Here is a 57,671-nt window from a genome sequence, read left to right on the forward strand (position 1 = left end):
CGACGGACGCGAGCTTGGGCTATGGATTCTCGAGCCGAAGGATGTCGGCGCCCGGGACTACGCCGCGGAACGCCCCGCTGTATTGCTGATTCACGGCGGCGGCTGGGTGAACGGTGCTCCTGGAGTGCACAACGATCAGGCGAAGGCGGTCGCCGCGCATGGTGCGGTTGCGATTCTATTACAGTACCGTTTGCTTGCTGCCAACTCGCACGAGGAACCGCGCATCTGCGTAGAAGATACGAAGAGCGCGATGCGATGGATTCGCAGGCATGCATCCGAACTCCATCTCGATGCGAAGAAGATTGCGGCAGGCGGAAGCTCTGCCGGTGGATACAACGCCGCGTTTGCTGCCGTCGCAGCGGGATGGGACGATCCGCAAGATGATCTGCGCGTCTCCGCCAGGCCGGGCGCTCTGGTGCTGCTGAACCCTGCTCTCGATGTTCACTACGCAAGCAACCTGTTTCACCACGACGAGAAGCTGTCACCGATGAGCTATGTGAATAAGGACGTTCCGCCGATGTTGATCATGAGCGGCAGCGATGATCCGGTGATCCATGCGGATGTGCTGCGCAGGTACGCAGCACAGTTGAAGGCCGCAGGCGTGCGGTGCGAACTGCATATCTATCCCGGACAGGTGCACTCGTTCTATAAGAAGGAGCCGTATCTCTCCGAAACGAATGCGTTGATGGTGGAGTTTCTGTATTCGCTGGGGTTTGTTTATCGCTGATTGGGTGCACTATGAGCGCTGAAGACCGGGGTCCCGAACGAACTTGTTCGTTGAGTGAACGATTCGAGCGCAGCTCCCGTTCGCGCATAGCGCGAATGTATTGCTTAAGGGGACGGCTTCAGCCGTCCCGCATTGACGCCTGAACGCAACGCGGCTTTAGACGCTGAGGTCAGGTTGGTGGAGATATCAACGAATGAACTATAGAGCGGGCCTTCAGCCCTTTAACACCTTTGTGGATGCCGGACACCTGGGGCGTTGCCCGGCTGGTATAGAACGCGCCTTTCCACCCCAATGAACAAGTTCATTGGGGACCCCGGCCTTCATCGCTTATGTTTCCGGTCGCCGAACCTCTACTGCGGGTTAGCCACGCTCAGGGCCTCAACGAAAGTGTTTCTTGAGGCGACTCGGGACGGCGATGAAAACTCACTCACAACTGACGCCGGAACTCTGATGGCGTCGTTCCAATACGTTTCCGGAAGACGCTTGCGAGATGCGACTGGCTGGAGAAGCCACATGCCGCGGCGATATCGATGAGCGGGCTTGTCGACGACGTCAACAATGTCATCGCATGGTGGATGCGCATCTGCATGTGGTACTCATAGGGCGTAACGCCGGTAGTGACCTGGAACATGCGGAGGAAATGGGCTCTGCTGTAGCCACACAGCGATGCCAGATCACCCAGCCTGATCCGCGCATGCAGGTTGTCGCCGAGCATCTCCGCAACGCGACGGAATGCGTACGGCGGCAATGCAGAGATCTTCTCCCGGTACGCTGAGGCTCGCTCCGCATGCAGTTCGAGGGAGCGGATCGCAAGCTCGTGCGTGAGCGAATCGACATAAAGCCGGCCGCAGGGAGAGCCACTTTGCAGCAGCGCGATGAGCCTTTCGAAGAGCTGGCGCAGACGGATGTCGTGAAGATTGGTGCGAATGTGCAGCGGGATTGAACGTCCGCTGAACTCTTCTTCCATGACCTCCCGCATGTACTCCGGCGCGAAGGCACAGTAGGCAAACTCCGCCGCCCCCTTCACCTTTACCTCCGTAATGCGGCCCGCCGGAAACAGGGTGATTGCGCCCTCTGACTTTACGATGTTTCTGAACCGGCCCAATGGTGTGCGTTGCTCGAACACCGTAGAACGCGCCAGGTGCATGGAGACGACATAGGCATCCAGTTGGGCTTCGACCCGCTCTCCCGGCTCACAGACATACCGCTCCATCAACACCGGCTCAGGAAAATCGATTTCCCGGCTGGTGAACAGGACCTTCGCCGGCCCCGGAGCGATGACGGGCGTCAATGATTTATGAGAGGCTGTTATCGTCTGGAGCATGGGGCGACCGGCCATTCCTTCCCAAAGCGATCTACGTTAGATGACCCGATAACCCGTTTTGATCCAAAGAATTTAGCTCAAAACCAGATGGCACGCGGATGCGTCTTCCCATTGAGACTGCAGCCCGGGCATAAAGTCGCATGATTCTGTGAGACTGCCGCCAGACGTGACCCATAAACTGCAAACTTGAGGGACCCTCAATGTGGATTGTTCGCCTAGCGCTTCGACGACCGTACACCTTCGTTGTGCTGTCGTTGCTGCTGTTTATTCTCGGTCCGGTCATGATGCTTCGGACACCAGTCGATATTTTTCCGAATATCGACATTCCGGTGGTCTCGGTTATCTGGAACTACTCCGGTCTCTCTCCCGAGCAGTTGAGCGATCGCATCGTGGTCACGTTTGAGCGAAACCTGACCACCACGGTCAACGATATCGATCACACCGAATCGCAGACGCTGAACGGTGTTTCGATCGTCAAGATCTTCTTTCACTCGAATGTGAACATCGCTCAGGCGGTAGCACAGGTCACGGCCGTGGCGCAGACGGCGCTTCGCCAGTTTCCGCAGGGCACAACTCCTCCGCTCGTCATCCAGTACAACGCGTCGAGTGTTCCTGTCCTGCAACTTGGCCTTTCAGGACAAGGGCTGACCGAACAGCAACTGAACGACTTCGGCCTGAACTTCATCCGCACACAGCTCGCGACCGTGCAGGGCGCGCAGATGCCGTTCCCCTATGGCGGAAAACAGCGCCAGGTCCAGGTGGATCTCGATACGCATAAGATGCAGGCGTTTGGGGTGTCTGCCGCGGATGTGGTGAACACGATCGGCCAGCAAAGCATCATTCTTCCGGCCGGCGATGTGAAGATGGGGCACCTGGACTACCAGGTTGAAACCAACAGCGCTCCGTCCACGATCGAGGGGCTGAACAATCTGCCGATCAAGACGGCCAACGGGGCCACCATCTACATCCGCGATATCGGCAACGTGCGTGACGGCTTCCCTCCGCAAACCAATATCGTTCGTGTCGATGGACAACGTGCGTCGCTGATGACGATCCAGAAGATCGGTAAGAGCTCGACGCTGGATATTATTTCCAACATCCGGAGCGCCCTGCCGGCAGTCCTGGCGCAATTGCCGCCGCAACTGAAGGTCAAGCCGATCGCCGATCAGTCGGTATTCGTCCGTGGCGCGATCAGCGGAGTCGTTCGTGAGGCGGTCATTGCCGCCGCCCTGACCGCCCTCATGATCCTCATCTTCCTGGGGAGCTGGCGCTCAACAATCATCATTGCGGTCTCGATCCCGCTCTCCATCATCTGTTCCCTGCTGATGCTCGCCGCCCTGGGCGAAACCATCAACATCATGACGCTGGGCGGACTTGCGCTCGCGGTCGGAATCCTGGTGGACGATGCGACCGTAGAGATTGAGAACATCAACCGCAATATTGAAGAAGGGAAAGAAGTCGAGCAGGCGATTCTCGACGGCGCCGCCCAGATCGCGGTTCCGGCCTTCGTCTCCACGCTCTGCATCTGCATCGTCTTTGTGCCGATGTTCTTCCTCGGCGGAGTCGCGAGATACCTTTTCGTTCCCCTTGCTGAGGCGGTAGTCTTCGCCATGCTGGCGTCGTACTTCCTCTCGCGAACCATCGTTCCCACGATGGCAAAGTATCTGCTGAAGCCGCACGAACACAACGCGCACAAGAAGGGATCGATCTTCACACGGATGTCCCAGGCATTCGAACGGGGATTCGAACACCTGCGCAGCGGCTACATGAAGCTGTTGCATCTGTGTGTCGCTCATCGCGTCCCTGTCATGCTGGGTATGGTCGCGTTCTGGGTGATATCGATCGCGCTGCTGTATCCCTTCCTGGGACAGGACTTCTTCCCCAGTGTCGATGGGGGCCAGTTCAAGCTCCACCTGCGCGGCCATACCGGAACCAGGATCGAAGACACCGCGGCGCTCTGCGATCGCGTAGAAGAGCTGATCCGCCAGGAGGTCCCGTCGGCGGAGATCACCTCAATCATCGACAACATCGGACTCCCCTACTCAGGACTAAATCTCAGCTACTCGAACTCTGCCCCGGTCGGTACGGCCGATGCGGATATCCTGGTATCGCTCTCGGAAGACCATCATCCCACAGGCGATTACACCAGGAGGCTGCGCGAGAAGTTGCTGCAGCAGTTCCCCGGTGTTGAGTTCTACTACCTGCCGACCGATATGGTCAGCCAGATTCTCAACTTCGGCCTGCCCGCGCAGCTCGATATCCAGGTCGTCGGACAGCAGGTTGAGCAGAACCGTCAGTTTGCCGAAACGCTGATGCGTGAGATCCGTCACATTCCCGGAACCACCGATCTTCGCATCCAGCAGCCGTTCAATCTTCCTGTCTGGAAGTTGAATGTCGATCGCACACGCGCGCAGCAGGTTGGCTACAGCGAACGCGATGTAGTCCAGAATGTACTGGTCGGCCTGAGCGGAAGCTTCCAGACCTCGCCGACCTTCTATCTGAATCCCCAGAACCACGTCAGCTATAACATCGCCGTACAAACGCCGGAATCGAAGGTGCAAAACCTGTCGGACCTGCAGAACTTCCCCATCGCATTGAATGGCAGCGGCAGGGACCCGCAGATTCTGGGCAATCTGTCCACGATTGAACGCGGAACGGAGCAAGCCACGGTAAGCCACTACAACGCTCGCCCTGTCATCGATATCGACGGCGCGGTGGAAGGCACCGACCTGGCGAGCGTCGCCAAGCGCATCAACCAGATCGTCGCGAATCATCAGAAAGAGCTTCCACGCGGTTCACAGATCTTTATCCGCGGGCAGATTCAGACGATGAAGGATTCGTTCGAGGGACTTATCTTCGGCCTGATCTTCTCCGTTGTTCTTGTGTATGCGCTGATTGTCGTCAACTTCCAGAGCTGGCTCGATCCGTTCATCATCATCTCGGCATTGCCCGGCGCTCTTTGCGGCATTGTGTGGTTCCTGTTCCTGACTCACACGCATGTCAGCGTTCCCGCGCTGACCGGATCGATCATGTGCATGGGTGTCGCGACGGCCAACTCGATTCTGATGATCAGCTTCGCCAAGGATCAGATGATTGCGGGAGAGAACTCGCGCGCCGCGGCGCTGCAGGCAGGCTTCACACGCTTTCGGCCGGTTCTGATGACAGCCCTCGCCATGATCATAGGCATGGTGCCAATGGCCCTTGGCCTTGGAGACGGTGGCGAGCAAAACGCACCTCTTGGCCGTGCCGTCATCGGCGGCCTGCTGCTGGCGACCTTCGGAACACTGACCTTCGTCCCAATGTTCTTCTCCTTCATGCATCGAAACGATAAGCCCGCTGTGGAATCAACGCCGGACGAGAGTGAGATATGAGCGAATCAAAGAAAAATGAAGTAGGTGGCGGACAGCAGCACCCGGAGCAACTCCCGCAGCGAGGGAGTTCCCGCAACGTCGTCCTCGGTCTGATCCTTGTCCTGCTGCTGTTGGTGATTGGCGCCGTCGCGGGTGTGTTCACGCGCGGCAAAGACAATAAAGAGCTGGAGAGATACACCGCAGCCAACGCCGCTCCCACCGTGGACCTGGTCGCTCCCAAGCGACAGGGTGCGGGCAAAGAGATTGTTCTTCCGGGCAATATGCAGGCGTTCACCCTGGCCCCTATCTACGCCAGAACCAGTGGCTACGTTCGTTCGTGGACGCATGACATTGGCTCCCATGTAAAGCAGGGTGAGCTGCTTGCAGTGATCGAGACGCCGGAGCTTGACCAGCAGCTTGCACAGGCGAAGGCAGATCTCGAAAGCGCAAAGACCAATGCCAGCATCGCGAAGGTCACGTCTGACAGATATCAGGACCTCGTGGGCAGCAACGCTGTCTCGCAGCAGGACACCGACAATGCTGTAAGCGTAACCCAGCAGCGCAACGCCGCTGTGCAGTCAGCGGAAGCCAACGTTCGCAGGCTGCAGGAGCTGGTTGGCTTTGAGCGCATCATCGCGCCCTTCGATGGTGTCATCACGGCCCGCAACCTGGACGTGGGACAACTGATTACCGCCTCGGGAAGCACCGTGACCGCAGGCGCCGGGACCAATGTTGTTAGCCGGCAGGTCTTCGACCTGTCAGACATTCGCAGGCTGCGCGTCTTCGTGAACGTTCCCCAGATGTACACACCCGATGCCGCTGTCGGCATGACCGCCTCACTGACACTGCCTCAGTATCCGGGAAAGACCTTCACCGGAAAGCTTGTACGCACTGCCAGCGCCGTTGATCCCGGCACACGGACGTTGCTTGTGGAAGTGGATGTCGACAACAAAACCGGGGAGTTGCTGCCGGGAAGCTACACGGAGGTTCACCTTAAGTCGACCGGTGAGGTGCCGGTGCTGCTCATTCCTGTAACCGCCCTGATCCTGAACGCGGAAGGACAACAGGTTGCCACGGTCGATGCACAGAATAAGGTCCATATGGTTCGAGTCACCACCGGCCGTGATTTTGGCACCACCGTTGAAGTGCTGAGCGGACTGGCAGAGGACCAGAAGGTTGTCGCCACCCCCTCGGACTCTCTTGCGGAAGGCGATGCCGTTCGGGTTGTCGCGCCGAAGCAAGACAACACAGGAGGCGCGAAGTGACACGCAGGGCAAGTCTGGCTGCCGTAGGGATGGTTGGCGCTGCCCTGAGTATGGGCGGTTGCAAGGTCGGCCCTGCGTACAAGGCGCCGGCGGTGCAGGCTCCTCCTGCCTATTCCGAGAATGGCGCCAACGGCGGGCCAACGGGTAACTGGAGTGCCGCCGCTCCCGCTGACGATAAGAGCCGCGGTCAATGGTGGACGGTCTATAACGATGCCACTTTGGATCAGTTGGAAGAACAGTGCGCCAACGCCAACCTGAGCATCGCTGCGGCCTCACAAGCATACGAGCAGTCGCACGCGCTGGTGCAGAGTGTGCGCTCAGCGCTCTTCCCTTCGGTGTCGATCGGAGCCTCGGCCACACGCAACCGCATTTCGTCCTACAGGCCGCTGCGTCCGACCACTGCTCCGAACTACTACTGGGACTTCCTGATTCCGCTCTCCATAAGCTGGGAGCCCGATATCTGGGGCCGTGTCCATCGCCAGATTGAGTCTGCCTCCGCTACTGCTCAGGCCTCGGCCGCCGACCTGGCGAACACCCGTCTCAGCCTGCAGGGAACGCTTGCAGCAACCTACTTCCAGATCCGCGGGATCGATCTGCAGACCAAGCTGCTGCAATCGACCGTGGATGCCTACACGGAGACCCTGGGTCTGACAGAGAACCGTCGCAAAGGTGGACTGGCGTCGGAGAGCGATGTCGAGCAGGCGAAGACGCAACTGGAACAGACACGCGCGCAGTTGATCGATCTCGGCGTACAGCGTGCAAAGCTTGAGCATGCGATTGCTGTTCTGATCGCCGTTCCTGCTCAAACCTACAAGCTCGCCGAAAAGCCACTGGACGGCGACCCGCCCGCGATTCCTGTCGGTATCCCCTCAGAGCTCTTGCAGCGCCGGCCGGACATCGCCACAGCTGAGCGCCGTGTCGCGGCAGCGAACGCGCTGATCGGAGTTCAGAAAGCAGCGTACTACCCGAACATCACCCTGGGCGCGAACGGCGGTGTTGAGAGCAGCGACATCACCAACCTTATGAATACGGGCTCGACGCTGTGGAATGCAGGCCCGTCAGCAAGCGAGATTCTTTTCGACGCGGGCCGCAGGAAAGCAAACGTACAGGCGGCAGTGGCACAGCGGGAACAGGCTGCGGCTCTCTACCAGCAGCAGGTTCTCTCGGCCTTCCGCGACGTGGAAGATCAGCTCTCGTCACTCCGCATCCTGGCGGATGAAGCCCAGGTCCAGCAACGCGCCGTCGCCAGCGCTGAACGTTCGACCGAGCTTTCTATTCTTCGTTATAAGCGCGGACTCGCACCTTATCTTGAAGTACTGACCAATCAGACGATCCAGCTTTCCAACGAGCGTGTCGCCGCCGGACTGGTCGCGGACAGAATCGTAGCGAGCGTCGGATTGCAGATCGCCATCGGCGGAGGCTGGAACTCACTGCAACTGCCGAAGAATTAGAGCAATACACTGGGTGCCCCATCCATCGCGATAGCGATGGGTGGGATATTTGAGCGAAGCTCCGTTCGCGCATAGCGCGAATGTATTGCTTAAGGGGACGGCTTCAGCCGTCCCGCATCGACATCAGAGAGGCAGGCGGCTTTAGCCGCTGAGGTCAATGCATCGAAAAAGATGTCGTACTTTGGCGACTAGATTTGACCTCAGCGGCTAAAGCCACATGTCTTGCATGCGCTCAAACGGCATGGCTGAAGCCATGCCCTTAAGCAAGACGGAGCGCCTTCAGCGCTTATCTAGCTGAAGCCCGCTGCTCCCACCCAAACTCCTCCATACCGACGTGCCTTGCCGCAGCAAACCTGCTTGACGACCATAAAAGTAGAATGCTACATAGGATATGTCATTTTCGGAAGAGTAAGGAAGGAAGACGAAGCCTATGGGAAAAGTCGGTAGATATCGTCAACCTTTCTTGCTCACTTCCGGTGACGAAGTTTTATCCCCGGTGTCTAACTGACCGAATCTCCAATTCCCGCCTGGATACTCAGGCGCCAGATAGTCGAGGCACAGCCATGCGAATCTCTACAATGCTCGTGGTTCTTGGGGGACTCACGGCCCAGATCTCAGGACAGCCTGGCCAGACAACCCGTTTTGCAGAGGCGATGTTTATGCCAGAGGACAGGGCCGAGGATTCCTATGCTATTTATTCGCAACTGCTCAAGAGTGGTCCTATTGAATGGCGAGAGGCCAGCAGACAGCAGTGGCTTATCGAAGAAATCACCAATGCCACTCCACTCAGTACTGCTTGCCGGGCGCCCGAAGGCGGCCCGCTTAGGATGAATCCACATCTGGCCGTCGAGGCCCCGGCGGATCGGCAAGCGGAGTGGGCCGAGGTTTTGGCGGACTACGACCAACACTGTCACGATGTGGTTCGCCTGAACCGGCAGAATTTCAAAACCGAACTCCCGGTTCACCTGCTGAACACCGAAGATCGTTATAGATATATGCGGAACCCCAACAAACCGCCGGCGGAACTCGCCCATGGTGCAGGCATGCATCAGTTTACTGAGGTCTTCTTCAATACAAACCACACGCTGGCGCTGGTGGAGGAAGGCATGTGGTGCGGCTCGCTCTGCGGAAACTGGATGTGGGTTGTGCTTCAGCGGAAGCAGGATGGGTGGGAGATGCTGCCGTGGGTACGCGCTGCTGCGTTCTCCTAGACATTGCCATTGGCGGGACTCGACAGATCCATCGCGAGCGTCGGGCTACAGCTCGCCATCGGCATACCGCCCTCGTGGAAGCCCTGGTTTGTCCAAAACACCTCGCAGCCCCTTTCAGGGAACCGCCTTGCCGACGTAAACTCACTAGCTGGAACCAGAAATAATTCTGGTACTTGCCCTTACTGGCAGCATCAAAAGCGTGGTCTGATGCGATTGCTGGCTATTACCCGCTACGAGGTAGAAATACGCTATGGCAACGGCGGCATACATAATTCGGCCTCAACTTGTCGAGCGTCGCGCGCGACTCCAGGCCGCTTCAGGATCGGTTCCTGACGACTATCTTCGAGAGCTTCTTGCGGAAGTAGATACTGCTCTCGCGAAGATCGAGGTCGGACGTTACGGCTTGTGTGAGACATGTAATGACTCCATTGAAAAAGATCGGCTGGAGCTCGACCCTCTCTGCCGATTCTGTCTCGACCACCTGGACGACAAGGAACGGGCACAGCATCAAAAAGATCTTGATCTGGCAACACAGATCCAATTTCAGCTTTTGCCGCCGAGAAATCTCACACTGGAACGATGGGAGGCACAGTACCGCTACGAGCCTGTAGGGGCCGTGGGAGGCGACTACTGCGAGGTAAGCCTGCAGGGTGACGCCGCCAGTGGCAACCAGCGCCTCTTTTTCGCAGTTGGCGATGTGGCCGGCAAAGGAGTCGCGGCATCCTTGCTGATGATGCACCTCAGCGCCATCTTTCGTAGCTTACTGTCGATGAACCTTTCACTTGCAGAGATCGTCACAAGAGCGAACCGCCTCTTCTGCGAGAGCACCGGGCCGGCTCACTATGCAACCCTGGTGTGCGGTCGAGCTACCACGGACGGAATCGAGATATGCAACGCCGGGCACTGTCCGCCCCTCCTTCTGCTTCATCACGGAACCGAATGGCTGGATTCAAACGGTCTCCCCCTGGGTATCTCCCCAAGTGCTCAGTACACGGTGACGCAGCACACCCCATGCGACGGAGAGTGTCTCGTCTTTTACTCCGATGGCATCACCGAGGCCACGAGTCCATCGGGAGACGACTACCAGCATGAGCGTTTGATCCAGACCCTCAGAGAACGGTTCCAGCATGGCGCACACGCCATGTGTGACGCCGTACTGCACGATCTCGGACAATTCCGCGGAGCGACTCCAGCCGCTGATGATGTAACTCTTTTAATCGTGCGGCGCCACTAGACTGGAACTCGTTGAACGACCTACGTTCTTGCCTCGTACACGATATTAAAAGGTGTTTCCGTGGCCCGCCGGAAATGTGTGAACCCTGCGTTGGTTACCACATCGCGAATTCGCGCCTCGCCGGCCTGCGCGCCGAGGCACATTCCAACTTCCTGCGAGCGGGAGCAGGGTGTGCACAGGAGCGTCGAAAAGGAGTAATAGACCCGGCCGACTGGATTCAAATTGTCTTTGAGTTCGTCGTTGGCAAAAGGCTCCACAATCATCCAGGTACCCCCTGGAGCCAGGGACTGCCGCACATGTTTGGCTGCCCCGACGGGGTCGCCCATATCGTGGAGGCAATCGAACACGGCGACAAAGTCATAGTCTTTGCCGGGAAACTCTTTGGCTTTGGCCACCTCGAAGTGAACCCGATCGGACAGACCTTCCTTTTGCGCTTTTTCGCGCGCTGCCTCAACGGATTTGTCGTGGTAATCGAATCCAAAGAACTCCGATTTTGGAAAGGCTTTGGCCATCAGGATGGTGGATGATCCGGTGCCACATCCAACGTCGGCTACCCGCGCTCCTTGTTCAAGCTTTGCCTGGACACCCTGAAGTGCAGGGATCCAGGAACTGACGAGATTCGCAGCATAACCGGGCCGAAAGAACTTCTCGCACCCATGGAACACGCCCTCAACATGCTCACCCCAGCCCATGCCAGCCCCGGTTCGAAAGGATTCCGCAATTCGCGGCACGGCAGCCAACGAGCCCAATGCCAGTTCGAAGGCGCCGGGCAGATATGCCGGACTATCTTCCGTGGCAAGCGTGAACGCCTGTTCCGGAGTGAGGCTGAACTGCTGAGTCGATGCGTCGTATGTGATGTATCCGCCTGCTGCCTGTGACGCCAGCCATTCGCGCAGGTATCGCTCGTCTGTTCCCGTCTTTTTTGCCAGCTCAGCCGACGTCGCAGGTGCACCGGCGAGGGCCTTGTATAAGCCGAGTTTTTCACCGATCACCACCATGCCGGCATGCACGGAAGCACCCAGGTCGTCGATGAACTTTCCCAGGAAGGCGTTCAGTTGATCCATATTGATGACAGGAGCCTGTGTCGTCGCCATAAGAGTCTCCTTTGCGGTGAGAGCATCTCCGCCCGGCCGAGATTAGGAGCAGCAGCAGCCGGTTTCGAGGCGGTAATTGTGCGCCGCTCACGTAGTGAAAATCAAGCTTTCAGCGATGTTCCCGAAATCCGGACGGTTTCGATTGCAGTCAAGCTGTTCAAAACCTTGCCCTCAGCGGCTAAAGCCGCGTTGCTTTCTGAGCCCCGTACGGCACGGCTAAAAGCCGTGCCCTTAAGCAAGACAGAGCTCCTTCGGAGCTTTGCCCAAGAAGCACCGCGAGACTTAGCCTCACGCATCGATCTCCACGGTACGACCTGACAGAGATAGAGGGCTTTGCCACGTTACTCTGAAGCCGTTGCGCGCGGCGCAGCCGTTTCTCACCGTAGGTGCGAATGTCTTGCTTAAGGGGACGGCTTTCAGCCGTCCCATATCTGTCCGACGAACAAAGCCGTTTTAACCGCTGAGGGCAAGACTAGGGTGCATCGTCAAATTCGCCTTCAGCGCTTATATTGCCCCACTCCCTCTAAGTCACACCTTGCACGCTTTCAGACACCAACGGAAGCCACACCTGAAAACAGGTATCACCTGGACGAGATTCGACATGGATCTCACCCTGGTGGTTCCGGACAATTCGCAACGCCGTATCGAGTCCCAGTCCCGTTCCCTCACCGATACCCTTCGTCGTGAAGAACGGTTCAAAGATATGTGGCCGTATCTCCTCCGGGATACCTGGACCGTTGTCGCCAATCTCGACAACGGCCATCTCGCCCTGACGCGATGTCCGTAGCCGCAGGTCTCCTTTGCCGGCCATCGCCTCAATGGCATTGAGGATGAGATTCGTCCAAACCTGGTTGAGCTGGCTTCCGAAGGAGTTCACCAGCAACGGAACCGGTTGATAGTCCCGTACAATCGTGATCCCTTCCCGGAGCTTGTGATCGAAGATCGCCAGAGTCGACTCCAGGCTGCGCACGATATCGACATCCTGCACCGGCGCCTGGTCCAGGTAGGTGTATTCCTTAACGGCGCCCACCAGCTCCGAGATACGCGAAGTACTGGTCACAATCGCACGGGAGAGCACACCAAGCTCCGCCGTTGCGGCCAGCCGTGTCACCGCCGCGTGCACAGCCGCAGGATCAAGCTTGAGCAGGATGGACCGCAACGCCTCCGGCTGGACCTGGCATCTTGCCAACGCGGAGGAGGATTGCCAGGTCTCATGCTCTCCCAGCGAGAGCAGAACCAATGCGATCTGATCCTCCAAATCACCCAATGCCAGCGGGTCGGGATCGCAATCGGGTAGGAGCTGTTTTTCAAAGTGCACCAGGTCCAGTCGCTGCTCCTCGGAGAGGGCGCATCGCCCCAGCTCAAACGAAGCGAACTTCAGGCGGTCCAGATGTTCCTGTAACTGACTTGCCGCACGCGCAGCCGCTGATGCTGGATTATTCAGTTCATGCGCCAGACCTGCCGACAGTCTGCCCAGAGAAAATAGCCGGTCTCTCTGTTGCTCGATGCGGGTGCCCTCCCGAATCCGGTCAGACATCTTCGCGACCAGCCGCGCGGTAAACTCCGGCATCTTCGGAATCAGTTCGGGAAACATCGAAACAGGAAACCGCAACAGTCTCGCCTTGTTCAGCGCGATACCCGTGACGGTGAACTCCTTCATCCGCGAGAACGGATACACCCCGGTGACTTCGCCGGCTGGGGAGGGCAGTACGACAGTGTCGCCGCCGAACTCGCCGCGCCACTGAAACTGCCCTTCCAGCAGAACGAATAGCCAGGCCGGAGGATCGCCTTTCCGTGCGAACGGCTCTCCCGCTTCAAGATGCACCTCTTCTGCGTGACTCAGAAACCACTCTAGCTGGTCATCAGGCAGGTTCGCGAAGGCAGAAATGCCTCCGAGCACAGATCGGTCAATCACAGGAACCTCTTTTCACGGGAAGAGAAACTGGAGCAAGTCCATTCTCTAACATCTCGCCCTCACTCAGACCATCGTCCCGGGACCCTGCATCCCCTAGACCGCAGGAACATTCGACGTGTAGAGGTAGTACGTCTTATCAGTCTCGTTGGCCAGTATCCAGGGATCATGCAGCGGCATGTTCGGCAACGTCAACGATGCCGCTTCGGGGGGTTGCGCCCGTAGGACACCGCACATCAACAGCGTCACGACGCACAGGCCTGTTATCGCCTGCGAACTCTTCCACATCCCTTTGCGCATGCCGTTCCCTCTAACGGAACCACGATAGCAAAGTCGTCGAAAGAGCGACTTGAATTGATGACGACAGTGGTGCGTGAGAACGGGTGGGAGCAGCGGGCTTCAGCCCGCTGATAAAGGCATAAAAAATAAATGGGCTTTAGCCCTGGGCCTTTTCTATCCAACAACCAAAAGGCCCAAGGCTAAAGCCCATCTCTCTCTGGATCTACTAAACCCAGGGCTGAAGCCCTCGGCTCCACCCGTTCAACTCACCGACTGTCGTCATGGATCCAAGTTGATCTTCTCGACAAACGAAGAGCTCAAAAACGCACAACCACACCCGAGCTCAAGCGCAGGTTATTCTGCACCGTTGTCGTGCCATTCGATAGAGAGGTCCTTAGCCAGTCAGCTTCGATCGCACGCACGTAGACACGCGATGAAACGCGATAGTTCACGCCTCCGCCGATCATGAGCGCCGCCCCCTTAGCGCTGGACGTTGCGCCATTGGGATTCGGAAACAGACTATTGCTTCCGCGCGCCACCCCTCCCATGGCCTGGCCATAGACCTTGAGCCGTCCCTGGAGAGAGGAGATGCTGTAACGCGGGCCGATGACCGCCGCTGTCAGGTCTAAGCCCACGTTCGTACCGGGCATTTTGCCAGTATGCAAGCGGGAGAGATCCGCCCCGAGGCTCCACCGATGCGTCAGCGCTCTTTCCACCTGAACGCCGCCGCCCTTCATCCAAAAGTTGAACGCGGGAACCGTGTTGGCACGGGCGGCATGAAAGTTAGCCGCAATCTCCATCGAGCCGTATTTCGGCCCATTGGATTCCGGGCGCGCCTGCGCCCATACGCGTGCTGTGCTGAAAATGCAGCCTGCAACGAGCACTACTCCGAGAATGTTGTAACGCATACTATCTCTCCTTGCTACTGCACGTTGCGTGTCTGGTTATTGCACGTTGAGTTCCAGATCGGTGGAATGAGAATCCGGTCCGGCGGTAACGGTAACAGTCACGGTGTAATTCTTCGCCGCCTGGCCGAAGAACCCGTTGCTAGATCCGCATCCGGTCAAGCCGGCCAACGCCGCGAGTGTTCCCACGACAACAAACATGATTGCCAGATGGCCCATCAGCTTTCTGCGTGCGCGGCGGAGCCGGTAGGCAAACGGAAGCAGCAGAGCAGCCCAGGCAACCGAGGGCAGACCATTGCTGTGGCTGTTCGTCGGTTGAGAAACCACAGCGGCCGTCTGCCCCGGCACATGGAAGGTGAGTGAGACATTGTCCAGCGTCGTCGTCGCAGGAACCTGCCACGAGTTCGCAGACAGTTGCATCCACGGCTTCGTGCTCAGCTCAGCGGTCGCTCCCTGCGGCAGACCGGTGACCGTAAGTGTCGCTGCAACCGGGAAGCTGCTTCCGCTCGTCGGAGCGATGGCGACCTGATACGTCGCCGAGTTACCGGGAACCACCGTCTGCGAAGCGCCGTTCCCTACCGCCTTGAGCGAGAAGTCGACGACACTCTGGGTTACGACGTTTGCCGTTGCCGCCACGTAGTTCGCATCTCCGCTGTAGACAGCGGTGATGGCATGACTTCCAGTGGCAAGAGCAGATGTAGTCAACGATGCAACACCGTTGCTCAGAGCCGCCGTTCCCAACAGGGTGCTGCCATCCATAAAGCTGATGCTGCCGGTAGGTTGAGTGGTTGAGGAGGCGACGGTAGAGGTCAAGGTGACATCGCCCTGCAGCATGCTCGTATTCACGCTGGAAGTAAGCGTGATACCCGGCGCGCCTTTTGCGGCGCTTCCGCTCTCCGGCAGCAATGCAGAGATACCGCCATCCGCCGTAATGCCCATGATGCCGGTACGCAGCCCATTACCTATCGGAGTGAAGTTGATCGTGATGGTGCAGTTTGCCTGCGCGGCCAAGGTTGCCGGGCAGGTTGTAGTGAATGGGAACTCTGTCGCATTCGTCGTACCGATTGCCAGATGCGTCAGCGGAAGTGCCGATCCGGTGTTCCTGATTGTCACCGTCTGCACCGCGCCCGTACCCACCGAGGTCACGGAGAAGCTCACCTGGGGAAGCGAGATATCGATCCCCGGCGGAATAGCGGACGCCGAGACCGCCACCACACCAACGGTCGAGGACGATGTCGAAGATGTGTTTGCCTGAACCGCCTGAGTATGCGGACGCATGATGCTGCCACCCGTCGCCGCAATGCCTGCTCCTGAAGAGAACGTCACCGTTCCGGTAATGGCGCCGGTGCTTGCCGGTGTCACCGTGATATCGACGGTGCAGGAGGCGCCGTTTGCCAGCGATGTACCGCAGTTGTCCGTCTCAGTGAACTGACCGCTGGGTGTAATCACCAGGTTGTTCAACGCCTGGCCGGTATTGTTCGTCAGCGTTGCGGTCTGCGAGGCGGAATGCTTACCTAAGGTCTGCACTCCGAAATTCATCACCGGCGGAGTAAGCGTCAGACCATAGGGACTGCCGTCACCCGCAAGCGAGACCTGTTGCGTACCACCGCCTGCATTGTCGTTGATCGTCAACACTCCCGTGCGATGGCCCAACGCCGTCGGCACGAAACGTGCCGTCAGCGTGCAGAATCCTCCCACTGGGACGGTCGCCCCGCAGTTGTCGGTCTCTGTAAAGTCGCCCTGGGTACTGAAACCGCTCATCTGCAGCGGGACATTCCCGCTGTTGGTCAGCGTCACACTTAACGCGGTACCCGTAGCCTGCGAGGTCGAGACGTAGGGATAGCTTCCGAACGCCAGCGTTGTTGGGAAGACAGTGACACCCGCCTGCTGGCCAACGCCGCTCAACGAGATCAGATGAATGCCATCGACATTGTTCGCGATCTGGATAACGCCGGTGCGTGTTCCTATCGTCGTAGGCGTCATCGTGACATTCAGGATGCAGTAGCCGCCCACGGGGATAGCGCTCGCCGTACAGGTATCCGTCTCAGCAAAATCTCCCGTCGCATTGATCGCCGTGATCTGCAACGGCGCCGATCCGGTATTCCACACCGTCACGGTCTGTGCCTGGCTGGCAGTGCCCACAGCCAAGCTACCGAAGAAGACCGTCGAAGGCGAGATGGCGATACCAGGAAGCGTTCCCTGTCCGCTCAACGCCACAACCGTCGACACCTGACCGGATGCATCGCTGAACTGCAGTGAGCCATACAGGGATCCCGTCGCAGTCGGCGCAAAGCTCACGCTGATCAGGCAGGAGCCGCCTACCGGCAACACCGCCGGGCATTGATCTGATTCAACGAAATTGTTCGACACGGTAATCGGGTTCAGTGTCAGCGGTGTTGTACCGGTGTTCTTCGCCGTCACTGTCTGCGCCATACTGACGGTGTTGACCACCTGTGCGCCAAAGAGCAGGAACGAGGGCGACATCGTAACGCTTGCATTCGTGCCCTCTCCCTGCAGCGTCACCGTCTGCGAACCGGCGGTATCACTGATCGTAACCGTGCCCGGCAACAATCCTGTCAAGGTTGGCGTGAAGGTTACATTGACGCTGCAGCTGGCGCCTGCCGCGATCTGTCCCGTGCAGTTGGTTGTATCCGCGAAGTTCGCCGTCGTGGTTACGGAATTGATGGTCACCGGACCGGTACCGGTGTTCGTAAAGATCACGGTTTGTGCCAACGAGGATGTATTGACCGGCCGGCTTCCAAAGAGCAGCTCAGCCGTGCTGAGAGTTGCTCCGGGAACCAGGCCTGTGCCCGTCAACGAGATCGTCTGCGATCCCTGGCTATCGCTTACAGTCAATACGCCGGATTCAGCACCCGCAATCTTCGGTGCATACACGACGTTGATCGTGCAGCTTGCGCCTGCAGCCAGCGAAGCCGCGCAGTTATTCGTTTGTGCGAAGTCTCCAACAATGCCGAAGCCGATTCCGGTAAGAGCTGCGCTGCCTGTATTGGTCAGCGTTGCGGTCAATGTTTGGCTTGCCGATCCGACCAGCGTTGCCGGGAATGCCTGCGCGCCCGGCGTCAACGACACGCCTGCCTCTGTTCCCGTACCGGAGAGATTCACCACCTGGCTCTGGCCGCCCGCATTGTCAGTCAACGTAAGAGTTCCCGTACGGCTGCCGATCGCTGTTGGCGTAAAGGTCACCGTCAAACTGCAGTTGCTGCCTGCCGGCACCGATGCGCACTTACCCGTCGTTGCGAAATCGCCTGTCGTCGCGATGTTCGAGATCACGAGCGGAGCCGTGCCTGTGTTGCGGATCGTCAGCGTCTGGCCCGTGCTTGCCGTAGAAACAACTTCACTGCCAAAACCCAGTGCAGCCGGTGAGACCTGGATGCCAGGCGCGGTGCCTATACCTGTCATCGGCACAGTCTGCGCTACGTTCGACTGTGCGTTGGTGATGGTCAAGGTCTCTGCACGCGATCCAGCGACTGTCGGTGTAAAGGTCACATTCACGCTGCAATTACCCTGCGCTGCAATCACCGCACACGCGCTTGCGGCGTGGAAGTCACCGTTTGCCTGTATGCCGGTGATGGTTACCGGGAAAGCATTGGGATTGGTAATGATCAGCGTCTGCGCCAGGCTGGTGGTGCCTACCGGCTGGTTGAGGAAGTTCAAGGACGCGAGACTGAGGTTCAGTGTCGCACCAATACTCGTGATACTCTGCGTCACCTGTGATGCCGCGACGTAATTGCTATTCCCCGCCTGATTCGCCGCCACGACGACTGGACCAACGCCTGTAACCGTCAACCGACTACCGCTGACTGCCCCAGGACCCGAAAGAACGCTGAAGACAACCGGATTTCCTGATGCTCCGCCGGTTGCGGACAGCAGAAGCGCTCCGCTTCCGTAGATCACCTGCGCCGGCAATGCGGCAAAGGTAATGCTCTGCGCGGCCGGTGAAATCACCACCGTGCCGGTCGCAGTGCCGCTGTAGTTGGCATCGTTGATCGTAGCCACCATGGTGTAGCTGCCTGCGGCCGTAGGAACAGTCGCACCACCGTTGTAGGTGGTGGTCACCGTAAGGCCGGAGGGCGAGGTGGTCACCGTGCCTGCCTGGGGCGATCCAGTGTAGGTGAGGTTCAGATTGCTCAGCGTTACTGTCGCCGTCGCCTGGTTCACCGCGAAGGTCTGCGCGGTACCGGTCACGGCCGCGTAGTTTGTTCCTGCTGTTGCACTTGCTGTCAGCGAGCAAGTACCTACTCCAACGTAGCGCACTACGCCACTGGTCACGGTGCAGATGCCGGTCGAGTTTGAAGTTACTGAGGCTGTGCCGTCACCGATATAGCTGAACGTAGGTATGAAATCGTGACCGTAGGTCCCGCTGGCCGGGAGGTTTGAAATGCTGATCGTCGGAGTCGCCTGGCTTACCGAAAACATCTGAGCCGTGCCGGTCACGGCTGCGTAGTTGCTGCCTGCTGTCGCACTTGCTGTCAGCGAGCAAGTACCTACTCCAACGTAGCGCACTACGCCACTGGTCACGGTGCAGATGCTGGTCGAGTTTGAAGTTACTGAGGCTGTGCCGTCACCGATATAGCCGAACGTAGGTATGAAATCGTGACCGTAGATCCCGCTGGCCGGAAGATTGGAGATACTGATCGTCGGCGCAGCCTGGCCCACAGAGAAGGTCTGGGCCGTACCCGTGACCGCCACGTAGTTCGTCCCTGCCGTTGCGCTTGCTGTCAGCGAGCAGGTGCCTACTCCAACGTAGTGCACTACACCACTCGTCACCGTGCAGACACTGCTCGAGTTCGAGCTCACCGACGTTGTGCCATCGCCGGTGTAACTGAAGGTCGGCGTGAAGCTGCCACCGTAGGTTCCGCTGGCCGGAAGATTCGAAACGCTGATTGTCGGCGTCGCCTGACCAACAGAGAAGGTCTGCGCAGTGCCAGTTACCGCTGCGTAGTTCGTTCCTGCCGTTGCGCTTGAAGTCAGCGAGCATGTGCCCACTCCGACGTAGTGCACCACGCCGCTGGTCACGGTACAGACACTGGTCGAGTTCGAGCTCACCGACGTCGTTCCATCGCCCGAATAGCTGAAGGTCGGCGTAAAGCTACCACCGTAAGTTCCGCTGGCAGGTAGGTTCGAGACGCTGATCGTCGGCGTCGCCTGACCCACAGAGAAGGTCTGCGCAGTGCCAGTTACCGCTGCGTAGTTCGTTCCAGCCGTTGCGCTTGAAGTCAGCGAGCATGTGCCCACTCCGACGTAGTGCACCACGCCGCTGGTCACCGTGCAGACGCTGGTCGAGTTCGAGCTCACCGAGGTTGTACCGTCGCCCGTATAGCTGAAGGTCGGCGTAAAGCTACCACCGTAAGTTCCGCTGGCAGGTAGGTTCGAGACGCTGATTGTCGGCGTCGCCTGACCGATGGAGAAGGTCTGCGCCGTACCGGTCACAGCCGCATAGTTCGTGCCCGCCGTAGCGCTCGCTGTCAATGAGCAGGTCCCCACGCCAGCGTAGTGCACGACACCGCTGGTCACCGTGCAGATGCTGGTCGAGTTCGAGCTCACCGAGGTTGTACCGTCGCCTGTATAGCTGAAGGTCGGCGTAAAGCTGCCGCCATAAGTTCCACTTGCCGGAAGGTTCGAGATACTGATCGTCGGCGTACCCTGGCCTACAGAGAAGGTCTGTGCTGAACCTGTAACCGTGTTGTAATTCGTACCCGCTGTCGCGCTCGATGTCAGCGAGCAGGTGCCTGTGCCAACGTAGTGCACTACACCGCTAGTCACCGTGCAGACGCTGGTCGAATTTGAGCTCACCGAAGTTGTGCCATCACCCGTGTAGCTGAAGGTCGGCGTGAAGCTGCCGCCGTAGCTTCCACTCGCTGGAAGGTTCGAGATGCTGATCGTTGGCGTCGCCTGGCCAACGGAGAAGGTCTGCGCCGAACCGGTCACTGCTCCATAGTTCGTGCCTGCCGTCGCGCTTGAGGTCAACGAGCAGGTACCAACCCCGACGTAATGAACCACGCCACTGGTGACGGTGCAGACGCCGGTCGAATTTGAGCTCACCGAAGCTGTGCCATCACCCGTGTAGCTGAAGGTCGGCGTAAAGCTGCCGCCGTAAGTTCCACTCGCCGGAAGGTTCGAGATACTGATTGTCGGCGTCGCCTGGCCAACGGAGAAAGTCTGCACGCTCCCCGTCACAGCAGCATAGTTCGTGCCCGCCGTCGCACTCGCTGTCATCGAGCATGTGCCCACACCAACGTAGTGCACCACGCCGCTGGTCACGGTACAGACACTGGTCGAGTTCGAGCTCACCGACGTCGTTCCATCGCCCGAATAGCTGAAGGTCGGCGTAAAGCTACCACCGTAAGTTCCGCTGGCAGGTAGGTTCGAGACGCTGATCGTCGGCGTCGCCTGACCCACAGAGAAGGTCTGCGCAGTGCCAGTTACCGCTGCGTAGTTCGTTCCAGCCGTTGCGCTTGAAGTCAGCGAGCATGTGCCCACTCCGACGTAGTGCACCACGCCGCTGGTCACCGTGCAGACGCTGGTCGAGTTCGAGCTCACCGAGGTTGTACCGTCGCCCGTATAGCTGAAGGTCGGCGTAAAGCTACCGCCATAAGTTCCACTGGCGGGAAGGTTCGAGACGCTGATTGTCGGCGTCGCCTGACCGATGGAGAAGGTCTGCGCCGTACTGGTCACAGCCGCATAGTTCGTGCCCGCCGTAGCGCTCGCTGTCAATGAGCAGGTGCCCACGCCAACGTAGTGCACTACACCGCTGGTCACCGTGCAGATGCTGGTCGAGTTCGAGCTCACCGAGGTTGTACCGTCGCCTGTATAGCTGAAGGTCGGCGTAAAGCTGCCGCCATAAGTTCCACTTGCCGGAAGGTTCGAGATACTGATCGTCGGCGTACCCTGGCCCACAGAGAAGGTCTGTGCTGAACCTGTAACCGTGTTGTAATTCGTACCCGCTGTCGCGCTCGATGTCAGCGAGCAGGTGCCTGTGCCAACGTAGTGCACTACACCGCTAGTCACCGTGCAGACGCTGGTCGAATTTGAGCTCACCGAAGTTGTGCCATCACCCGTGTAGCTGAAGGTCGGCGTGAAGCTGCCGCCGTAGCTTCCACTCGCTGGAAGGTTCGAGATGCTGATCGTTGGCGTCGCCTGGCCAACGGAGAAGGTCTGCGCCGAACCGGTCACTGCTCCATAGTTCGTGCCTGCCGTCGCGCTTGAGGTCAACGAGCAGGTACCAACCCCGACGTAATGAACCACGCCACTGGTGACGGTGCAGACGCCGGTCGAATTTGAGCTCACCGAAGCTGTGCCATCACCCGTGTAGCTGAAGGTCGGCGTAAAGCTGCCGCCGTAAGTTCCACTCGCCGGAAGGTTCGAGATACTGATTGTCGGCGTCGCCTGGCCAACGGAGAAAGTCTGCACGCTCCCCGTCACAGCAGCATAGTTCGTGCCCGCCGTCGCACTCGCTGTCATCGAGCATGTGCCCACACCAACGTAGTGCACTACACCGCTGGTCACAGAGCAGACGCTGGTCGAATTCGAGCTCGCCGAAGCTGTGCCGTCGCCGGTATAGCTGAAGGTCGGCGTAAAGCTGCCGCCATAAGTCCCGCTAGCTGGCACATTTGAGATGCTGATCGTCGGCGTCGCCTGGCCAACAGAGAAGGTCTGCGCTGTACCCGTGGTTGCGTTGTAGTTGGTCCCAGCCGTTGCACTCGCTGTCAGCGAACAGGTGCCCGTGCCAACATAGTGCACCACGCCGCTGCTCACGGTACAAACACTGGCCGAGTTCGAGCTTACGGATTTCGTACCATCGCCGGTGTAGCTGTATGTCGGTGTAAAGCTGCCGCCATAGGTTCCACTGGCAGGCAGATTCGAGATCGCAATCGTCGTTGATTGCTTTGAGGACACCGTTATCGATGTAGTCGCTTCGGCGTCGTCCGAGGTGTTGAGAGTCGTGTCGATCTGCGAGGCGGATACCAGGCCGTAGAAGAAATCGGTATACGTTCCCACAGTGGCAGGGATCGCGGTCTGGAAGGTCAGATCTGCCGAACCGTTCGCGGGGACAGTGAAGGTACCCGACCAGATCAATGTACTTCCGTTGATCGATGGATCGGAGATAGAGGCTCCTGCAAAGGTGGAGCTGCCGTTGATGTAGTTCTCCGCGTCCGGCGAGGCCGCCAGGGCATCGATGAATTCATCCAGGGAAGCCGCAACCGACCCGGAATTGGTGATATGCACCGTATACGTAGCGGTACCGCCGCTAAGCCCGAATGAGGTCGGTGTCACCGACATGGACAACAGCAGCGTGTTGGTGGCGGCCTGAATGGGCGGAATATTTCCCAGCGACGAGACCGTGGTGTGTTTGATCTGCGAACCGCTATTGATATACGCAATCGGCTGTACCGATGTCGTACTGGATGTCGTTCCTGTCACCTGGTAGGTGTACGTCACCGTGTAGTCGGCACTGGCAATCGCCGAAATCGCCGAGGTGGGGATCTGCAGCATGTCGGTGTATGTTCCGGTTCCACCGTTGCTGAAAGTAAGGCTGGTCTTGGTGAGCCGGAAGGCATCCGCCGGAAAGCTGGTGCTTGTCTGAGGGCTCAGGGCGAAGATATTGCTTCCGCCGATACTTCCCGTCGAACCATTCACCGTCACGGTAAAGGTGCTGCCCACGGAAGGTGTCGTCGTCGAAACGCTTCCACCGGTCACCTTGTTTGCGCTGGCCGCAATCGTATCGTAGACCGTGATGTCGTTCGTGGTCAGCGTCGCAAGAAGATTGTTCGTGGGAGGCCCGAGATAGACGTCAACCGTAACTCCCTGGGCGGACGAGATGTTGCAGTTGCCGCTGGTAAAGCTGGAGCAATCCACACCCAGAAAAAAATAGGCCGCTTTGGTCGCCCCCGCCGCCAGCGATCCGAGGTGCGAAACCCCGGTGTCGTTTCCTCCCAGGGAGAGATAGACGGTGCCCCCGGTGAAATTGCCGACCGTAACCCACACGTCCGACAAGTCAGTCGTGCTGTTGTTGGTGACGTTGTAGACAGCATAAAAACCGGTGGGATAGGGCGAGGTCTTCGTATCGACGTAGTAGACGCTGCTGAAGCTCTGCGTAATCGTGATGTTGTTCTGGGTTGTAGATGCTCCCAGGGATGCGTAAGCGCGGCAGCTTAGACACACCATCCACAACATCGCTAGCAGGCCGATGACGGCTGACTTTCTGATCATGAAACTCCCCTATGTAGCAGCCCCTCGGGCTGTCCAGCTCTCGACTCAGGCTTTTCGTTCGCGGGAGAGTTTCGTCCGCGGCCAGAAAATGTCAGTTCTTATTGGGGGAGATCGGCTGTCTTGCCCTTGGGCATGAGAGATCTAGGAGGAGAAGCTGAGGATTTTGTCCCGAAACGATACACACTGTTATCACCGGGCCAGCGATCCATACTCTGGGACTTATATCGACAAAATTTGTCGCGGCAATAACTGTTGCGCAAGAGAGTGGTGGGATTGCCAAATACGCCGCCCTCAGCAGCTGAAGCCGTATGTCGTTCAGCACATCGATACGGCACGGCTTTACAGGCTGCGGATAAAAGCGCTGAAGGCGCGCTCTATACCAGCCTGGGGCAACGCCCCAGGTCTCGGATTGTTAAGAGTCTGAAGGCTGAAGGCCCGATCTATAATCCTCATGCCAAATGGCTGAAGAAGCCCATCAAGGAAAAGGAAGCACAACTTCTTTGCATAGATGCAAAGGCCCAGCACTACATCTACAGGAGAAATGTTCTTGCGCGAATCTGCCTTCACTGCAGAGTTATAGAGCGGGCCTTCAGCCCTTTAAGATCTTGTGGGCACTGAGACCTGGGGCGTTGCCCCAGGCTGGTATAGAGCGCGCCTTCAGCGCTTATAGTGCCTGCCCGAAGGACCGCTGAACACCCCAGCCAGCAAAGCTGGCCGGGAACCCGCCGCCCCCGCCCGATTCGAGCGAGGCTCGAACATTTCACGCTTACAAAATTGCCCGCGGCCAGGGCCTCTTTCCGCAGCCTGTTTAGCCGCTGAGGTCAAATTTTCCGTCATCTGCTATTCCGTACGACTCCTACCCATCTCCCTCAGATCCAGCCGGTAACGGCACTTTCTCGGATGGCCGCTCTGATAAATAACGCAATCGGCCGGAACGTCAACGATCTCGATGAACTTCGCTCCCGCACGCTCACAGGTGCGGCGTGATGGAATATTGTCCGGGTCACAGGTGATCCACAGCGGATCAATTCCCAACCCACGAGCGATACGCACTAAGAGGCGCAAGGCGCGTGCTGCATAGCGATGACCGCGATATGCAGGCTCGACAAAATAGCCAACGTGCCCGGCATACCGTTCGACGTGCTCTCCAAGGCCTGCCCTCAGATTGATTCTCCCAATCTCGACTCCCGTATTGAGATCAATCATGCGGAAGAAGTAGGTAGGTACTTGGTGAACCGGATGAGGCGATACCGTATCGAGCTCAAGACCCAGCGAACCATCGATGAGCGAATGACCTTTTAACAGACTCGGCGGTCGCATTCACTGATTAGAGCATTTTCCCTGTAACTGGGTATTCCGGAAAAGTGGTGCAGCGCCGTTTTCATTGCGGAAAACGCCCATAGATGCGGAGGCCCTACTCTGCGCCTCCAGGGAAAATGCTCTATAGTTATCCGCGACGCTTGATGAGCCGGTTAACCGCACCCATATTTCCGACACCGATCCACTGGGTCACCGCCAGGTAGATAACCCCGAACGTCACCAGCACAGTCGGCCCAACCAGCAGCGGAGCATGGAACGGTAAAACCCGCTTAAGTCCCCAGCCGGCAACCGCGGCCACAATCGCAACCAGCCATAACTTAGCGGTACGAGATCTGGACGAGGGAACGGCGCCGATCTGACGGTGCAGCGCCCGGCGCAATAAAAGGAACTCCAGCCACCCGGCAACACCGGCAGAAAGAGTCAGGCCCGCGCTGCCCCAACGCAGATCGATACCAATCAGAGGCGGCAATTTCAACGCGCAAAGATACCCAAGGGCCAGCGTAAGCGTCACCCGAACGAGGGCAAACCTGAGTGGCGTGCGCGTATTCCGAAGAGCATAAAAGGCAGAGGAATAAAGACGTCCCGAAGTAGAGGCAAGTAGACCGACCGCGGAACCTGCCAGGATTGCCCAGACGAAGAGGACATCACCGCCCTGAAAGTGTCCCGTGCGGTAGATGGTCGACACAACGACATCGCCCAGCACAACGAACGCCACCGCTGACGGGATGACGAAGAACGCGATCTGCTGCAGCCCCTGCTTCAGGCGGTTGCGAAGAGCCTCGGCGATCTCATCCTGCGTGCCCAAAGCACTGGACATCGCCGGCAGCTCCGCGGCCGACACCGCCATTCCGAACAAGCTGACCGGCAGAGTGTAAAGCGTTTGCGCATATCCCAGGGCTGCCACGGCTCCGGTGCCGAGAAAGCTGGCCAGCCAGGAGTCGATATAGGCGCTGATCTGGACGACTCCGCGGCTTAGAAAGACCGGGAAGAAGTTCTTTGCAACAGTGCGAACATGCACCGTCACCAGCTTGAGCTGCAGACGCAACGGCATCAGCAAGCGAATCACCGTTGGCAGCTGTACAGCAAACTGCAACGCGCTGCCAACGACCGAGCCGATCGCAAGCAGCACCGCCAGACGGGATTCGGAGTGATGACCGCCTCCCCAGATCAGGGTTGCAATCAAAGCAACGTTCCACATCACCGGAGCAGCGTATGACAACAGGAACCGGCGATGACTGTTCAGAATGCCGAGGCACCATGCAGAGAGCACCAGCAGCGCTGCGCCGGGAAAGAGAATCTGTACCAGGTGAATGGTAAGCAGCCGTTTCTCACCATGAAAGCCAGGCGCAATCAGGTCGATGAGCCACGGCGTAATCAGAATTCCGGCAACGACGAAGATTGTTCCCACGAAGAACAACAGAGAAAAGATGGCCTCAGCCAGTTCGGAGGCCTCTTCGTGCCGCTCCTCGGCATTCAGGCGCGCATACACCGGGATAAACGATGCCGAAAGTACGCCTTCTCCGAAGAGATTTTGAAGGAAGTTGGGGATGCGGAACGCTGCACGAAAGGCATCGGCGGCATCGGAGTTGCCAAAGTAATGCGCAAAGATCCGGTCGCGGACCAGGCCGACGACACGGCTGAGCAGAATGCCCGTTGCAACGGCCAGCGCGTGTGTCTTGGCGGAACTGCTGCGAGTCTGTGTCTTCAAACCTCGATTATAAAAACAGCACCGGTCTCTCTCTGCACAGGCCCTCCACAGCAGCCCCCATCCGCCGGAATTTTCTCCCGTTTTCAAAGTCTTTTCCCTGCCGGGGTGTCCAGTAAGATATACCTCTCTGATTCGTTCGGCTTTTTAGACCTACTGAAAGGCGGCTGGGCAGAATTGATGAACGACGACCTTCTGGCAAAGGCCCGGCAGTACGCAAAACAGGCAGATCTCTCCATACGCGCCGCCGCACTATTGCGTATTGCGCGAGCTGAGTCCGTCAAAGACATCTCCAGCGCTCGCCGAAGCTTGATGGACGGGCTTGCTCTGCTCGACGAACTTCCGAAAAGAGGCAGCGACCATCTCCACGACGAAGCGCGTGAGGTTGCGGCGGCAGTCGATCCCAGGATGTTAGATCAGACTCCGTCGGAAACACCCCATCATGGTTTCCCGGAAAGAACCGTCCAGATCATGGTCGAACACGGTCACATCGATCCAGCGGTGAACTATCTGCTCGCATGTGATGCCCCGGACTCATTTCCCTTCCTCTATCTGGGCAACGTCCTGCATAAGCTCGATCCCATGAACGCCGCCGATGCCGGCCGGCGCGTTGCGATACTACGCAAAGCATTCGAGATGTGGCGAGCGGATATTTTCAATTCGGACCGCGATCGCAGACACTTCCTCTATATCTTCGGCCGCGCATGGAAGGAGCTTCCTCCGCAGGAAGCTCTCGCGATGGTGCACGCCATCGTCGACGAGGCACTCCAGGAACCCGATTACGGAATCTCCGCCGGCTACCCCGACGGCGTTCATTTCAGCTCACTTCGCCAGAACTCGATCTTCCAGGTGCTGCACATCCTCATGCATCTGGATCCTCCGCGCGCCAGAGCTCTTATCGACTCGCACGATCAGCTTGCCGCAGCAGTACACCGCTATCCAAACGGGCGCGAAACGATAGAGCAGGAGGCCGCGGCTGAAGCAGAGCGGCTGAAGGCCGCAGGATCGACCCGTGACCGTGGAGGCTATGTTCTCACAGGCAGTCGTAAAGATTTTCCGAGACAGCTCAGGCTCATGGAGGCGATTCGCTCGGGAGAGTTCGACTTTCCCTTCGAAGACGCCACCGAAGAGTACCGCGAAGATACCTCTGCCGCATCACCGAACTTCGCACCGAAAGCATTCTGGCCGTCTACCGGAGCATTTCGCTCTGTTGCATACCAGGCCGGCAAGCGGCTGGGTATCGATGCCATACCGTTATTAGAACGGATTGAAGATCCGGATCTCCGCCTGTTCGCCATGATTGAGCTGGCCGCGGCAATGAACGGCGTTCCGCCACCTTCGGTTAGGTGGATGAGGCGGCCGCGCCCAAATCCGTATAAATACCGCCGCCGGAGATAGACAGCGACCGTAGAAAAGCAGCCGGGCTTGTCATGAAGGAACCCTGATGGCCGCTTTATCGTTTGCCCCCAATGCGGCTTGCAACTTTCAACGGGCAGTGGCTATCGTGATCCCGTCCCAAAAAGGACACGATATGAAGATCCGTAATGCTTTGCTCAGCGGCATATCTCTCGCTTGTCTCTCCGCCGGATGGCTCCACGCGCAGGCACCCGCACCCAAAGTGAAAACAGCGCAGGGCGAAGCCGCGGGCAAGTGGATTCGCGACGGAAATGAGAAAGCCTTCCTCGGCCTGCCCTATGCTGCTCCGCCGGTCGGCAATCTTCGTTGGAAGGCTCCTCAACCGCCTTCCGCATGGAGCGGCGTACGTGATGCAACAAAGTTCGGCAATCGTTGCCAGCAGTGGCATGTGTGGGACGACTATATCTTTACCGACGCCGGTCCCTCCGAAGACTGCCTTTACCTCAATGTCTACACACCAGCAGCAGCGAAGCAGGGCAGCAAACTCCCCGTCATGGTCTGGATTCACGGCGGAGGCTTCCTCGCCGGCGCTGCCTCCGAGCCGCGCTATACCAATCCTGCTCTCGTTGCGAAGGGCGTCATCGTCGTCACACTGAACTACCGCCTGAACGTCTTCGGTTTCCTCGCCAGTGAAGACCTGGCCAAAGAACAGGGCGGCCATGCCGGCAACTACGGCTTTATGGATGAGGTCGCCGCGCTGCGCTGGGTGAAGGCAAACATCGCCGCATTTGGAGGCGATGCCAACAACGTCACCATCTTCGGCGAAAGCGCCGGATCCTTTGCCATCAGCGCGCTTACCGTGGCTCCCTCGGCACGCGGCCTGTTTCACAAGTTCATCGGAGAGAGCGGCGCCTTCTTCGGCAGCGCCATTCCAATGACAGCCGCCAATGAACGCGCCAAACGCGATCAGGCTTTCGTCACCGCACTCGGCGCAAACAATCTCGAAGAGCTTCGTGCTCTACCCGCTGAAAAAATTCTTGAAGCCACACAGAAGCAGCGCGGCATCGGCTTCTCCGCCGTCGTCGATGGAACCTTCCTTCCCGAGTCTCTACAGGACGCCTACGCCGCAGGCCGGCAGACACACGTACCGTCCATCATCGGCTGGAATCGTGACGAACGCGCCGGCACGCTCTCCAAAGACATGACCGCTGAAAAGTGGAAGGCTTATGCCAAAGAGCACTACGGTGCAAAGGCCGACGAATTCCTCGCAGCCTTCCCTGCCAACACCGACGAGCAAGCCATTCGCTCCGCGGATGACTTCACCACCAACGGCTTCATTGCCATGGGAGCATGGAGATGGGCAGAGGCACAAAGTAAGACAGGACAATCACCTGTCTATCGCTTTCGCTTCGATCGCCCTGCCCCGGCAGAGCCCCTCCACCCGACAGGCAAATACGCCTTCCACTCCACTGAGCTTGAGTATGTCTTCGGCACCCTCGATGCCCGTCAGGGAGCGACATGGCAACCAGCCGACCGCAAACTGAGCGATGAAGTCGTCACCTACTGGGCCAACTTCGCCCAGACCGGGGACCCGAACGGTAACGGTTTACCCAAGTGGCCACGCTATGACAAGGAGAAGAAGCTGATTCATCTCGACGATCCGATAACCGTCAGCCCGGACACAACGCACGCCGAGTTCGAGTTTCTTGCAGACGAGCCGGCGCAGGCGATGCGTTAGTGGCGTCGTCAGATGATGGTATTTTTGTCTGTCACTTCGGAGCATCAGCGGAGAAATCTGGTTCTCCGCTGCGCAGACCCTCAGCGGCTAAAGCCGCATTGTTCTTTACATCCTGTGCGGCATGGCTAAAGCCATGCCCTTAAGCAAGGCATTCGCGCGAAGCGCGAAGCGAGATAATGCTTTTGTTTCGTATTGCTCCACGAGAAACTTATTGAACCGTTGCGCGCAGCGTGACCACTTCGCACCGCAGGTGCGATTGTCTTGCTTAAGGGGGCGGCTTCAGCCGTCCCGTATAACGCCGAAGAAGACACGCGGCTTTAGCCGCTGAGGTCAAAATTCAAGACGCCCGAACATCCATGCCGCACAAACACAAGGGCCGGACATTCGTCCGGCCCTGGCTCTTTCTACTTATCCGACATCGACGGCGGAGCCTCACCCGTATCCCAATGCGTCGGCTTATCCGTCATCACCAGCTTCAACTCCCCACCCGCAACGAGCTGTTCATGCGTGAACCACGAACGCTGATAGGGCTTACCATTCCACGTCGCGCTCGCAATATAGATATTGCGAGCCGACAGGTTCTCCGCCACCACCGAGAACTGCTTGCCGTTGCCCAGCGTGATCGTCGAACGCGGGAACGATGGCGAGCCGATCAGGTAGACATCCTGCGCCGCCACCGGGAAGTAGCCCATGCGGTTGAAGACATAGAACGAACCCATCGCGCCCGAGTCATCGTTACCTGGCAACCCGGCTTTGCCCGAGTGATAGCTGGCATCGAGCACCGAATGAATCGTCTTCGCCGTGCTGCTCTGCTCACCGATCCAGTTATAGAGATACGGCGTCAGGAAACCGGGCTCATTGCCGACGTCGTAGCGATAACGGAAGCGATGCTCTCCGGCCTCGGAGAAGAACAGGTCGAGCCGCTTCTTGAAGGCAGCATCGCCACCAATCGTCTTGATCAGCTCGCGCACATCCTGTGGCACATAAAGCGAATAGGTCCAGGTGCTGGCTTCGTAGAAGTTGTCTTTATACCAGGTGCCCACCAGGCGCGGATTGAAGAGCTCCTCCCAGCTTCCATCCGCATGCTTCATCCAGATGAAACCCTTGATGTCGCCCCCCTCAGTGTGATCCACCGCTTCCGGATACCATAGTTTCTTCCAGTTGCTTGACCGCTCCGCGAAGAGCTTCGCATCGGCATCGTGATGCAGCCCCTTCGCCATCAACGCGACGGCATAGTCGTTGGCTGCATACTCCATTGAGCGCGAGCCTGGACGATCCGGACCACCGGCAGGATCGGAGTGTTCGATCGAGAGATACCCGAGCTTCTTCCACTCGTCCATGTCGCCGCGGCCGAAGCGAATGGGATCGGTCGATTCCACATCAGCATCATGCCGCATGGCCTTGTAGACACGCTCCCAGTCGAGACCAGGCACATGCTTTAGATAAGCATCGGTGAACATCATCTCCGCGTCAGAGCCGCCCTGCGTTCTTCCCGCGAAGTTGCCGGAGCGGCCGTCGACGAAGAAACCGTCGTGGTCCTGAATCTCCAGCAGCGACTGTAGGATGCCGGTCACGCGCTTCGGCGCGATCAGCGTCAGCAATGGTGTCGAAGAACGGAAGGTATCCCAGATGCAGTAGAAGTCGTCGTAGTACGGAAGAGTGCTCTTCCACAGCGGATTCTCGCCGGTGCGGTCCACCGGCATCAGCATGGAGTGATACAGACCGGTGGCAAACTGCTGCCGCTCATCGGCCGTACCGCCTTCAACCTTAGTCGTCGACAGCTCCTTGTCCCAGGCCGCAACTACTGCCTTGCGCGTGCTCTCGAAGTCGAAGCCTGCAACTTCAGTCGTCGCATTCTTCTTTGCCTGCTCAATCGAGACAAACGAGACGCCCACCTTCACCATCACCGGCTTTGCGCCAGGAGCAAAGGTCAGATATGCGCCCGTACTGACAATCGGCGCCGGAGGCTTGGGCAGTGTCTGCATCGTGAACGGCATCTTGTAGCTCGCCGTCTTCGCTCCGTCCTGCGGAGCTTTGCCGTCCTCCCAGGTTCCGCTGGTCACTGCCGGTGTATCGGTCACCAGGTAGAAGTACACACGCATTGGCGTGGTCTGGATATTCCAGCCGATCACCGAGTCCTGCTCCCCTGCGATCTCCGTTGGAGACAGCACCTGCACTTGGGTCGAAGACACGATCTGGCCTTCGTCATAGCGGTGCGGTGAATCATGCAGCTTCATCAGTAGATGACCGACATCCACCAGCAGCGTGCGCTGCTGCCCATCGGGATAGGTAAACCTGTACACAGGCGTGCGGCGCGCCGTCGTGATCTCCGCACGGATACCCGTGTCGCCCAGACCGACTGCGTAATAACCAACCTCGGCATGCTCATCCTTGCGCGGCACCGAGCTGTGCGCCGGATCAGCCTTGCCCAGCATCGGCTGCACCGAGATATTGCCGTACTTTGGCCCGCCGCCCGTACCCGAGACATGAAGCTGCGAAAAGCCGTTCAGATTACCCGTAGCCGCCCATCCGGCATTGCCCTGGTTGGTTCCATAGTCAGGCCCTGGCTTGGCCATACCAAATGGCAGCGTTGGTCCGACGAAGACATTCCCTCCCCTATCGGCGCCCAGCATGGGATCGATCTCAGAGGCCTTCTGCGCCCACAGAACGGCAGACATACAAGAAACAAAAACAAGAGTATTGCGGAGAAGATATCGCATCACAGACGTCTTTATACTCCACCCACGTTAACGATGTCGCTATTGGAGAGATAGGGGTGGGAGCAAGAGTCCGTCACTTTTGGCTTGTCATCCCGAAGGGATCCGCTTTCCTATAGGGGTAGAGCAGGGCTTGTGCATCTATGGGCGTTTTCCTCAATGAAAACGCCCGCTGCGCGCTCCTCCCGGGATACCCAGCAACAGGAAAAATGCTCTAACGACATCAATTCCCAGAAGGATAAGCAGCATTATCGATCCGAAAGAACGTGATCCTGCCACGCTCCTTCTTCAACTGCATACGAAGCTGTTGCTCAATTGCCTCTATCGGCGCCACGGATAAGAAAGCGGCAATGCGAAGCGCGCTATCCACGCGAAACCTCAGCGTATTGGGAGAGTGTATCGAGCTCGTGCGAATGATTCGGCAAAGGCAGATTTTCTCCGCTCTCTCCGGGGCTCCACCCCAGCATGCTGCCTGGGTCGCTACGAAATGACAAATAAGAAGCAATCGCCTCTGCAGCGCTCACCCATTAATGAATGACGAGAAGCCCCGCGTCATGCAGCTTGGCCGGCGTGGTCTTGAGCCGCAAACTCGAACATCCAAATCTCATATAGTCATCCATGATCTGTATGAGAGAGTCATCTGGGATTCCCAGCTTGTGTTCCAGGGTGTCAAGGATGGTCTCGAAACTCGAGATTGCCTTGCAAGAGATATCATCCGGCAACGTCTCTACGATCCATGCAGTGCAGTCATCCGGGCCTTCGTGAGCAAAGACCCGTTCGTTATGGAAGATCTGCAGTTCGTAATCGTGCGGGATATGGAGTCTCTCCATGATCTGGGTTAGTTTCGGGGATCTTCCGCTGGCATACCAGGGGGTAGCCACTTTACGAGTTCTATTCTTTCGGTTCATAGGGCCGCTTCCAAATTTGAAACAATGAGAAAAATATTTATTGGTATCCGCTATAGTGCACTTATGTCTTGCCGTGCAGGAACTGAGGTTCGCGAGCTTTTACTTGATAGCCGGCGTAGCCTCGATCGTATTGCGGACGGGAAAAGTGACGAGCTCCCTCGCCTGGCCCATCAGCAACGTACTGCCTTTGAACTGTGGCGATTGCATGTCGAACGCTGTCTCGAGTGCAGCTCGAAGGAAACGGTGACTATCCTTCGCAGCGAAATGCGTGGAACCAATGACTTCCCGCTCGGCAGCGTGATGAAAGTTGTGCATCCGTAGGTTGTGACGATGGTGGCGGACACTGGCAATTTTGGTGCCGTTCCGCGTCATGGTCACCGTCGCATCGGTAACACTCACACCTCCGCGCCCCGTCAGGCTCGCTGCAAACGCTGCGGTCATATCGTGCGACAGCAGATGCCTCCCGCTCAGGAATGCCAGACTCAACGGGTTGAGTGCCATGCGCTCGAGAAGCTGTCTAATTCGTCTTGCCTTTCCTCCGTTCATGTATGACCTCCTGGGTCTGCCGGTCATGCGCTGCAGGCGAGTGTTAGGGAGTATCGGCAGGTCAAAATAGATTGGCAAAGTATTTCACTGTGATAGTTGGGTTTCACGGTGAAGTGACCGCAAGCCATTTGAATGAAAGCCCTTACATCCAAAGGTGAAGTTCCTCATTGCACAGTTTTTGCTGCAACGAAGATTAGAGATAGCTAATGAATTCGGATTCAGCAATCACCGCCGAATTTGTTCGTTGAAATGACTAACCATGGACGGATATTCAGGGTCCTACTGGAGCCGCGTTCGCTTGGTAAACGATTACTGGCCGGAGTGTGAAGTATCGGAGAAGCGATTTCTCCCCCGCCTCTTTACTCTGCCTTCAGCGGCCAGAGCCGCGTTACTTTCAGGCCCCATATGGGACGGCTGAAGCTGTCCCCTTAAGCAAGACATTCGCACCCTTGGTGCGAAATAGTTGCTTACGCGCAACGGATGGATCAATGTGGAGAAGCATACCATTATCCACGTCACGAGATGGTTTTTCTTAAGGGCACGGCTTTCAGCCGTGCCGTATCAGCGTGAAAAGGCAAGCGGCTTTAGTCGCTGAGGTCCCGTTTTTTGTTGTCGGAGTTACGGGACTCAAGTCACTCTAAGGATTCACACGCCAGGCGACCACGGAGCTCGCGGCCGCATCGCCGGCAAGATTATTCGTCTTAAGCAGAACCTCAAAGTGAGACGCCCCACCGCCCGTCAGCTTCACCTGCCGCCAGAACTGCCTCAGGTGCTCCTGGTTCGAGACAAACTCCCACGCACAGGCTGTAGCCGCCATGGAGGTTCCTTCCAGGATCAGGATGTTACCCGCTCCGCTGGGATTGGCCAGATACGAAACCTTGCAGTAGACCGTACGTGTCCGCTCGTTAGGGTCGGAGATCCATTCCGTCGCCTCTCCCGGCAATGGCTTCCGGTTCTCGATCGTGTAGATTCCCTTGTCCTGGTCTTTCTTCAGGATGAAGTTCATCTCACCCTGGAACATCAGACCCCAGGGATTGGTTTCACTGCTGCCGATCAGCACGACATTGCTCTGCTTCAGATCGTTTGGTCTGACATCGCGGGCAAAACGCACCGACGGTTCAACGTTCTGCGCCCGCGCGACATGCGAAAGCTTCTGGATGATCTCCAGATCCACCACGGAGGTATAGCGCCGGGAGAGCACGGTCACCGCCAGGCGTTGCTCCGGGCTGGAAGGTCCATCATCTTTTCCAAAGGCAAAGGTCAGATAGTCCGCCAGAGTGAGGTTCGTATGCTTGAACTCCTGCCAGACGGAGAGACTGCTATCGCTCGGCACCAGGATCGTCGGGCGCTGCCGGTTGAAGATCTGCGGCCAGAACTCGCGCTCCATCGCGACATCTCCAAGGTGGGCCCGGTAGAACCAGACACCGGCAAGCGAGAGTAGCGCAAACAGAACAAACACGGCGGCACCGACCCAGAGCATTCTCCGGTCCGGAGCCTGCACTTGCTCCTGCGTATCGCCCTGGTTATCCACTCCGGCCGCCGATACGTCCTCGTCCTCCGGTTCCTCGGAGGGCAGCGCCCCCACACCGACGGCGCCGCAGTTTGGAACACACGGCTCAAAACGGGGCTGATAGGCGCCACGCGGAATTACCAGGCGCACCGTCTCCTCGCGGCCCTCGTTCAGGTAATACATCTCCAGCTTGCGGCGCAGGCGGCTGGCATGGGAACGCACAATGCCGTCGATGCTCGGGTCATAGTCGGTCGGAAGCTGAAAGACCGTACGCCCGATGTCCTTCTCGTTGATCTCCGAGACCCGTCCCTGGATCTCAAGCTCACAGATGTGCAGCAAAAAGCTCGAGAGCCGCTCGGATCGATGGAAGTGCTTTGAGGCAATAATCCGGCTGACCAATTCACGCTTCGCAAGCGGCGACACCGCTTCGTGACCTGGTATCAGGCGATCGGCTTTTCCCTGTTCGGCGATATCGCTATCCTACGCCAGCTCCATTAATTGAACGCCTACAACTTAGGTATCGGCCTCTCACTGGGCGATTTAACATCTTTCATCTCGCTGAAAATAAAAGGCAAATTTCCTGTTTCGGTGAATTGTCTGGAAGTCTGGCAACCAGGGCGGCTACCGTGTAGCTGGTTGGCGGGCTGCGTTACTCGTTCCTATTCGCTCGGCAGTCGCCGGCCACCCCTCTTGGCTCACCGGCGCGTCCGATCAGCCAATCTGCCTCGTTCTCCATATCTTCGGGCAAGCCCCATTGTCCGATCGACAAGCTTCCATTGGGCCTTGGATAGTTCGCTATCCAGGGCATTTTTTTGTAGGGGGGTCCCAAAAGCCATCGACACCTTAATTAAGAAGGCGCATGCTCTGTGTCGGATGCATGACATAAATACTTGAGGTGGCAGCAGGCTCCTCCCCGCTCCACCCCAAGCGGGGCACGCCGATCGTCAGCCAATCCTGGCCGGAGTTAGCAGGTCGGCAAGACCAACCCTGCGCAGCATCTCCGCCCGCACGCGGTCGAGCACTCCATTCACCACCTCGGCTCCATCCTGGGTCGGGTCCACATGCACCCGGAACGGACGCTTCCCGAAGGGCGCATCGACGATCTTCACTACTGCGTTGCCCACCGCGGCGACATCGGCATCCTCCGGAACGATAGCCGCGAAACCCTTCATCACCTCTTCGCCGAAGTTCTTATAAGGCCCCGCCTCATACTCCGCCACCCGTGTATGGTCGGCAGGACGCCCGGAGTGCGCGAAGTGATTGGTTCCGCCCGTAAACGCTCCCGGAACCACGATCGAGGTCTCGATGCCCCAGCGCGTGAGCTCGCGGGCATAGATCACCGCCAGCGCATCCATCCCGGCCTTCGCCGCAAAGTACGGAGCCAGGTACGGTGGCGTGCCACCCGCCGCGCTGCTGCTCGAGATCCAGATCAGCAGCCCCTTCCGCTGCTTGCGCAACTGGGGCAGTGCTGCCCGGTTCACACGTTGCGTGCTCAGCACATTCACGTCATACAGCTCCGCCAACTGCTCCGGCGTGAAGGCCTCTGCCGGACCGAAGACCATATGACCGGCGTTATGGATCACCACATCCAGGCGCCCGTTTTCCGCCACGATCTTCGCGATGGCCCCATCGGCTGACTCCTGCGAGGCGACATCCAACTCGATCGTCCGTAGATCAGCCTTGTTCTCTTCGGAGAACGTTTTCGCCGCCTCCACCTGCGGTGCATTGCGTCCCGCGGTGTCACGCATGCTTGCATAGACGGTGTGTCCTGCCTTGGCCAGAGCGCGCGCCATCAGCGCTCCAAATCCACTCGATGCTCCCGTGATCACAATTACGTCTTTCATCGCAGTTCCCTTTCCCGTTCTGTTGCGTTGGTGATGATCGATGCGTTGCGGCCGCGTCTCAGGCGAAGCCGCCGTTCGCGCGGAGCACCTGTGCATTCACCCAGCCGCCGTCCGGCCCGGCAAGGAACGCGACGACGTTAGCGATATCCTCGGGCTGCCCTAACCGCTCCAGCGGAGCCAGCTTGCTGAGCTGCGCAATCTGCTCCTGCGTCTTGCCATTCAAGAACAGGTCGGTTCCCGTCGGGCCAGGGGCAACGGCATTCACCGTGATGTTGCGTCCGCGTAGTTCATTCGCCAGCACCGGCACCAGGCCTTCAACGCCGGCCTTCGACGCGATATACGGTCCATAGGTCGGGAACGACTTCGCCAACACACTCGACGAGAAGGCGATGATGCGGCCACCCTCGGCCACATGCTGCGCCGCTTGCGATAACACCAGGAAGGCTCCGCGCAGATTGGTCTGGATCACCTTATCGAAGGTCTCCACATCGCCCTTCGCGATCGACGACAGAGGCATGATGCCGGCGTTGTTCACCACCACATCGACGTGTCCATAAGCCTCAATCGTCTTATCGAACAACTGCTTCACATCATCGGGATTGCTCACATCGGCCTTCACCGCCAGCGCTTCACCATCGGCACTGCGGATCTCGTTCACAACCTCCTGCGCCAGTTCACTATTGCCCGCATAGTTCACCACCACCGCAAATCCATCGGCCGCCAGCCGCTTCGCGATCGTGCGGCCAATGCCGCGGGATGCTCCGGTAACAATTGCTGTCTTCGCCATGACTCTTCTCCTACTCCCATCAGCTCCGTTGTTTGAAGCTGCCTATGAATGGAGAATGCGCCGGCCATTGCTATAAATCCAATACATAGTACAAATACTGATTATGTGTTCACTGCATGATGCTATATACACAGAATGGATCAGCGAGGATCTGGGTGCCCATCCATCGCAAATCGGGGTCTCCGACGAATTTCGTTCGCTGGGGTGACAACGCAATGGGTGGGATACATTCATCGCGTCTTGAGCACAATTTAGGGCTGGAACTGGGTGGGAGCAGCGGGCTTTAGCCCGCTGATAAAAGGCTCTAAAAAGACGGGCTTTAGCCCTGGGCCCTTCTCGATATCAAGACAAAGGCCCAGGGCTAAAGCCCATTTGCGTGGAGAGCCAATACACCGTGGGCTGAAAGCCCACGGCTCCCACCAATTCGAGCTCCGCTCGAACATCCCACTCACACTACGCGTGAATGGGGCACCAGTGTATCGGTCAGTCTCCGCTTATGGTTTCCCCACCAGATTCGCTCTCATCGATTGCCGATCGGGACGGATCCTGAAGTTCCCATAGCAAAGCAAACGCAGGATCGAATCAGGGCGCACATACCAGCTTCCCCAACTGAGCGGAGAATCTCCACGATCATCCCGCGCATCAAGCTTTGCCCCATGCCTCAAAAGCAATTCAATCGTCGCTTCGCTTCCGAACGCAGCAGCACGATGAAGCGGTGTCTCCCCTCTGGTTCGTGCATCCCGCATGAAACCGCCGGTTTCAGCGCCACTCTTAGTGGCTACATTAGGATTCGCTCCAGAGGAGAGCAGCACCTCAAGCACCCAGTCGTGTGAAACGCGATCCGTAGTGCAAAGGGCACTATGAAGAGGCGTCTCACCGGTCTCACTATCAGCGGCGTTGACGTCTGCTCCCTGCTCGATCAGGAACTTGCACAATCTCCAATGCCCATGAAAGCATGCGCCGTTCAGATCGAGGTTGGTTCCAAGCGAAGCCAATGGAACTCCTTTCGAAAGCAGGAATCTGATGGCGCTGACATCGCCGTAGTACGCACACCAGCTTAGAAGCGAGACGCCGTCCTTATCCTGTGCATCTGGAGCGAGGCCTGCTTTCACCAACTCAAACACAAGGTCTGTGCGCCCGTCGGCAAACTCTCGCAGGAGTGCATCGATCTCTTTTACCATGCTCACCTCCGCGCCAATCATAGCCCTCTGACATTGACGTCGGGGCTTTTAGCGTAGCGGAGAAATCTCCGCCCTCAATCCCCCAGCGCCGAAGCTTCCTTCAGATACTCAAAGCTCCGCTGCTTCGCCGCCAGGTCGCGGCTCTCGATCACAGGCAACATCAACGTCACGCACAAGCCGGGTCTCTCTGTCAGATTCCGCGCTGAGATCGTACCCGCATGCAGCGCCATTGCGCGGCTTGCGATCGCAAGTCCAATCCCATAGCCATCCTGCGTGTTGTGCCGCTGATTGCCTACCCGATAGAACGGCTTGAAGACCGTCTCCAACTGGTCCTCCGGAATTCCCGGTCCGCTGTCCGTTACGCAGAGAACAGCAACGACTCCTCCCGCGCTCTCCTGCCGGGTAAGCTCAATCTGCACCATCTTGCCCGGCGGCGAGTAGCGGATCGCATTTCGCACAACATTCTCCAACGCCTGGCGCAGCAGCACCGTATCGCCGGTCACTATCGAGTCCTGCTCCACTAAAAGCTCTACTCCTCGGCCCATCCCCTCAGCCTCATAGCTCACATCCGGCAACAGTTCCTCAACCATGTGGCTGAGAGAAAACACCTCCCGCGGCGACAGGTTGTCGAGGTTCTCGACATAGGCAAGCGAGAGGATCTGCCCGATCAAGGTATTCAGACGCGATGACTCCAGCTCGATCCGGCCGAGATGCTGATCAATACTCTCTTTACGCCCCTCACGCGCAAGCCCCAACGCAAGGTTCAACCGTGCAAGCGGCGACCGCAGCTCATGCGAGATATCGCGAAGCAGCATCCGCTGCGCTACTACAAGCGACTGGATGCGGTCGGCCATGCTGTTGAAGTCCACCATCAGGCCATCGAGGTCGTCCGTCAGATGGAAGACGCTGACCAGCTTGCGTGTGATGCGCCCCTGACTGACACGTGTATCCAGAGCCCCCTCCGCGATCTGCGTGCTCGCCTGCCTCAGCCGCCGGATCGGCAGAACCACCAGCACCGCAAGAAATAGCGTCACCACACCGGAGATGCAGATCGTCGTATAACCGGGCAGCAGGCCATACAGCTGCAACGCCGTCTTATAGCGGTTCTCGAAGAGAAGCACATACGGCACACCGCTGTCGGAACGTACCGGCGTCGCAATCACCTGGTAGACAGCATTGTTGGCCGTCATCCGCTGACCGCTCTTTACCGTCTCGGAGATAAGCTGGCGGGCGCCTTCAACATCCTGGTTACCGCAGACGATCGTTCCATCCGCCGTCGCCAGCGACATTCTGTCCTCAGACTTGTTCAGAGAGCTCACGCGCTCTGCGCAGGCGTTCTTCTCATGCAGCGCAATCATCTCGCGGCCGTTCATCTGCAGCGATGCATTCAAGGCATCGATCAGCTCGGGATTATGGATATGGCGATGCGGCTCGAAGTCCGAGATGATAATGACCACACCGGCCGCCAACCAGTACGCGAGAAAGATTTTAATAATGAGACTTCTCATCTTCAGGGCCTTCGCAATGGACTACAGAAAGTTGGCTTACTTAGTGACCGGCGGTCTCTGAAACCAGCACGTATCCGGAGCTCCGCACCGTCTTGATGGTGTACGGCAAAGCATGCAGGCTCTCAAGCTTCTTCCGCAGGCGCGAGATATGCATATCCACGCTGCGGTCAAAAGGATGGAAAGGCCGGTCCAGAACACGATTCGTCAGATCTTCCCGGCTCAGCACTGCTCCGGGAGCATCAAAGAGCGCCTTCAACAAAGCAAACTCAACATCTGTGAGGGCAAGCTGGCTCTCACGATATGAGACCACCCGCTTGTACAGGTTGAGCGACAGACCTTCGCTCCCCTGGATAGGAATAGTCACCGCCGCCAGTCTCTCCTGGCGCCGCACCATCGCACGGATGCGCGCCACCAGCTCACGTGTGCTGAAAGGCTTGGGAACAAAGTCGTCCGCCCCGCACTCCAGCCCCGCAACACGATCGGCCTCTTCCTTCAACGTGGTGAGAAGCAGCACGCCCACCGTCGAAAACTCGCGCAAAGCGGAAAGCACCTTGTACCCATTCATATCCGGCAGCATGATATCCAGCAGCACAACATCATGATTGCCACGGCGAATCGCATCCAGCCCATCCCGGCCTGTATGCGCCATGCACAGGTCGAAGCCATGCATTGCGAGATAGTCCCGGAGCATGGAACACAGCTCCACGTCGTCATCAATAATCAACACCGGTCTCATAAGCAGACGCTCCTGAAACGGTTGAACCGATTTATCTTTCCGGACAGAGCAATGCTCCTAAAGGTGTAGAGCGGAATCTTGGCTGTTTGCGCCGTTTTCCTGCGAAGAAAACGGCATTCGCAGCTTTATCCAAAGCTACCGTATTAGGAGAATTGCTCCAGAGCCCACCGCACAGTTCCCTGGGAACCGCCGCGGACGAAACTGCGAGAGTCGAACAATACAGCGTGTCGAGAAACTTCAATGGCCCACGGCTCGAAACAGGCGAAGACGGCTCATCGGCCCAGGCGTGTAGTACACGTATCCCCAGATTTTCGGAGGCTCTTTTCAATTCTGGGAGCGAAATTGAAGTTAATGTATCTCGAAACGAGCGAGTCCGCACCCATTTTCTTACTTCATCGTGGAAAGAATGCTCTTCGGCACCTTTGCCGCAACGTTGTACTTCGCGTCCACCAGCTCCGTGATGTCGTACTTCAGCGTGGAGGCAAACAGGATCGCCACCTCGCTGTCGCTCAGGCCGTACTGTTTCTTGATCCACGTCGCAAGCTGCGACGTCGCCACCTGGATCGATTCAGGAACAGATCCCGTGACACCGAACGCAATCAGGTATTCCTTCGTCTCTGCCCGGACTTGCCCTGTTGAATCGCCTTTGATCACCTCTACCGAGAAGTCAACATCCATCGACGTCTCCAACGCGCTTCCTGTGAGTTCACCGTCACCCATGGCGGCGTGGCCATCGCCCATGCCAAGCAGAGCACCCGCATGAAAGACCGGAAGATAGACCGTGGTGCCCTCCACGTTGTCGTTGTAATCCAGGTTGCCGCCGAACGGTCCCAGGTCGCCGCCGCGATACTGCTCGTCTCCCGGAGGAGCCACTGAGATGCATCCCAACATCGGCTTCAGCGGCACACTGTAGTTCTTCATATGCTCCGAAGGATGCGCCGGAACCGCGATTCCCTTCTCCGGCAACAACGTCCACTCTCCGCTGAAATCAGGATCGTACTTCGCCCCCACCAGATAAGCCGCCGTCACCGCATGCGCGTTGATCCTGGTTCCCTGGCGCGCCGTCGCGCGATTCGTGCGTACTTTCAGCAGATGCAGCGCCAGCGTATCGCCGGGCAGCGCTCCCTCTACATAAAAGGGGCCGATGTTCGAGTCGCCGCCGCGATGACGAATCCCCTTCGCGTCTACGCCGCCGGCATCCGCTGTCCACGTGTGAACGACATCCCCGGAAAAGATATGCAGCGCCGGCGCCACCGAGGCCGAGTAGGTCGCATACAGTTCCTTCGGCTCGAACTTGATCGAGCGCGGAGCAGCCGGCGGTGTCGCCGCGCGATCCATCGTCCAGTTCACCGTAGCCTCGGCTGCTCCTCTACCGCCGCCACCACCACCGAAGCCGCCACCAGCGCCGAAGCGATTCCGCATAGCCATCGTTCCGCTGCCGGCAAAGCTCGCTCCATTCAAGGTCGCACTCAGCTTGCCCGCGGGCTTGCCGTCTTCGTCAGTCAATGACAATTCCAGCTTGTCGCCGGCCAGTGTTCCCTCCACCTTCGACGAGCCCCAGCTTCCGCTCACCTTGTCTCCCTGCACCTGCAGCAATACATGCGCATACTGTGGCTCACCCGGCGTTGCCACCTTGGCGACCCACTCACCGGAGACATCGGCGGCCACGGCCATACGCCCGCACAACAAAACACCAGCAACCGCTGCAATCCTCATCCACTGCTTCGCCATCACGAACTCCTCTTTCCTTTTGTTGCAGCCAATGGGAATTACTTATTCAGCAGGGCGACCGCGCTCTTCGGCACCTTCGCCACAACGTCGAAGTGCGGATCCACCAGCTCGGTGATGTCGTACTTCAGCACATCGCCGAAGAACAACGCGATCTCGCTGTCTGTAAGTTTGTAGTCCTTCTTCACCCAATCCGCGAGTTGGGTCGTCGCCAGTTGGATCGACTCCGGTACAGACCCTGAAACGCCGAATGAGACCAGATAGTCCTTCGTCTCCGCTCGCACCTGTGACGTCTGATAGCCCTTGATCACATCCACCGTAAAGGTCACGTCGACTGATGTCTCAAGGCCCGTGCCGACCACTTCGCCATCGCCCATCGCTCCATGCGCATCGCCAAAGCCAAGCAGCGCGCCCGGATGGAAGACCGGCATGTACATCGTCACGCCCTCGACGTTGTCGTTGTAGTCGAGGTTGCCGCCGAAGACACCAAGATCAGTGCCGCGATACGCCTCCTCTCCCGGAGGAGCGACCGAGATGCAGCCCAGCATCGGCTTCAATGGAATCGTCAGATGCGGCAGACCTGGCGTCGCCGGCAATGTCGCCGTCCCCTTCTCCGGCTCCTGCTTCCAGTTGCCGTTGAAGTTCGCGTCGTACTTTGCCGCCACCGCGTATGCCTGCGTCACCGCATGCTGATTGAAGCGGCTTCCCTGACGGCCGACCGGTTTATTGACGCGGATCTTGCTGAATTTAACAACCAACGTATCGCCGGGCAGCGCTCCCTCAACATAGAAGGGACCGACATTCGCATCGCCGCCGGTTCCATGTCGCACCGCATTCGCATCGCGGCCCGCCGTATCCATCGTGCGCGTGTTCACCGTATCGCCGGGAAAGATATGCAGCGCCGGTGGCTCAGCCGCTGAGTAAATTGAGTAAAAGACCTTCGGCTCATAGTCGTATGTCTTCGCCGCGGCGGGAGCCTTCACCGGCCGTGTCAGCGACCACGTTACATCCATCGGCGGCTGTGCCGGTCCTCCCGGACGCCGCGCCAGTGTCACACTGCCGTCGCCGGTCAACGTCTCTCCGCTGACAGCGCCCTTCAGACTGCCGGCCGTCTTTCCGCCCGCATCCAGAAACGTAAGCTCGACCTTGCCGCCGTTCAGCGTTCCCTGCACGGTAAAACTTCCCCAGGCTCCGCTCAGCTTCGTTCCCTCGGCCGCCAGCGTTACATGTGCATACTGGGCCGTGTACTGCGAGTCGAACGGACCGCTGATCTTCCCTACCCACTCTCCCGTTACATCAAGCGCGCTGCAATAACGAGAGAGAACCAGGACAGTAGCTAGAACTACCAGGAATCGTACGTTGCGATAGCACTTCATCATCACACTCCGAAAAAATTGTGCGACCGCCACCAACCCCTAGCGGCGGCCGCACCCTGAAAGGCTAGTTCAGGAATTGCTAAAACAGGATCTTCAAAGCAAGCTGCACGTTGAACGGCTCGCCCGCTCCGATACCGGGAGCGCTGGAACCGCCGGCAGTCGCCGTGACCTGTCCTGTTGTTTGCGTATTCGAGGTCAGGGAGTTGGCCGCGAATGTCGGATTGGAGTAGTTGTAGCGGTTGAAGACATTGAACATCTCGCCACGGAACTGCGCCCGTATGCCCTCGCGCAGAGGAACGTTCTTGAAGATCGAGAGATCCACCGAAGCATATCCCGGCCCATAGAACTGTCCTACCCGCGTCGTTCCCGCCGTCAGCGCAGCAGGCGAGACAATCGCCAGCGGATTGAACCACTGGATATACGCCACACCCTTGCTGAGTGCATAGTCGATCGACTTGCTGGTGCCACCGCTGATGCACGTCGAGCCCGAATCGCAGGTCAGCGGATTGCCCGTCAGGTTCGCGCGGTCGGCCCCCTCACCCAACCCCAGACCGGAGTTATTGGCGGAGCTGCTCGCCGTAATCGGCTTGCCGCCGCGGATCCACAACAGGCTGCTCGCCTGCCAGTCATGCGTCAGCCACTTCGGTCCGCGCTTCAATCCCGGAATGTCATAGGTGAAGAAGCCCTTGAACTGGTTGCGGACATCGTTCGCCAGGTTGCCATAGTCGAGATTCGGATTGGTGTTGTCCGTTGGCAGCGCCGTATTGCTGCCCAGGTTATGCGACCACGTATAAGAGTACTCCGAGATCAGGCCATGCCAGTTACGTGTCTTGATCAGCGCCTGCAGGCTGTTGAAGTTCTCGCCGCCGGCGCTGGCAATCTGGCGGATCTGTCCGAAGTTCGGGAATTTTCCGATGTAGGGCCGCTTCTGCTGGATCGGCAGGAAGCCGTTCACAATCGGCGTTGTGCTCAGCGCCGCACCCAACTGTGTCTGGTTGAGATCGTAGGCGTTCAACAGGTGCTTACCCTGCGTTCCCACATAACCGACCTGCGCAATCATGTTCTTACCGATCGCCTTCTCCACGTTCAGCGAATAGTTTGCCGTGTTCGAGGTCGTAAAGTTCGGGTCCACCGCCGCAATGCTGGCCACTGGACACGTCGCCACCGTCGAGCCCGAGCATGCACCAGGAAGCTTCGGGCTCGTCGGGAAGATCGATCCCTGTGAAGAAGCAATCAACTCGCCAAGGTTAGGATTCGTCAGCGATTGGTTGTACAACGGCTTCGTTCCCGCAGGATTGCCAAGCAGGCCATTGCTCGAAAGCCATGTGTTCGTCGATGGCGTGTCGTAGTACAGTCCAAAGCTGCCGCGCAGCAACGTGTCCGTCAGCATCGGCACCTGCCACGAGAAGCCCACACGGGGAGCCAGTTGCAGCGATGAAGCCTTGTAGGGCTCCGAGATATCCTGCCCCACCACGGCAAGTCCGCCAGTGGGCGCAAGCGCATTCGCCGCCACCGAAGGATTGAAGACCGTCAGGTCCTTCTGGTTATCCCCGATCGGTGACAGATAGTCCCAGCGCAGCCCGAAGGTCAGGTTCAGGCTGCTTGTCACCTGGTACCCGTCCTGCACATAGAGGTTGAAGTTGTTGACGCTGGCGATACGATCCATCACGCCGTTGACCAGCGTGGATGAGTTCGACTGAAGCTGCAGAAAATCCGCCAGTGCGCGCAGACCGCTATCCACCGCGGTGGAGGCGCCATTGTACGTAAAGGTCGAGGGATACGCCGTACCTACGTTCGCTCCATTTGCAGCCGCGAATCCGCGATTGCCGCTGAAGCTGAAGTTACCGCGTGTACCGCCGTTTCCACCGGCTCCGTTACCTACTTCGTAGATCTGCGTGCGACGATACTCGCCGCCGGTACGGATCTGATGTTTGCCATACGACATCGAGACGATGTCTGAAAGGTGCCCGCTGAAGTCGTGACGCGATGAGAACGGACTCTGACCCGTCGCATCGAACCCGGAGATGCTCAGTGTAGGCGCACCCTGAACATTTCCGGGCCCAAGGCCAACGATGAAGCCTGCCTTCGAGGCATCGACGTTGGGGTTAGCGTCGCTGAACGGCTGGTTGAAGTAATCCACGCCGGCAACGATCTGGTTTGTCATCTTTGCGTTGACCTGGGAGTTCAGAATCACCGCAATGTTATGCACGTGCATACCAGCCACCTGGTAGTACCAGGGATTCTGGCTTCCCTTCGGCGCTGTCTGGCTACCCTGTCCCCAGTACCAGCGTGCCGAAAGCTTGTTCTTGGCATTGATGCTCTGGTCAAGCTTGAGCATGAGGTTGTTGCTGTAACCATGCTGCGCGGCATTGGTGGGCAGATAGTTATTTGCGCTTGCAGGTCCGGTCAGCATCGAGGGCTGCCACAGCGTATTGATCAGCCCCAATGCAATTGGGCTGGGTTTGATATTTTTCGTCGCCAGCAGCGCCGTCGCTTTCGCCACGTACGCCGTCGAGGGCTCGGTAAAAGTATTAGTCGACTGCGACAGGATGTAGCCCTGCCGCTCATACGTCAGGAAGTAGAAGGTCTTGTCCTTGAAGATCGGTCCGCCGAGTGATCCGCCGAACTCATGAAAGCGAACCTTCGATTTGCCATACGGCGCCAGGCCGGAACTCGCCCGCGATATATTCGTTGCCCGCAGAAATGGATTCATCGCCGCAAAGAACTCATTGCGGTCGTAGTAATACAGGCTTCCATGAAGCTGATTAGTGCCCGACTTGATCACCAGGTTCACGGACGCTCCGGCGAACTTACCGGACTCAGCGCCGCCCTGCGTCTGCGCCGAAAACTCTTCCACCGCATCGATCGGAATCAGGGTTCCAGGAATACCGCCGACACCGCCCTGGTTCGCGGCCGATCCATTGTTTGCCGGGTCATTGTTGTCCACGCCTTCGATCATGTAGTTGATGCCCGCGCGTCCATTCACACTGCTTGTGCCCGTCGCTCCCGGCAGCAGATTAACCATCGCCGTAAAGCTACGCCCATTCAAAGGAATGTTCTGAACTTCCTCTTTCGGGATGGTGTAGGTCTGCACCTGCGTAGTGGTGTCGAGCGTCAATGACGCGGCGTCTACTTCCACCACCGTCGTGTTCTGTGCAACTGTCATCTTCGCCGGCAGATCGAAGATCGATCCGGCGGAGACGCGTACTTTATCCACTTTCATGCTGGCGAAGCCGGGAAAGGCAATCGTCACGGTGTAGTCACCGAGCGGAAGATCCTGGATCGAATAGGTACCGGCGCTGGATGAAACCGTGCCATACGACTGCGCGGTAGCTTCATTCTTTACCGTAATGGTGGCGCCCGGAATCACAGCTCCGGACGTGTCCGTAACAATGCCGGAGATACCTCCGCGAAATGTACTCTGAGCGACACCGACACTGGCGAGAAGAGACACGAATACTGCAAAGAAAAGACGACGCATAACAAATGCCTCACAAAGTTGAAATCTGTTGTGTACGTCTGGAACCCGGCATGAAGAGACACGTCCGCCGCATCCCCGGATAGGGATCTACCGGGAAGCGGACTGAGCTACTTCCATCACTGCTCGATTGATTTTGAGTGAATGCAGTGTGTCACGAAGACAACGTGTTACCACCCTGCAGTTTTGTAATGAATTGTCACAGGTTCGTTACACAGGGGCCGCTCATAGCCCTAAACGCTGAAGCCGGAGTCCCCAATGAACTCGTTCATTGAGTCGGAAAGGCGTGCTCTATACCAGCCTCGGACAGCGCTTTAGGTTTTCGAGCTCTATAATTCCGCAGCGAAATCGAATTTGTAGATATCTCCTGGCTGTTTCATCGAGCGCTCTTCGCAGATTGCGTCCCTGTCTTCGCATCGCAGGTGCGAATGTCTTGCTTAACGGGACCGCTTCAGCCGTCCCGTTCCAGACGCTACTATGACGGCGGCTTTAGCCGCTGAGGTACACAGGGTTATGACCTCAGCGGCTAACGCCGCCGTCTCTCAGACATCTTCTACGGCACGGCTAAAAGCCGTGCCCTTAAGCAAGACCAAGCGCCTCTGGCGCTTCGGATCAAGATATGAGAGAGCTGAAGGCCCGCTCTATAGATCTCTGCCTGCTCGCCTGCCGACGCATGAAACTTCAGTGACAGATCGCGCTGACTAAGGCTTTCCTAAGCTCCATCGCATACAACTGCACCATTCCATACTGGAAAGGCAGATTCTCATGCGACATGCGATCCCTGTGCTTTCGTGCAGCCTGATCTTCTCCCTTGCTCTCCACGCACAGGAAGAGGAAGGCAAGCGGAAGTTCCCTCCGCCCGAAAGCCTCTCAACCGACTCTCTCATCAGCCAGCCCGGCCCAAGCTTCACCGTCTCCGACAACGATATCAGCCGATCGCCAAGAATCATCGTCTACGGCGACCAGCGATTTACCGACCCCACCAACACCAAGGTCACCAGCCCACAGGCTCGCCGCCTACTGGTCGGCAAGATCGCCGAAGAGCACCCAGACGCTGTGCTGATGAACGGAGACGTTCCCTACAGCGGAGACGTCGTCAATGACTACCAGGTCTTTCACGACGAAACAAAGATCTGGCGCGACGAGAAGCTGCATATCTATCCCTCACTCGGAAACCACGAGTTTCATGGCGATCCGCAGGAGGCCCTCGATCACTGGTGGAGCGCCTTCCCATACCTCCGTAATCGCCGTTGGTACTCCACGCAGCTCGGCAAGTCGATCTACACCATCGCTCTGGACAGCGACACCTCACTCCAGGCAGGCAGCAACCAGCGAAAATGGCTGAGCAATCAGCTCGCGAATCTGCCCGCTTCCGTACGCTTTGTCTTCATCAGCCTGCATCATCCGCCGGTAGCCGACTTCCAGACGCACATCAACGTCAGTCACAATCCGCGCCCGAATGAGATTGAGCTGCGCGACTACCTTGAGAGCGTTGCTCCCACAATGAAGGCAAAGATCGTCCTCAGCGCCGGACACATCCATAATTACGAACGCTTCTCCCGCAACGGCGTTACCTATCTCGTCTCCGGCGGCGGAGCAGCCTCTCCGGTACGCGTCGAACGTAAGCCGGAAGACCTGTATCAGAACGACGAGTTCCCAAACTATCACTTCGTTGAGTTCACACTCAAGGGAGACACACTCACCGGCAAGATGTATCGCCTCGCCGATCCGGAAGCCGAGAAGGTTACCTGGGAAGTGAAAGATACCTTCGAGATCAAGGCGAAGTAATCGCAACTCAAAAGGGGCTTCCAGCAGGAAGCCCCTTCTGCTTTTAGAACTTGTACCGCAACGAGAACTGCATTCGCCTCGCCGGCTGTGCCGTAGTCGGTTGCTGAAAGAGCGACGACCGCACATTCCCCACGTAGCCACCGAAGTTCGCGCGGTTTGTAAGATTGAACGCCTCCACACCGAAGGTGAGGTGCCGCCTTTCACTCTGCTTGCCGCGGCTGAAGTAGAGATCGTGCGCCCAACGCGCATCCACACTCACCGCGCCGGCCGCCTGCAACGCATTCCGCGACACTCCGGCCGGCCGTGCATTCAGCATTCCGGTATGAAAGAGATCGATTCCCGCAGTTTCGGTATACGGCAGGCCACTGGCAACGTGCACACCCAGGCCAAGATTCCACCAGCTCTCTTCGTGGAAGGTGCCCAGCATCTCAAAGCGATGCCGCTGATCAAAGTCTGCCCGGCCATACTCGCCCGCGAGGTTGTATTGATTCGCGGGAAACCACGCGATGCCGCCGGTATCGTTTTCCGTCCTGCTCAACACATACTGCGCCATTCCGGAGAACCACGGGCCCGCCTTGGTCTGCACATTGATCTCCAACGCGTTCGAGATCTGCCGCCCCTTCGATTCCATCTGACGCAGTACACCCACACTCGCATCCGGACGCACTCCATATATCGGCGGCAGAGGAGCATTCACGTCCCGCGATCGAAAGAGATGGAAGCCGCGAAGGCCGTCATACGAGACGGCCAGCGTCGTCCCCGCAGCAATGGAGCGCTCCAACGCAAGACTGTAGTGCACTGTACATGGGATATACGTATCGTCCGCCCGGCGAACCAGATTCGATGGATAGCCCGCTGGAACAGCCGCATTCGGATAACTTCCCTGAAAGACCGTATACGAGCGAAGATTCACACCATTCAGTAGCTTCAGATCGGCGATAGGCGCAGGCCCTGAGCGGTCATAAAACATCCCCGCACCGCCGCGAATCACAGTCTTCTTATCCTTGAGCGCATACGCCAGCGAACCGCGCGGCGAAACATTGTGAGGAGACTCAAAGTATGTCTGCCAGTCATATCGCAGCCCCACCACAGCCTGAAGCCGGGGCGCTATCTGAACCTGATCCTGTACAAAGATGCCCAGCTCATTCAGCCAGAAGACCGCACGCCCACTGCCCTGCAACTGCGTAAACGCCGTGGGCCGGCCCGCTCCATAGTCACCCAGGCTTGAGAAGTTATACGTGCCCAACCGGTTAGTATGGTCTTCCCACGCCCGGCGGCTGATATTCGGAATCGTGATGCCGAACTTCACATAGTGTTTTCCGCGGCTGAGGCTGACAATATCGTTGATCTTGAGGTTGTTCTCCGTCGTGTACTGATCCGCCTGCGCGCCTCCGCCGGTGAATCCGCCATCAACAACAAGCTTCCGCGCGTTCACTACACTGCGCGCGGGGTCATGATCTTTCTCATAGAAGAGCTGCAACTGGTTGATAAGCGTCGGTGACAGGATCAGCCGGTCGTTGAAGATGACATCCTCCTCTCGCGCCTGCGAATTTATTCCGGCATCCTGCGTCACCAGTCCCCCGACACCAAGGTTCCTCGACACCACGTCCGTTACGTTGTACTGCAGCGAGACCCTGTGGTTCGCATTCAGATCCCGCGTCAGCCGCACGGCGAAGTCAGTCTCATGAACCGGCGCAGGCACATTCGCATCAATCGGCCCCGCCGGCGAAACAGCATGCACGATCGCCTGCGCATCATCCTCCTGCCGCGAGCCCGAGATCAGAAAGCCCGTTCTGCTGCCGCGATAAAGCGGCCCCAGCACCGACCCCTCAAAGATCCGCTTCTGCTCCTGCGGCTTAACCTGCGCAAAATAGTTCTTCGCATCCAGTGCGGCATCGCGAATCAGGAAGTTAAGTGTGCCATGCACCTTGTCGCCCGGCGCCTTCGTGATGACCTCGATGCGCCCCCTGCCCGGACGATTGGTCTCTGCGCTGTAAGGATCGTTGTTAATCCTCACCTCCTTCAGCGCCGACGCACTCACTCCCGTCCCCTTCATCTCAACGCCATCCACCACGATGCTGATTCCGCTGGTCCCAATCGCCGACTGCGAAAGAAACGGCATCAACGCACCCAGTACGTTCTGGTCGAAGATCGGCAACGCCTCCAGTGCCTTACTGTCCGCGGCGGCCTGATTGGCGTTAGACTCCGCAGCCGTGGAAACTCCCGCCTCCTCTTCCACTGCATCGACCTCGGTCTTCACCTCAGCCACTACAAGGTGGATCGTTACCTCGTCCACCGGCCGCCGTCCAACCGTAAGCTTCGTATCGAACACCGCGAAGCTCTGTTGTGCCGCCAGGTGCAGGTGATATGCTCCCTCTCCGACACCGCGGAAGAAAAACCGTCCTGCCTCATTCGTTACTGCAGTGACCGTCGTTCCGTTCTGCGCTGAAAGCTCAACCGTAAGACCGGGAACCACTGCTTCGCCAGAGTCGACCACGCTTCCGCGGACCGTCTGCTGAGCGAACGCAACCGTAGTAAGCCCCACAAGGAGCAGAAGCTGAATCACACAACGCAAAGCAATTCCCCTCATAGAAAAAAGATGTGGCCCCGCCTCGTGAACGGGGCCACATAACCACCCAACGTTTTTAGAACTCCATCTTGAGGCTGAACTGCAGCTCGCGCGGTGTTCCCCTTCCGGTTGGATTGCTGTTGTACGAACTGGTGATGACACCGAAGTTCGTTGGAGTCGATGTACCCGATCCAGTAGGCTGCGACCATGTTGTCGCCGGTTTGCCGTACTGAGCCACGTTGAAGATGTTGAACGCCTCCGCCTTGAAGTCCAGGCCGACACGCTCGCTGATCGGGAAGCGCTTACGCAGCGCAGGATCGATCTGCCAGTGCGAAGGTCCACGCGCCGCATTGCGTCCCAGGTTGCCCCACGTACCATTTGCAGGCATGGAGAACGCATTCGGATTGAGCCACAGCGCCGGTGTACGAGGGCTCGCATACATCGAGACTCCCGGCACGCGGTTCGGGCGCTGGCCCTTGTTCAACTGATCCGGCAACGCAGTCGCACTCCGGCTGACCGTAATATTCAACGGCTGGCCGCTGCGGGCAGAAGCAATACCGCTCATCTGCCAGCCGCCGATGAAGTAATCTCCAAGCCGCGAGACACTGTTGAGATACGCCCGGCCACGACCGAAGGGCAACTGCCATACGGCGCTCGCCGCAAAGTAGTGCCGCAGGTCCTGGTCGCCCGAAGCCCGCTCACACACGCGGCAGGCAACATTCTGCGGAGCATCCGATTCGCCGCCGCCAATACCGCCATTATCAATCTGGTGCGAGTACTGATAGTTGGCCGATACCAGCAGGCCGTGCGTGATGTTGCGCTGCAGACTCGTCTGCAATGCGTTCGTGCTCGCATGTGCATCGGTAGCGCGGTAGTCGATGGTGGAGAAGTTCGCATACGGCCGCGTGCCCGTCGCTGGATTGATGCCGTTCAGCGTCGTGTCCGAGAAGGTATGCGCCGCGCTGGTTCCAAAGTAGGCGACCTGGAAGATCGTCTGCTTCGCAATCTCCTGCTGGATCGACAGCGTCCACTCATTCACAGCGGTATCTCTGCGCTTGATCGACGACGCCGACGGACTGGCGCTTCCCGTTGCCACACCCAGCCCCGGAGGAATGGGATAGCTGAGACCGGGCACCTGCTTCTGATTCAAGGTGTACTTGGTAGCCAGGTTCGAGATCGGCGCACTCAACCCGCCGAACTGACCGAAGCCGTAGTAGATGCCGAAGCCGGCACGCACCACAAACTTGCCACGCAGCGCTGCCGGCGACCATGTGCCGCTGACCCGCGGTGAAAAATTGGCAAGATTCGGGTCATACCAAGCCGTTCCCGCCGGGCAGATCACCGCGGCGCAGTGCAGTGGATCGACAAGCTGTCCACGGCCCAGCACCTCATGATTCACGCCGAAGTACTCATAGCGAAGCCCGAGGTTCAGATTGATCGTCGGGCTCAGCTTGAACTGATCCATCACATACCCGAAGTACGAGGTCATACGCTGGCCGGTCACAGGCACCTGGCCGTTGTACGTATCGGAGTCGATCTTGTTCTGCAGGAACGTCGTGTAGTCAACGTAGGCAATCGTCTCGTCCGGACTGTTCGGCGATGCCTTGTTCTCCTGCACGCGGCGCACAGTAATGCCAGCCTTCAACGTATGCCTTCCATAGAGAAAGGTCGCATCGTCGAGCGCCGTAAACGAGTTGTCGTTACGGATCGATCCAGCAGGATTGCCAATGCTTGTAAACGTACTGATCGACAGCGCGAACGGGAACGGCGTCGTCTGTCCCTGAAGGAACTCGGCGCGATTGAATCCATAACGGAAGTCGTTATAGAAGCGCGGCGTGAAGGTGTTCTGCAAACCGATAGTTGCATTCGGCGTGTTCAGGTTATTGAACCCCGTCGATGGAGCAAGTCCATTCGGCGCACTCTGCGTGTAGTGATCGGTATTGACACGGACAAACGCATTCATCCGCTCATTGACGTGATAGTCCAGGCGCAGAATGCCCGCATCCTCATGCGTCACCTGGCGTCCGCTGCCGAACCAAGTGTCGCTGACAGCGCTGATGCTTTTCTGCCCCAAAGGAAACGCGTTGATCAGTGCGGCCAGACCCGGCTGCTGCGTCGCCACCTGCGAACGATAGCTACGGCTCGGTACGGTACCGGTCAGCGTCTGATCAATGACCTGACGTAATGCATCGTAGTTTGCAAAGAAGAAAAGCTTCTTTCGAAGGATAGGACCACCCAGGTTCGCTCCAAAGTTATTCAAGCGAAGCGGAGGCAGCACACCATTCGCTCCCCACGGAGCAGCGTCGAAGACATCGTTGCGCAGATACTCCCACAACGCTCCATGAAACTTGTCGCCGCCTGTCTTCGAGACCACCTCAACCTGGCCGCCTGCGGTTCCGCCCTGATCGGCGCTGTAGACAACGCCGTTCGCACGAAACTCCGCGATCGCCTCTGTGGATACCTGGAGATGAAGATCCACCTTCTGGTACTGATGATTGATGCCGGAGTTATCCACGCCATCCAGATGCCAGGTGTTGTCTTCATCCGACAGACCGGCAAACCGCATATCCTGCTGCGTGCCCGTGCCGCCATCAATCACACCCGGCGCCAGCGAGACCAGACCAATGTAGTTCCGGCCATTCAGCGGCACATCCGTCGCCTGCTTGCCATGCACTACACCGCCAATCTCAGCAGAGGACTTCGAAAGCCCCGAATCAGGGCTCACCTCAATCTGCGTGGACTCACCGGCAACCGCAAGCTTCATATCGAGCGTGCGCGTCTGGCCTACATCGAGTGTCAGATCATCTACCTGGTACTTCGCGAATCCACCCGCCTCAACCTCCACCGTGTACGTTCCGGTGGAGAGTGAGGTCACGGTGTACACACCGGCCTTGTTCGTCACTGTCTCACGCCGCGTCTCGGTATTGGCAGACGTGAGGACAATCTTCGCACCGGCGATCCGCGCACCCGAAGCATCCGTAATCGCACCGGTCAACGTCGCCCGGTCGGTCTGCGCCGCAAGGCGCAGTACCGGGAGCAACAGGAGCAACAACGTCAGCATTCTCTTCATCGCGTTTCATCCTTCCGCGGGCCATCGCCCGCTTTACTGGTAAAGAGCCTTCTTGCTGGGAATCTGGCGCTGCATATCATCGCGAACGGCAAGGCCAATCTTGATTGCCTCTTCTTCACTCGCCGCCTTGGTGTACGGAACCTCCATCACCACAAAACCGCCACTCAGGTCACGTCCCTTAGCATCGGTAATCGGAATCAGAAGGTCGAAGGTCTTGTCCTTGTCCAGCCGCACAGCAATCGGTTGCTGCTTTGCAAGCTTCTCCATGTCAGCAGCCGACGACTTCTTGCCGACCTTCGACGCAGTGATATTGGCGATGATGACGTTGTCGGTCTCTCCCGGCGGCGTAGCATGCAGACCGAGCTTCACCAGGTCGGCATCGTGCGCTGCCTTCACCTTCATCACCAGCGACTGCGCAAACGGCGCATGCACATGCATGTAGGTGCTGGGATCCTGCGACTGGGCAAATGCAGACACGGACGAGACTCCCGCGCCCAAAGCAATAGCGATGACGGCCTTACGAACAAACGTTTGCATTCTGCTCTCCTGAATAGGGATGAAAAGGAATAGTCCTGTCGGCTGGCAGACAGAGCGCGTCGTTCCGCTCCATGCAAAACTCTTCTTCTGTTCGCCGATGAGCCTGATTCAAGCGGCTTCTTCTTAGATCAGCCTTAGAAACACCGCTCTGTTACAGGGAATTCACACATCCACGCCCCCTAAACACAGGCAGAGGGTGTAATCAAGAAACAGCGATGAATGTTCTGGTAGTTGAAGACAATCGGCGTCTGAGCGGTGTGCTTCGGCAAAGCCTGGTGGAAGACGGCCACCAGGTTACCATTGCAGAACGCGGTGACGAAGGCCGCGATCTGTTGCTCGGCGCGCCCTTTCACGTCGCCGTACTCGACGTCATGCTCCCAGGGCTCGATGGCTTCTCTTTGCTGAAAGAAGCGCGGTCGTCCAGATGTGTTGTCCCCATCCTGATGTTGACGGCAAAGGATTCCATGCCCGACATCGTGCACGGCCTCAACCTCGGCGCCGACGACTACCTGACCAAACCCTTCCAGATCCCCGTCTTCCTCGCGCGCGTCCGCGCCATGGGAAGGCGGCGCCCCGAGCTGCAATCAAACATCATCTCCGTCGGCAATCTTCATCTCGACAGCGACAGCCACACCGTCCGCCGCGATGACAACGAGATCACGCTCACGCGCAAGGAATACGCTCTGCTGGAGCTGCTCATGCGGCGCGCCAATAAGGTCGTCACGCGTAATCAGCTTCGCGAAGCAGGCTGGTCCTTCGATGCCGATGTCAGCGACGGCAACGTCGACTTCTACATCCACAGCCTGCGCTCGAAGATCGACATCAAGGGAGAGGAGAGCATGATCCGCACGGCGCGCTCGCTCGGCTACATGCTGACCTCGTCACGATGAAGCTCACACTGAGATCGCTGCGTCTCAAACTGGCGGTACTCTACACCGTCTTCGCGCTGATCTCCATGGTCTGCCTGGGCTGCTTCTCGTACGTTTACATGAACTATGCGCTCGAAACATCAAGGCAAGTCACCATGCAGGCACGGGAAGAGCGCTTCGTGCGTTTTATCGAGACCTGGCCGGAGAAAGATAAGACCCTCTCGCTGACCGAGAAACTCGACCGTCTAAGCATCGCCATTGCAGCCACCGACATCATCCAGGTCTACGAGCTCGACGGCACTCCCATCTATTCCTCACCCGGCGCGTCCGCGTTTAAAGTACCTTGGCCCCATCAACCCTGCATCGAGCGCTGCTTCGGGCTGGTCCGGCAGTACGGCCATTCCATACGCACGCTCA

The 57,671-nt window shown here is 58.1% G+C and carries 34 protein-coding genes (2 of these 34 only partly in view); 11 read left to right on the forward strand and 23 right to left on the reverse strand.

Annotation, left to right across the window (positions count from 1 at the left end):
- Window positions 1–727: the 3' portion of an alpha/beta hydrolase gene (locus FTW19_RS23745; protein WP_187143149.1), read on the forward strand. Its footprint begins 101 nt before the window's first position; only the last 727 of its 828 coding nucleotides appear in the window; the start codon falls outside the window, past its left edge; it ends in the stop codon at window positions 725–727.
- 427 nt (window positions 728–1,154) lie between these two features.
- On the opposite strand, the gene FTW19_RS23750 is transcribed toward FTW19_RS23745, so the two are convergent.
- Window positions 1,155–2,051 carry a helix-turn-helix transcriptional regulator gene (locus FTW19_RS23750; protein WP_187143150.1) on the reverse strand — a complete coding sequence of 299 codons (897 nt, stop codon included), beginning with the start codon at window positions 2,049–2,051 and terminating at the stop codon, window positions 1,155–1,157.
- Between the two features lie 200 nt (window positions 2,052–2,251).
- Here FTW19_RS23750 and FTW19_RS23755 point away from each other — a divergent pair, with 200 nt between their 5' ends.
- From FTW19_RS23755 to FTW19_RS23775, 5 genes are all read left to right on the forward strand, one after another.
- A complete protein-coding gene (locus FTW19_RS23755) occupies window positions 2,252–5,422 on the forward strand; it encodes an efflux RND transporter permease subunit (protein WP_147650043.1) in 3,171 nt (1,056 codons plus the stop codon).
- The gene (locus FTW19_RS23760; RefSeq protein WP_147650044.1) at window positions 5,419–6,666 is read left to right on the forward strand and encodes an efflux RND transporter periplasmic adaptor subunit; all 1,248 of its coding nucleotides are present in this window, start codon (window positions 5,419–5,421) and stop codon (window positions 6,664–6,666) included. The genes FTW19_RS23755 and FTW19_RS23760 overlap by 4 nt, the downstream gene beginning before the upstream one ends.
- The gene (locus tag FTW19_RS23765) at window positions 6,663–8,117 is read left to right on the forward strand and encodes an efflux transporter outer membrane subunit (protein WP_246153470.1); all 1,455 of its coding nucleotides are present in this window, start codon (window positions 6,663–6,665) and stop codon (window positions 8,115–8,117) included. The genes FTW19_RS23760 and FTW19_RS23765 overlap by 4 nt, the downstream gene beginning before the upstream one ends.
- A gap of 827 nt (window positions 8,118–8,944) precedes the next feature.
- Window positions 8,945–9,328 carry a hypothetical protein gene (locus FTW19_RS23770; protein WP_147650045.1) on the forward strand — a complete coding sequence of 128 codons (384 nt, stop codon included), beginning with the start codon at window positions 8,945–8,947 and terminating at the stop codon, window positions 9,326–9,328.
- Window positions 9,329–9,578: 250 nt separating this feature from the next.
- The gene (locus FTW19_RS23775; RefSeq protein WP_147650046.1) at window positions 9,579–10,562 is read left to right on the forward strand and encodes a SpoIIE family protein phosphatase; all 984 of its coding nucleotides are present in this window, start codon (window positions 9,579–9,581) and stop codon (window positions 10,560–10,562) included.
- Between the two features lie 20 nt (window positions 10,563–10,582).
- Here FTW19_RS23775 and FTW19_RS23780 read toward each other — a convergent pair whose 3' ends face one another.
- The 7 genes from FTW19_RS23780 to murJ all read right to left on the reverse strand — a co-directional run bounded on the left by FTW19_RS23780 (window position 10,583) and on the right by murJ (window position 27,011).
- Window positions 10,583–11,656, reverse strand: a complete 1,074-nt coding sequence (locus FTW19_RS23780) for a class I SAM-dependent methyltransferase (RefSeq protein WP_187143151.1) — start codon at window positions 11,654–11,656, stop codon at window positions 10,583–10,585.
- Window positions 11,657–12,179: 523 nt separating this feature from the next.
- Entirely contained in the window at window positions 12,180–13,571 is a 1,392-nt protein-coding gene (locus FTW19_RS23785; protein ID WP_147650047.1) for an ATP-binding protein, read from the reverse strand.
- Window positions 13,572–13,664: 93 nt separating this feature from the next.
- Complete coding sequence (locus tag FTW19_RS23790; protein WP_147650048.1) at window positions 13,665–13,868, reverse strand: hypothetical protein; 204 nt, start codon at window positions 13,866–13,868, stop codon at window positions 13,665–13,667.
- A 296-nt stretch (window positions 13,869–14,164) separates the two neighbouring features.
- The gene (locus FTW19_RS23795; RefSeq protein ID WP_147650049.1) at window positions 14,165–14,755 is read right to left on the reverse strand and encodes an outer membrane beta-barrel protein; all 591 of its coding nucleotides are present in this window, start codon (window positions 14,753–14,755) and stop codon (window positions 14,165–14,167) included.
- A gap of 36 nt (window positions 14,756–14,791) precedes the next feature.
- Window positions 14,792–23,983 carry a choice-of-anchor D domain-containing protein gene (locus FTW19_RS23800; RefSeq protein WP_147650050.1) on the reverse strand — a complete coding sequence of 3,064 codons (9,192 nt, stop codon included), beginning with the start codon at window positions 23,981–23,983 and terminating at the stop codon, window positions 14,792–14,794.
- A gap of 840 nt (window positions 23,984–24,823) precedes the next feature.
- On the reverse strand, window positions 24,824–25,303 hold the full coding sequence (locus FTW19_RS23805) for a GNAT family N-acetyltransferase (protein ID WP_147650051.1): 480 nt from the start codon (window positions 25,301–25,303) through the stop codon (window positions 24,824–24,826).
- A 127-nt stretch (window positions 25,304–25,430) separates the two neighbouring features.
- Window positions 25,431–27,011, reverse strand: a complete 1,581-nt coding sequence (murJ, locus tag FTW19_RS23810; RefSeq protein ID WP_222705506.1) for a murein biosynthesis integral membrane protein MurJ — start codon at window positions 27,009–27,011, stop codon at window positions 25,431–25,433.
- A gap of 177 nt (window positions 27,012–27,188) precedes the next feature.
- On the opposite strand from murJ, the gene FTW19_RS23815 reads away from it, so the two are divergent.
- Window positions 27,189–28,406, forward strand: coding sequence for a hypothetical protein (locus tag FTW19_RS23815; protein WP_147650052.1), 1,218 nt, complete (start codon window positions 27,189–27,191; stop codon window positions 28,404–28,406).
- A 133-nt stretch (window positions 28,407–28,539) separates the two neighbouring features.
- Window positions 28,540–30,102, forward strand: a complete 1,563-nt coding sequence (locus FTW19_RS23820) for a carboxylesterase/lipase family protein (protein WP_147650053.1) — start codon at window positions 28,540–28,542, stop codon at window positions 30,100–30,102.
- 404 nt (window positions 30,103–30,506) lie between these two features.
- Here the strand turns inward: FTW19_RS23820 and FTW19_RS23825 are convergent, their stop codons facing one another.
- From FTW19_RS23825 to FTW19_RS23880, 12 genes are all read right to left on the reverse strand, one after another.
- The gene (locus FTW19_RS23825) at window positions 30,507–32,780 is read right to left on the reverse strand and encodes a GH92 family glycosyl hydrolase (protein ID WP_187143152.1); all 2,274 of its coding nucleotides are present in this window, start codon (window positions 32,778–32,780) and stop codon (window positions 30,507–30,509) included.
- A 566-nt stretch (window positions 32,781–33,346) separates the two neighbouring features.
- The gene (locus FTW19_RS23830; RefSeq protein WP_147650055.1) at window positions 33,347–33,727 is read right to left on the reverse strand and encodes a hypothetical protein; all 381 of its coding nucleotides are present in this window, start codon (window positions 33,725–33,727) and stop codon (window positions 33,347–33,349) included.
- A gap of 99 nt (window positions 33,728–33,826) precedes the next feature.
- Window positions 33,827–34,273, reverse strand: a complete 447-nt coding sequence (locus FTW19_RS23835; protein ID WP_147650056.1) for a hypothetical protein — start codon at window positions 34,271–34,273, stop codon at window positions 33,827–33,829.
- A gap of 637 nt (window positions 34,274–34,910) precedes the next feature.
- The gene (locus FTW19_RS23840) at window positions 34,911–36,206 is read right to left on the reverse strand and encodes a hypothetical protein (protein WP_147650057.1); all 1,296 of its coding nucleotides are present in this window, start codon (window positions 36,204–36,206) and stop codon (window positions 34,911–34,913) included.
- 521 nt (window positions 36,207–36,727) lie between these two features.
- Window positions 36,728–37,627: an SDR family oxidoreductase gene (locus FTW19_RS23845; RefSeq protein WP_147650058.1), complete on the reverse strand. Its 900-nt coding sequence runs from the start codon at window positions 37,625–37,627 to the stop codon at window positions 36,728–36,730.
- A gap of 58 nt (window positions 37,628–37,685) precedes the next feature.
- Window positions 37,686–38,414, reverse strand: a complete 729-nt coding sequence (locus FTW19_RS23850) for an SDR family oxidoreductase (RefSeq protein WP_147650059.1) — start codon at window positions 38,412–38,414, stop codon at window positions 37,686–37,688.
- A gap of 494 nt (window positions 38,415–38,908) precedes the next feature.
- Window positions 38,909–39,595, reverse strand: coding sequence for an ankyrin repeat domain-containing protein (locus FTW19_RS23855; protein ID WP_187143153.1), 687 nt, complete (start codon window positions 39,593–39,595; stop codon window positions 38,909–38,911).
- A gap of 74 nt (window positions 39,596–39,669) precedes the next feature.
- Entirely contained in the window at window positions 39,670–41,103 is a 1,434-nt protein-coding gene (locus FTW19_RS23860; RefSeq protein ID WP_147650061.1) for a sensor histidine kinase, read from the reverse strand.
- A gap of 40 nt (window positions 41,104–41,143) precedes the next feature.
- A complete protein-coding gene (locus FTW19_RS23865) occupies window positions 41,144–41,839 on the reverse strand; it encodes a response regulator transcription factor (protein ID WP_147650062.1) in 696 nt (231 codons plus the stop codon).
- Between the two features lie 387 nt (window positions 41,840–42,226).
- Window positions 42,227–43,570 carry an acetamidase/formamidase family protein gene (locus tag FTW19_RS23870; RefSeq protein WP_147650063.1) on the reverse strand — a complete coding sequence of 448 codons (1,344 nt, stop codon included), beginning with the start codon at window positions 43,568–43,570 and terminating at the stop codon, window positions 42,227–42,229.
- 38 nt (window positions 43,571–43,608) lie between these two features.
- Window positions 43,609–44,946, reverse strand: coding sequence for an acetamidase/formamidase family protein (locus FTW19_RS23875; protein ID WP_147650064.1), 1,338 nt, complete (start codon window positions 44,944–44,946; stop codon window positions 43,609–43,611).
- Between the two features lie 76 nt (window positions 44,947–45,022).
- Window positions 45,023–48,424, reverse strand: coding sequence for a TonB-dependent receptor (locus FTW19_RS23880; protein ID WP_147650065.1), 3,402 nt, complete (start codon window positions 48,422–48,424; stop codon window positions 45,023–45,025).
- 762 nt (window positions 48,425–49,186) lie between these two features.
- Here FTW19_RS23880 and FTW19_RS23885 point away from each other — a divergent pair.
- Entirely contained in the window at window positions 49,187–50,209 is a 1,023-nt protein-coding gene (locus FTW19_RS23885) for a metallophosphoesterase family protein (protein WP_147650066.1), read from the forward strand.
- 43 nt (window positions 50,210–50,252) lie between these two features.
- Here the strand turns inward: FTW19_RS23885 and FTW19_RS23890 are convergent, their stop codons facing one another.
- The 3 genes from FTW19_RS23890 to FTW19_RS23900 all read right to left on the reverse strand — a co-directional run bounded on the left by FTW19_RS23890 (window position 50,253) and on the right by FTW19_RS23900 (window position 56,385).
- Window positions 50,253–52,775, reverse strand: a complete 2,523-nt coding sequence (locus tag FTW19_RS23890; protein ID WP_246153471.1) for a TonB-dependent receptor — start codon at window positions 52,773–52,775, stop codon at window positions 50,253–50,255.
- Between the two features lie 79 nt (window positions 52,776–52,854).
- Window positions 52,855–55,848 carry a TonB-dependent receptor gene (locus FTW19_RS23895; RefSeq protein ID WP_147650068.1) on the reverse strand — a complete coding sequence of 998 codons (2,994 nt, stop codon included), beginning with the start codon at window positions 55,846–55,848 and terminating at the stop codon, window positions 52,855–52,857.
- 33 nt (window positions 55,849–55,881) lie between these two features.
- A complete protein-coding gene (locus tag FTW19_RS23900) occupies window positions 55,882–56,385 on the reverse strand; it encodes a hypothetical protein (RefSeq protein WP_147650069.1) in 504 nt (167 codons plus the stop codon).
- Window positions 56,386–56,600: 215 nt separating this feature from the next.
- On the opposite strand from FTW19_RS23900, the gene FTW19_RS23905 reads away from it, so the two are divergent.
- The gene (locus FTW19_RS23905) at window positions 56,601–57,275 is read left to right on the forward strand and encodes a response regulator transcription factor (RefSeq protein ID WP_147650070.1); all 675 of its coding nucleotides are present in this window, start codon (window positions 56,601–56,603) and stop codon (window positions 57,273–57,275) included.
- Window positions 57,272–57,671 carry the start of a sensor histidine kinase gene (locus FTW19_RS23910; RefSeq protein ID WP_147650071.1) on the forward strand. The gene runs 1,034 nt beyond the window's last position, so the window shows 400 of its 1,434 coding nt (coding positions 1–400); its start codon is at window positions 57,272–57,274; the stop codon falls past the right edge of the window. Before FTW19_RS23905 ends, FTW19_RS23910 begins: the two co-directional genes overlap by 4 nt.

It is taken from the genome of Terriglobus albidus, assembly GCF_008000815.1.
Lineage (GTDB): Bacteria > Acidobacteriota > Terriglobia > Terriglobales > Acidobacteriaceae > Terriglobus > Terriglobus albidus_A.

Bases quoted from the DNA above. Each gene is read 5' to 3' on its own strand.
- FTW19_RS23775 (WP_147650046.1), top strand. From the start codon at position 9,579: ATGGCAACGGCGGCATACATAATTCGGCCTCAACTTGTCGAGCGTCGC.
- FTW19_RS23850 (WP_147650059.1), bottom strand. From the start codon at position 38,414: ATGGCGAAGACAGCAATTGTTACCGGAGCATCCCGCGGCATTGGCCGC.
- FTW19_RS23750 (WP_187143150.1), bottom strand. From the start codon at position 2,051: ATGCTCCAGACGATAACAGCCTCTCATAAATCATTGACGCCCGTCATC.
- FTW19_RS23800 (WP_147650050.1), bottom strand. From the start codon at position 23,983: ATGATCAGAAAGTCAGCCGTCATCGGCCTGCTAGCGATGTTGTGGATG.
- FTW19_RS23845 (WP_147650058.1), bottom strand. From the start codon at position 37,627: ATGAAAGACGTAATTGTGATCACGGGAGCATCGAGTGGATTTGGAGCG.
- FTW19_RS23865 (WP_147650062.1), bottom strand. From the start codon at position 41,839: ATGAGACCGGTGTTGATTATTGATGACGACGTGGAGCTGTGTTCCATG.
- FTW19_RS23885 (WP_147650066.1), top strand. From the start codon at position 49,187: ATGCGACATGCGATCCCTGTGCTTTCGTGCAGCCTGATCTTCTCCCTT.
- FTW19_RS23835 (WP_147650056.1), bottom strand. From the start codon at position 34,273: ATGAACGGAGGAAAGGCAAGACGAATTAGACAGCTTCTCGAGCGCATG.
- FTW19_RS23815 (WP_147650052.1), top strand. From the start codon at position 27,189: ATGAACGACGACCTTCTGGCAAAGGCCCGGCAGTACGCAAAACAGGCA.
- FTW19_RS23830 (WP_147650055.1), bottom strand. From the start codon at position 33,727: ATGAACCGAAAGAATAGAACTCGTAAAGTGGCTACCCCCTGGTATGCC.
- FTW19_RS23825 (WP_187143152.1), bottom strand. From the start codon at position 32,780: ATGTCTGCCGTTCTGTGGGCGCAGAAGGCCTCTGAGATCGATCCCATG.
- FTW19_RS23860 (WP_147650061.1), bottom strand. From the start codon at position 41,103: ATGAGAAGTCTCATTATTAAAATCTTTCTCGCGTACTGGTTGGCGGCC.
- FTW19_RS23870 (WP_147650063.1), bottom strand. From the start codon at position 43,570: ATGGCGAAGCAGTGGATGAGGATTGCAGCGGTTGCTGGTGTTTTGTTG.
- FTW19_RS23820 (WP_147650053.1), top strand. From the start codon at position 28,540: ATGAAGATCCGTAATGCTTTGCTCAGCGGCATATCTCTCGCTTGTCTC.
- FTW19_RS23790 (WP_147650048.1), bottom strand. From the start codon at position 13,868: ATGCGCAAAGGGATGTGGAAGAGTTCGCAGGCGATAACAGGCCTGTGC.
- FTW19_RS23875 (WP_147650064.1), bottom strand. From the start codon at position 44,946: ATGATGAAGTGCTATCGCAACGTACGATTCCTGGTAGTTCTAGCTACT.
- FTW19_RS23805 (WP_147650051.1), bottom strand. From the start codon at position 25,303: ATGCGACCGCCGAGTCTGTTAAAAGGTCATTCGCTCATCGATGGTTCG.
- FTW19_RS23755 (WP_147650043.1), top strand. From the start codon at position 2,252: ATGTGGATTGTTCGCCTAGCGCTTCGACGACCGTACACCTTCGTTGTG.
- FTW19_RS23880 (WP_147650065.1), bottom strand. From the start codon at position 48,424: ATGCGTCGTCTTTTCTTTGCAGTATTCGTGTCTCTTCTCGCCAGTGTC.
- FTW19_RS23855 (WP_187143153.1), bottom strand. From the start codon at position 39,595: ATGGTAAAAGAGATCGATGCACTCCTGCGAGAGTTTGCCGACGGGCGC.
- FTW19_RS23795 (WP_147650049.1), bottom strand. From the start codon at position 14,755: ATGCGTTACAACATTCTCGGAGTAGTGCTCGTTGCAGGCTGCATTTTC.
- FTW19_RS23905 (WP_147650070.1), top strand. From the start codon at position 56,601: ATGAATGTTCTGGTAGTTGAAGACAATCGGCGTCTGAGCGGTGTGCTT.
- FTW19_RS23770 (WP_147650045.1), top strand. From the start codon at position 8,945: ATGAATCCACATCTGGCCGTCGAGGCCCCGGCGGATCGGCAAGCGGAG.
- FTW19_RS23900 (WP_147650069.1), bottom strand. From the start codon at position 56,385: ATGCAAACGTTTGTTCGTAAGGCCGTCATCGCTATTGCTTTGGGCGCG.
- FTW19_RS23780 (WP_187143151.1), bottom strand. From the start codon at position 11,656: ATGGCGACGACACAGGCTCCTGTCATCAATATGGATCAACTGAACGCC.
- FTW19_RS23895 (WP_147650068.1), bottom strand. From the start codon at position 55,848: ATGAAGAGAATGCTGACGTTGTTGCTCCTGTTGCTCCCGGTACTGCGC.
- FTW19_RS23760 (WP_147650044.1), top strand. From the start codon at position 5,419: ATGAGCGAATCAAAGAAAAATGAAGTAGGTGGCGGACAGCAGCACCCG.